Source organism: Rubrobacter calidifluminis (assembly GCF_028617075.1).
Taxonomy (GTDB): Bacteria; Actinomycetota; Rubrobacteria; order Rubrobacterales; family Rubrobacteraceae; genus Rubrobacter_E; species Rubrobacter_E calidifluminis.
In genome coordinates, this window is sequence record NZ_JAQKGV010000010.1 from 1 (window position 1) to 55839 (window position 55839).

Genomic DNA, 55839 nt, shown 5'->3' on the forward strand with positions numbered 1-55839 from the left:
GGTTAACGTGGGACGGATCGCTAACTGGCTCAACGGTGTTCCTACCGCCGTAACTCGGCGCTCCCGATTGGCGGCTCTGGCTCCGGTGAGCTGATCGTGGCTCTCCGGCGAATAAACCAACAGTATCTATGCCGGCGTTTACTTGATCTTTGCCGGACTCTACGATAGGCGCCATTCCACCAGCTCCGGCCCGCCGCCTTCGGCGGGGAACATCTGGACCCTGAAGCGTATATCCGGGTGGTGGGTGTCCTTGCCGCCCCGCGTGTTGTAAGCGTCGACGAACCGGCACCGGTACTCGCCGGGGAAGGTCTCGTCGGTAAGCCCCACCTCGAGCCTCACGGTCACCTCTTTCTCTCCGCCGCCGTCACCGTGCATGGATATGACGCGACCGCTCGCGTCTTCCCTGAAAAGGGCATCGACCCGGGAGACGCCGCTTGAGTCCCTCAGGTCCAGCTCCAGTGTGATAGTGTCCCCAACCGTGTAAGTCCTCACCGCTCTTTCTCCTCTCCCGAACGGCTCCCTCTTCGCCGTCGTTGGTCGCTCGCCGGCTTTCTCCGCCCGGAACCCCGAACCGGAACCCGACCGCCTCCGCCCGCCTTCCTGCGGATCGCGCCGCCCTGGCAAGTTGACGCTCCATACGCGCCGGTATAGCATTATTTCGATTGTCGTTCAACTATAGGAGAGTATCGCGTGCGAGCGATCGACGACAAAGAGAAGGATCTGGAGCGGATCGCGAGCGAGGGCGTCTGCGAGGTGGACGTCATCCACGCGGAGGCCGTGCGGCGAGCTCGGGAGGCTTTGCCGGAGGAGGAGGTCACGCGGAGGGCGACGGAGATCTTCGGGCTCCTCTCCGACCCCACGCGGTCACGCATCGTCTACGCCCTCTCGGTGGAGGAGCTGTGCGTCTGTGATGTAGCCGCGGTGGCGGGGCTCTCCATCAGCGCCGCGAGCCACCAGCTCAAGCGCTTGAGGGATCGGGGGGTGGTGAGCTTCCGTAAGGAGGGCCGGTTGGCCTACTACCGCCTCGAAGACGAGCATCTGCGCCGGCTCCTTGAGGACTGCGTGGGACACGTCCTCGCAGAGCGAGGGGCGACTTCCGCCTAGGGCTTTGACCGTACGCAGACCTTAAAAGAAAGGAGCAAAACGTGGCCAAAGAACGACTTCGCGAGCGCGAGGATGTAGAGACCGAAGAGAGAGACGAGGACGAAGAGGTCGAGGGCTTTGAGGGGCCGTGGTATCTCTTCCCGCCGATGCGCAACGCCCTCATCGCGGGCGCGCTGCTGCTGATCGGGTGGCTGATCGAGCGCTTCACGGGCTTTCCGGCCTACGTACCGATCTCCGTCTTCGTCCTCGTCATCCTGATCGGCGCTTACTACTGGGCGCGCGAGGGTCTTGAGGAACTCGTAGAGGAGCGCGAGGTCGGCATCGAGGTCCTCATGGCGTTCGCGACCGTGGGAGCGGTGATCCTGGGCGCGTGGTTCGAGGCCGCCTTCCTGGTCTTCCTCTACGCCGGCGCCGAGGCGACCGAAGAGTACACCTACGCCCGGACCCGCACCGCCATCCGGGCGCTCCTGGACCTCGCCCCCGAGACGGCGACGCTCCTCAAGGATGGGCGCGAGGAGACGGTCCCGGCGGAGGAGCTTGCGGTCGGCGACCTCTTCCTGGTCAGGCCCGGCGAGCGCATCCCAACGGACGGTGAGATCCTGGAGGGCGCAAGCAGCCTGGACGAGTCGGCGGTGACGGGCGAGTCGGTGCCGGTGGAGAAGGGCGAGGGGGAGAAGGTCTTCGCCGGGACCATAAACGCCACAGGCTCCCTGAAGGTGCGCGCGACGACGAACTTCGAGTCGAACTCGTTGCAGAAGATCATCCACCTGGTCGAGGAGGCGCAGGGCGTCAAGTCCGGCGCGCAGCGCTGGATCGACCGCTTCGGTAGCCGCTACAGCCCCGCCGTCCTTTTGGGAGCGCTCTTGCTCCTGGTCGTCCCGCCGCTCTTCGGCGGCCCCTTCGACACCTGGGCCTACCGCGCGGTGGTGCTGCTCGTCGCCGCCGCTCCGTGCGCCCTGGTCATGTCCACCCCCGTGGCGGTTGCCGCGGCGATAGGCCGCGCCGGGCGCGAGGGCGTGCTCATAAAGGGCGGCATCCACCTGGAGAACCTGGCGAAGGTCAGGGTCGTCACCTTCGACAAGACCGGAACCCTCACCCGCGGCAAGCCCGTGGTGACCGATGTCGTCGCGGGCAACGGTTCGGCCGACGGCATGCTGAGAGTCGCAGCCGGCGTCGAGCACCTGAGCGAGCACCCGCTGGCCCGGGCGATCGTCGAGCGCGCCCGCTCGGAGGGCATACATCCTGCGGAGGTCAGGGATTTCCGGTCCCTCACCGGTGCCGGTGCCAGGGCCGAGGTCGACGGCCGGACCGTCTACGTGGGCAGCCCCGCCCTGTTCCGCGATCTCGGGGTTTCCCTCGACGGTACGCTAGAAGAGATCGAGCACCTTCAGGAGGAAGGCAAGACGGTGGTCCTGGTCGGGACCGGAGAGCGTGTGGAGGGGCTCCTCGCCATCCGTGACGAGCCGCGTCCGGAGGCGAAACGCGCCATCGAAGAGTTGCACGAGATGGGCTACGAGGTAGCGATGCTCACCGGGGACAACCTGCGCACCGCCAGAGCCATCGCCCGGGAGCTGGGCATCGACGAGGTGCGCGCCGACCTGAAGCCCGAGGACAAGGTGGAAGCCGTAAAGGAGCTGGAGCGGGAGCACGGCCCCGTGGCGATGGTCGGGGATGGCATTAACGACGCGCCGGCCCTTGCCACGGCGACCGTCGGGATGGCGATGGGCACCGCAGGTACCGACGCGGCCATAGAGGCGGCGGACGTGGCGCTCATGGGCGACGACCCACGCAAGGCTGCCTACGCTCTCAGGCTCGCCAGGCGCAGCCAGCGCATAAGCCTGCAGAACATCGTCTTCTCCATACTGGTTCTGGCCGTCCTCATCCCCGGCGCGGTACTCGGCTTGCTCGGCATCGCCGCTGCCGTCTTCGCCCACGAGACATCGGAGCTTCTCGCCATCGCCAACGGCCTGCGCGTCGCCCGGAGGGTCGGCTGAAGGAGGTCGATGGCATGTCCGGCGCACCATCGAAAGCAACCGGCGCGGCAACCGCACCCGGCAGGACGCGCGAACATCCGCTGTGGCTGCTGCGCGACGCGCGCAGGGCCAGAAAGCAAGGCCCGGCTGCGATCGAGCGGCGGCAGCGCGCCCGGCTTGCCGGGATGGTGGCCTTCGCGTGTGCCAACTCGCCGTACTACCGCAAGCTCTACCGGGACCTGCCGGAGAAGATCGAGGATCCCACGCTCTTGCCGATTACCTCAAAGAAGGCGCTGATGGCGCGCTTCGACGACTGGGCGACCGACCGTGAGGTGACCATCGAGAAGGCGCGGGCGTTCGTTGAGAACCCCGACCTCATCGGGGAGCGGTTCCTGGGCAGGTACACGTTGCTCACCACCTCGGGCACCACCGGGAACCGCGGGATCTTCGTGCTGGACGACCGGAGCATGGCCGTGACCAGCGCCCTCGTCTTCCGCATGCTGAGCGCCTGGCTCGGGATCGGCGACGTCATCGGCATCCTCGCCGGCGGCGGGCGCATGGCCATGGTGAACGCCATGGGCGGCCACTTCGCCTCCGCGGTAGCCGCCACCCGCCTACGCGGCAAACGGGTCCAGGTCTTCCCGGTGGATATGCCCCTACCGGAGATGGTGGCTCAACTCAACCGGTTTCGGCCGGTCATAGTCGCCTCGTACGCGAGCATGGCCGCGCTCTTGGCCGGCGAGCGGGAGGCCGGCCGCCTGCGCATCGACCCGGTGCTGGTGGTGCTCTCGGCCGAGGGGCTCCCGGCACGCGAGTACGACCGGATCGCCGGGGCGTTCGACGCCAAGGTCCGCGACAGCTACGCCGCCACCGAGTGCCCCTTCATCAGCTACCGCTGCGAGCACGGCTGGCTGCACGTCAATAGCGACTGGCTCGTCTTGGAGCCGGTCGACGCCGACCACCGCCCCGTCGCGCCGGGCAAGCACTCGCACACGGTCCTGCTCACGAACCTCGCCAACCGGGTGCAGCCCATCATCCGCTACGACCTCGGCGACAGTATCTTGCAGCGGCCCGACCCCTGCTCGTGCGGTAACACGCTGCCCGCCATCCGCGTGCAGGGCCGCGCCGCCGACGTGCTCGCCTTTCCTATCGGCGGCGAGCGGGTCACCATTCCGCCTTTGGCGTTCGGCTCGCTGGTCGATCGCACCCCGGGGGTCGAGCTGTTCCAGATCGTGCAGACCGCACCGGCGAGCCTGCGCGTGCGCCTGCATCCCGCGGCCGGTGCCGACCCGGAGCGCGTGTGGCGGATGGTGCACGACGAGATCACGCACCTCCTCGCCGGAAACGGGCTCGACCACGTCACGGTCGAGCGCGCCGGGGAGCCGCCGGAGCAATCCGCGGGTGGCAAGTACCGTACGATAATCCCGCTAAACTCGGGGGGATCATGACCCGACGGTTCGGCAGGAAGATTGGCGTAACCTCGACAGCCGCCGCCCTGACCGTCCTCGGCGCGTACCTCGCGCGCCGGTGGGCCGAACGCGGCTTGGACTACGGCGAGACGGTCCCCCTGGCCGGCGACCTCTTCCGCCTGACCCTCGGCGAGAACCCGGGCGTGGCCTTCGGCCTGCTCGGTGGCTCCCCGCTCGTGCCCTGGCTCTCCGCGCTCGCGCTCGTCGTCTTCGCGCTTTACCTGGCTCGATCCCTGCGGGACAGCCGCGCGGGCGGTGTCTCGCTCGGCCTGATCCTCGGCGGCGGCCTCGCCAACCTGCTCGACCGCCTCGGCGACGGGCGCGTCACCGACTACCTGGACGTCGGCCTGGGGAGCTGGCGCTGGCCTACCTTCAACCTGCCCGACGCGGCGATAACGGTTGGTGTTTTCCTGGTCGTGTGGCTGCTCTGGCGTGACGCGCCCCACTCTACGACGGGAAAGGAGAAGAATTCGCGTGGGCTCTTTGAGCGACTTCTTCGATAAACATGATCCGGACGGCAGGTGGCGCGCGGGCGCCCTTACGGGACTGGCCAGCGGCACGTTCTCGACGGTCCTTATCTCCCTGGGAGGACCCAGGATCGGGCGCGACGTGCCGCTCGACTGGATGGAGATAGCGAGCATCAACCTGCGCGACCGGGCGATCGTCTCCGAGCCCGGCTGGCCCCAGGTCCTCCCGGGCATCCTCACCCACCAGAGCGTGGACCTTGCGTGGGCGGCGGCGTACTTCGGACTCGGCATCGGGCACCTCGGCCAGGAGAAGCAGAGGAAAGCCCTGCTCGCCGGGGCCATCCCGTGGGCGGTGGCGTCCTCCGCGTTCGAGTTCTTCGTCGCCATCCCGATCCTCCAGCGGCTGCTCAAAATGCAGGTCCCCTACTGGACGGGCTTGACCGTTCACCTGGCGTCGAGCGTCGCTTACCCGCTCTTTCTGCGGATACGGCGGCGCATCGCAGGGGAAGAGACGACCCCGGACGAGGATCGGCTGGCGCGCCTGACCCTCCTGGCGATGGGAGGCTCGATCGCGGCCCTCGCATTGCTCGAGGTCCTCGCCCGCAAGGGGCATGAGCCCCGCTGGCCCTTCGACCGGGAGCAGGAGATCGAGGTCGGCAGGAGCTTCCTGCGGCAGATGACGGCCCACCACGAGCTGGGGGTCCGCCTCTCCCGCCTGCTGCGGGACAAAGCCCCACAAAAGGAGGCGCGGGTGCTGGGGACCCTGATGTACGCCGAGCACGTGGGGGAACTCGACGCGATGCGCCGCTGGTGGCGCAACTGGTACGGCGGCGAGATGCCCGAGCCGACCGAAGAGGAGCACGAGCGCATGCCCGGCATGCCGCCGACCGGGCGGGTGGACGAGCTGGAGACGATGAGCGGGGCCGCCTTCGAGCGGAGCTTCTACCCCGTCATGATCTCCCACCACGAAGGCGCGATAACCATGTCCGACGACCTGATAAGGCGGGCCAGGGACCCCCGCCTGATCCTGTTCGCCGACCAGATCCGCTACGCGCAACGCAACCAAGTGCAGTACATGCGCGAGTTGGAGGGGCGTGCCTGACGCCGTTGGCGCCCCGTTCGGAGCGCGGCCGCCCGAGGGAGCAGCCCCTTGAACGAGTACCTGGTCGTACTCGCGTTCGCCGCGTTGCCCGCACTTGGCAACTTCGCGGGCGGGGCGCTCGCCGAGTTCGTGCCCGTCTCGCGCCTGATGCTCAACCTCGCCCTCTACTCGGCCGCCGGCGTGGTGGTCGCCGTGGTGGCCGTGGAGCTCATGCCCCGGGCGCTGGAGGCCGACCCGGCCTGGGCCATCGTTCTGGCCTTCGTCCTGGGCGGCGTCTTCTACGTGGCCGTGGACTGGGCCATACAGCGCCTCAACGACCGCTACGGCGGCGAGGGCGGAGCTGGGCCGTGGGTGATCTTCTTCGGCGTCTCGGTTGACCTCTTCTCCGACGGGATCATGGTCGGCACCGGCTCGACGGTGGCCGTGGGCCTCGGCCTGCTCCTGGCTTTGGGACAGGTGCCCTCGGACATCCCGGAAGGCTTCGCCACCGTCGCCAACTTCAGGAGAAGGGGCGTCCCGCGCAGCCGGCGCCTGCTCCTCTCGGCGGCCTTCGCGGCGCCCATCTTCCTGGGCGCCACGCTCGGCTACTGGCTGATGCGCGACGCGTCCGAGCTCAACAAGCTCCTCTTGCTCACCTTCACCGCCGGGGTTCTCAGTACGCTGGTGGTCGAGGAACTGGTGCCTGAGGCGGTCGAGGAGGTCCCCGAGTCCCCGCTTTCGTCCCTGGCCTTCATCGGCGGCTTCGCCCTCTTCGCGCTGCTCTCTACCTACCTGGAGGTGGAGTAGAGGGCCGGGCAGGGACCCTGATGGCCTCCACGAGCATGGCCTGAAGACTCCGCCACGCTCGCCTGATGGTCATCCGGCTTCCCGACCACCCGGCTCCGCAGAGCAGGAGAGCATGAATCTCGTGGCCGCTAACCGGTGCCGGGCGGAGGCACGAGCCGGAAGAGCGCCCGGAGCCTGACGAGCGTTGGCGCGAGTTCGGCCCTATTCGCATCACCATCGAAGGCGTGACCCGGAGGGACGGAGTGGGAGTCGGCGGAACGGCACTTGGCTTTGTCCTCGGCAGCCTTGCCAATTTACTCGACAGCCTGGTGCTGGCCCACCTTCAACCTCCCCAAGTGGCAATAACCGTCGACTTCCTCTTCGCTCTGAGGCTGTTCGCCCGTCTCGCACCATACGATCGTGACGGGCGAACAAGAAAGTTGTAGAGCACGCAGATCGGCATCGATGCAGTGGCTTTCGCTGCCGTCAAAGCGGGATTATGAGACCGGATCGCGACATCGCCACGCCTACGGGAAGGCTCGCACACCTACCTCCCAGGCGGCTTTATGCCGCCCCTTCGGGGTTGCCTGCGGCAACCTGGCAGGAACCGGGCTGTGCTCTCCCGGCGGAACGGCGCAGGGCGAGGCTCGGAGGTACGGGCCGCAGGCCGCCCCGGATGGTCGGCCCCCGGCCCTCTACAGACATTCTCCGGTAACGCGCCCCGACAGGGCGGCCAGCTAAAGCTCGCCGCTTGTGGAAGGCGATCCTCATCGGTACGGTCCGCAGTCGGCTCCGCTTCTCTACGCCGACCCCGGCCCTCATCGAACATCGCGAGAAGCGCAACGCCGTAAAGGCGGAGAGCCTCCCGGAGGTCGGCACACCGCCCCGAATCACATTGAGGACGCAGAGTGAAAGTTCCGCCGACATCGAAGGATCCACGCATGATCTGACCGGGTTCCGGGTTTTGCCTACGCCAGGGAAGGCTACACCGGGAGGGCGGGGACGGCTAAGCCGCCCTTAAAGGGGTGTCAAGGGGCCTCCATACCGGCCGTGCCCTACCCCTTGACATCCCCGCCCTCCCGGTCCCTCCCGCCTCCAGGCAGGCAAAACATGATCTCTGGCAGCGACACATCTGGCTCTTCTTCTGCACTCCCTCTCGGTGGGGTGGTAGCTTTCTGCGGCTCCCGTCATGGCTCGCCCTTTCCTGTCTCTCCCGTGGTGGCGGCTGTGCTTTCCGCCGGCGGCTCCGTCCGCGTCGGCTGTGCCCCTGGCGTTGATGCCGCCGTCCGCTCGTGCTGCATCTCGGCCGTGGTGGTGCGCGCCTCGTCGTTTTCCGGTCCGCCGCGTGCCCGCCTGGCTGCTCGCACCCGTGCGGTGGTCGCCGGTGCGTCGGCCTTGTGCGTCTTCCCGCCCGCCGGCGGCTCCCTTGGCCCTGGCTCATCACTCGCCATCCGGTGCGCTCTGTCCGCTGGCCTTCCGGTTTGGTGTGCCGGGCCTCGGCCTTCCGTGCCTGTTTCCTGGTCTTCGCTTCGCCTGGCGGGTGTGCCCGGCTTTGTCTATCTTCCGGCGCCGTCTCTCTTCTAGCTTGGAAGATTTTCCTGCAAATCAAACAAAATTAATGTTGGGAAAACACCATGTTGCCGTACTATTACTGTACGCGCACAATCAGTGCGGAGTGTAAAGAAGCCCGGCGGCGCTGGTCCCGCCCCGGGCGCGACCCAAGGAGGTTTGGTCCTTGAGTGAGCAAAGTGTACACGAGCGGCAGACGTCTCGGGCGCTGCGCGGTCTCGTTCTCTTCCGGGAGCGGGGAGTGGATATCCGGCCCATGCAGGACAGGCGCTGGCGGGTGCCTTCGTGCAGCTGCCCGCGCTTCTACGCGGTGGATCTCGAAGAGGAGTCCTGCACCTGCGCGGACTTCCAAAACCGGTGCAAGGCGTGCAAGCACGTCTTCGCGGCGGTGATCGCCGCCTCGCGCCACGGTCGGGCGGTCTCCTTCATGGCGGAGCTTCGCGCCCGGCGCGCCGAGGAGTTGGCGGAGGCGGTCGCGGAGCCGTTGGCTGAGCCGGTCACCGAGGCGGCGATCCGCCAGAGCTACGACCTGTACCTGCGGGTGTGCGGGCTCTACCCGCGCGACGGCCTACTGGTCGAGGCGGCGAGGGCTCGCCACAAGGCGGCCCTGCGCGCCTTCGTGGCCGGGGCTCCCTGACGCACGCCCTCTTCCCGCCGGGGCGCCGGCGCACACGGCCGGCGCCCCCTGACCATCTCCCGAAGAGAGCGCACAATGGTACTATATCTGTGCGCGCACATGCGAGAGGAGGCGCGTGGACCTGGACCGGATGATCGCGGGCTTGAAGGACCTCGACCGGGAGGGGCTCGCCCGCTTGCGAGAGGAGCTCGAGCTGCGGCTGCGGGAGCTCGGAGACGATGCCTCCGGGAAAGATGGCAAGCCGGCGGGCTCCGGGGTGCTGGAGTACCGCCCGCATGCGGACGGGACGCTCCAGGCGGAGGTCCGCCGGTACGTGCGCAAGGACGGCACGGTCAAGGAACAGGGACCGTACTGGTACTTCCGCTACCACGAGGGCGGCAGGCAGAAGAAGCTCTACCTGGGTAAGACTGACGACCCGGAGGGGGAGCTTGCGCGGAGGCGGGCGACGAGTTCGGGGAAGGCGACGTAATCGGGCAGAACATGCGACAATCTGGACGGAACGATAGGAGCCCTCAGATGGAACAGCGGTTAGAGAAACAGACCGAAGAGATGACCCGCGCGGCCAAAGAGATCACCGAGGCCGTCAAGGAGCTTAGAACCGCGGTCGAGAGGCTGGCTGAGATCCAACGCCCCGGCGAATTCCCTGAAGACGAAGCAGTGCGGCTCGCCCAGGAAGGCGTGCACGAGGTGAGGGAAGAACTCAGGCGTGAGCGCGAGCGGTTGGGCCTCAAAGAGGAGAGAAGGCCCGCGCCGACCCCGGAGGAGATCCGGGAGTGGGAGCACCGCAGGGAAGAGCGTCGCCGGCGCGAGGGCTATAAGCCCCTTTGAGCGGGCCGCTGGTCGTCCTCGACACGGACGCGGTCGTAACCGCCCTGATCGGCGACGAGGGCGCTTCGAGCTACCGGATCCTGCGCGCCGTGGGCGCCGGGGACATTAGGGTGGCGCTCTCCGACGCCTTCCTGGTCGAGTTGGTGAGGACCGTCCGCAACCGATACCGGCAGGGTTTGATCCTCAACGCGGCCAGGGCCTTCGAGGTGGCGCTGGACCTGGGCCTGCAAGGCGAGCTCAGGCGGCCTCCAGGCTGGGAATGGCCCAGCGTGCCCGATCCCGAAGACCGGTGGATACCCGACCTCGCCTACGACGCCGGTGCAGACTTCATCGTCACCTGGGATCGGCACCTGCTCGACGCCGAGCTACCCTTCAGCGCCGAGGTCGTCACTCCAGCCCAACTCCTCCAGAGGCTTTCAGCCCCTGCCCCCTAATCCCCCTCGCCGCATACTCGGCCGGCGAAACTTACCGCAACCGTACCGCAACCGAGCTGATGCGGAGCGGTACGGAACGGACGAAGGGTACCTGCCAAACCGCCAAAACCGCATAAATAAGCCGAATCTGCGGACGTATTAGTACGGGCTAGAACCTGTCTCTTCGAACTTCTAATCCGCCGGCCGCAGGTTCGAATCCTGCCGGGCGCGCCACCGGCGATTTCGCCGGGTTTTGCTGGTAGAATCATCTGCCGGGAACGTGGTGGCCGTAGCTCAGCCGGTAGAGCATCGGATTGTGGCTCCGAAGGTCGCGGGTTCGAATCCCGTCGGTCACCCTGGCGCCCCCTGAGAGCCCCACCCCGCCGGGTTGGTAGAATGGGAATATGAGAAGCCTCAAGGCGGTAGTGTTCGGGCTCGCCATCGCGCTCATCGTGGAGCTGCTTCTGGTCTTCGGCATCGCCGCTCCCATATTCACAGCCTTCGTCCCCGAGGGCCTGGCCCGTACGTCTGCCCTGGCTGAGGGAGTTGTGGTTTTCGCTGCGGCGTTCGGAATGTACTGGGGAGGGATGGCGGCCGGGTATAAGGCCGGTGGACGCCCGCGGATGCACGGGATCGCGGTGGCCGTTCTGCTGTTCGTGGTCTCACCGGCGTTGAACCTCGCTGCGGCACACGATCCTTTTGCCCAGCTCCGGGATTCCGGTTTCCTGCTGCTGTGTGGGGTGCTGTTCGTAGTCTCCCTGGCCGCGTCTTTCATCGGGGCCGGGCGGGGCTGGCAGCTTCAGATCTACAACCGTAGGGTGAGGCGGGCCGAGCGGCGTGCGGGCAAGACGGGGAAACGCTAGCGGGCTCCCTCGCCGAGCATGAGCCGGCCTCTCAGGTCCAGGCGGGCGTTGGGGATTATTTCGATCGGATCGGCGCCCTCCGCTTCGAGCAGTACCTCTGCTTGAGCTGGCAGAGCGGGGTCGCAGGTGTAGCGCTTCCAGCCGAGCTCTCCCCACGAGATCGTGATCTCCACCGAACCATCATGCTTCTTTTGCTCGATCCTGACCTCGGGCAGGCCGAACGACTTTATCGTCGCTGCGGCGGTGAGCGTGTGCTCGCTGGCGTTGAACCGCTCCACGGCGAGCTGCAGCGTGTACGCGGATTCCGCCGCCTCAGGCTCGTGTTCTGCTGCATCCGGGGAGCCTGCCCGGTCGCGAGAGGGTAGGGGGGCCTCATGCCAGGCTTCTCCATTCCGGGTATGTCTCTTTGGTTCCTCCCGGATGGCGTTTTTGAGGGCCAGGTTCTCCTCCTCGAGCTGCCGTAGACGCTCGTTGTAGGCGCGAAGTTCCGCCTCGCGTCTGAGCTTCATCCCCTCGAGGTTCTCCTTGAGACTGCTGATCTCGCGCCGGTTTTTCTCCTGCTGCGCGGCGAGACGATCCAGGAAGGCCCGCCTGTCTGCCTCGCGCTGTTCAGCGAGCGCGGCGAGTCGCTTCCGAAAGTCCTCCTCCTGTTCCTTGAGCCGGATAGAGAGCGCCCGGCGCAGCTCTCGCTCACGCGTCTCGGCAACGCTTTTTATCCTGCGCACCTCGTCCTCTGGTGGGCTCACGGTCTCTTCGGGTGCGCGCTCCCGCGCCGCCATCCCTTCACGGGCCGCTCTGAGGGCCACCCGGGCCTGGGCCAGCTCGTGCCTGAGACTGGCAACCTCCTGCTCGAGGCTTTCGATGAGGACCCCCGCCGCCTCAAGCTGGCTCTCGAGTTCGCGCCCGGTTTCTCTTTCCCCTCCACCCATGTTCTCTCGCGTTCGAATACTACCGCTGCCGGCAGTCAGTCCGCTACCCGCATCAGGGTAGCCCCTCAGGGGTCGGCGGTAAAGTGCCTCTCAGGGGAAAGGGCTCAGCTCTCTCCGGCCTTGCGGCACTCGGGGCAGATGCCCTCGAGCACCAGGTCTGCCGAGGTCACCTCGTACGGTGTGTTCTCCTGCACCCTGGCTTTCAGGTCTCCTATCTGTATGCCGGGTACCTCCGAGACCCGACCGCAGCGGATGCAGCGGATGTCGAGGTGAGGCTCCAGGTTGAGATCGTAGCGGATCGGAGACTCGGCCCAATGCTTGGAGCTTATCACCCCGATCTCCTCGAGTACCGAGAGCGCCTGATAGACGGTGCCGAGGGCTATCCGGGGGTTCTTGCGCTTGACGATAAGATAGACGTCCTCCGCCGAAGGATGACCATCGGCCTGCTTCAAGGCTTCGAGCACCGCCCGGCGCTGGGAGGTCAGGGTGTAACCGGAGCGCCGGAACTTCTCCTTTATTTCCGCGTCAACCCTGCCGGAGGTCATGTGTCGATCCATCGATAACCATTCCTGATTCGAAGTTTATCATACGGTCTTTACGCTACCGGGGTGTACCATACGATTGCGCGATGGTTATGGGATGTATAGTGAACCTGCTGCTTGCGGTGCGCAACCTGATCGTACGCCTTCTGCGCCGGAGGCCGGAGTATGTGTGGGTGGAGGTATGGGGGAGCCTCCCCGGGTTCTCCCACAGGACCGGCCTGTTGCGCCGTAGGTTCCGGCCCTCCCCCGAACCCCCCAGCCTGGAGGAGATCCGCCGCAGGATGGTAGCGGCGGCCGGCCGCGGGACTGGCGTGCTGCTCCGGGTGGGGGAGCTCAGCGCGGGGTCCGCCAGGCTCGAAGAGCTGCGCCAGGAAATAGTGTCCTTCAGGGAGAAGGGTGGGCGGGTGATGGCATACATGGAGTCGGTAGACTCCCGCTCCTACTACCTGGCCTGTGCGGCAGAGAAGATCTTCTGCCCCCCTTCGGCGACGGTCGCCGTAATCGGGCTACGTACCAGGGTCAACTTTCTGAAGGACGCATTGGATCGTATCGGGGTGGGAGTCGAGGTGCTCGCGGTTTCGCCCTACAAGTCGGCGGGGGACATCTTCACCCGCAACGACTTCTCCCGCGAAGCCAGGGAGCAGGCCGAGAGGCTGATCGAGCGCAGGTACCAGGCCTTGATTGGGGCCATCTCCCGGGGGCGCGGTCTTCCGGAGGAGAGAGTGCGCGAGCTCATCGACGGTGCTCCATACAGCGCAGGATGCGCCGCGGAGCTCGGGCTGATCGACGGTGCGTGCTACGAAGATGAGCTGCCCGGCATCCTGGGGGTGAGGAGCAGAGATGTGAAGGATTGGAGTGCAGCCCGACGTGCCTTGCCTCGGCCTTATCGCAGTACGAGGCGCAAAAGGGTCGCACTCGTCGAGATCTCCGGTACCATAACCCGGGGCCGGAGTCGCAAGTTGCCCGTGCCGGTACCAGTACTGGGCTCGGATCAGGCCGGCAGTGATTCTATCATCCGCGCGCTCAGAACAGCCGAGCGTGGCAGGTCCGTCGCGGCCGTGCTTCTGTACATCGATTCCGGTGGTGGGGATGCCCTGGCATCCGACCTCATCTGGCGTGAGGTGGACAGGATCAGGCGCGGAAAACCCGTGGTCGCGCTCATGGGTGACGCAGCGGCCTCCGGCGGGTACTACGTCTGCGCCCCGGCCAGCCACATCGTCGCCCACTCAACCACCCTGACGGGTTCGATAGGAGTGTTCATCGCCCGCCCTGTGGCCGCCAGGCTCTACGGCAGGGCGGGTGTACACCCGGTGTCGCTCGAACGCGGGAGGCACGCCGGCATCTTCGACGAAAGCCGGCCCCCGACCGGGGAGGAGCTACATGTACTGCGCGACGAGCTGCACCGCAGCTACGAGGAATTCAAAGACCGGGTGTGCCGCGGGCGCAATCTACCCAAAGATGATCTCGAGAGGATCGCCGGGGGTAAGGTCTGGAGTGGCGTCGAGGCGTACGAGCTCGGGCTCGTCGACGAGGTGGGCGGTTTCCGGGAGGCACTCTCGAAGGCGGGCAGCCTCGCCGGAATCGAGGGGATTTCGGAGCGGGATATCGTGAAGGTCAGGGAGCCGGGTGGATACGTCGGGCCGGGGGAGATCACGCGTGAGGCCGCCGAGATACTTGGTCTGATCCCGCGTGTGGCGGAGCGCGTTGTGTGGGCGGCGTTGCCGTACGAGATCGTCGAGTACTGGTAGTATCTCTCTGTCTCGTCGGATTTTGGCGCACGATGATTTCGAGAGGGGTACGTATTGAGTACGGTTGCCAAAGGGAGCGTCGATAGGCGCGGAATGGGAGCCCTCTCCGCAGGGCATTTGTTCACCGACGTTAACCAGGGAGCGGTCGCCGCGCTGCTACCTTTCCTGGAGGCTCACCGGGGGATATCTCTCGCCGCCGCCGGTGCTCTGGTCTTCGCTTCCACGGCCAGCTCCTCGATAATCCAGCCGCTCTTTGGCGTCTTCTCCGACCGCAGGCCTTTCCCGGCGCTCATGCCGCTCGGCATCCTCGCGGCCGGGACCGGGATCTCCCTTGTGGGGGTGGCGCCCGGATACCTGAGCATACTGTTGTGCGTAGTCCTGAGCGGAATGGGGGTCGCGGCCTTCCATCCAGAGGCCGCGAGGTTCGCGAACTATGTCTCCTCGGGGAGCGGGCGGGCGCGTGGCATGAGCTTCTTCTCGGTGGGCGGCAATGCCGGTTTCGCGATCGGCCCCGCCATCGCGACGCCGCTGGTCGTTGTTTTCGGGCTGCCCGGTACGCTCTTCATGATCATACCCGCCGCCCTCATGTCGGCCGTACTCTTTCATGAGCTGCCTCGTCTGAAAGAGTTCCGGCCGGGTGGTGCCTCTGCCGCGGGAGGGCGATCTCCGGCGGAACAGGACGAGTGGGGCCCGTTCGTGAGGTTGACGCTCGTCGTCGCGATGCGCTCCCTGGTCTACTTCGGGCTCGTTTCTTTCGTTTCCTCTTACTACCACAAGGTGCTCGGTACCTCCGAGGCCTTCGGCAACACGGCGCTCACCCTTATGCTCCTCGGCGGGGCGGCCGGCACGCTGGTGGCCGGGCCGCTGGCCGACAGGCTCGGGCGCAAGAGGGTGCTACTGGCTTCGATGTGTCTCCTGGCCCCCCTGCTCTTCGTCTTCTCCACGCTCGGACCCGGGGCCGGGATGGTGGCGCTGGTGCTGATAGGAGCCTCGACCGTGGGTACTTTTGCCGTTACCACCGTCATGGGACAGGAGTACCTGCCGGGCCGCATAGGGTTCGCCGCCGGGGTCACGATGGGCTTCTCTATAGGACTCGGCGGCGCCGGCGCGGTACCCCTCGGGGCGATAGCGGATCATTTCGGGTTGCATACCGTGGTGGTCATGCTCGCTTTTCTTCCGGTGGTGGGGGCGGTGCTCGCGTATACACTTCCGCGTAGGGCCCGCTCCTCAAGCGGGTCGTGAAAGATACTCCAGCCCTGAGGGGATGGACTGCGTATAACATGGACCCATGAACGGTGGCGCGGGGGATTTCGAGCTTTGAATCGTTTCCATCCTCTCGGTGACTTCGTGTACCGACACCGGGGCGCCGTGATCCTGCTGTGGGCGATGTTTTTCGTCACGAGCATCTTTTTCGCGCCCCGGCTCTCCGACAGGCTCCAGGGTGGTGGGTTCGGTGGGGGGCATACCGAGGCGGAGAGGGTCCAGTCTCTCATGGTGCACCGTTTCGGTGTTGCCCCGACGACGCTCGAGGTCGTCTTCGACGGCGGCGGTCTCTCTGCTAGGAGCACGCGCTTCCAGGACGAGGAGCGCAGGGCTCTCCAGGGGGTGCGACGGCTGCCCGAGGTGAGCTTCATCAGAACCTATGCGGGCTCGAAAGACCCCCATCTTGTCTCCAGGGACGGGACCAAGAGTTACGCGGTAGTGGGCTTTGACGTCTCGGCCGATCGGGTGCAAAATCTCGTCGACGAGGTCAGGGAGAGGGTTCGTTCTGACCGGCTCAGGACGTACGTTACAGGAGCTCCGGCCGTCTACCTGGACATAGTCGAGGCCACCAGCCAGGACGTGCGGCACGCAGAGCGGTTCGCTTTCCCTTTCGCGCTCGTGATACTCCTGCTCTCGTTCGGGACCGCGGTGGCGGCGGGGGTTCCGGTTGCCGTGGGCGGGGTCAGCGTTCTGATCTCTCTCGCAATCCTCTACTTCGTCTCACATCTCTACGACCTTTCGGTGTTCGTGCTCAGCATCGCCACCATGTTGGGGCTGGGGCTCGGTATAGACTACGCGCTGTTCGCGGTGAGCCGATTCCGGGAGGAACTCGACGTCCGGCCAGTCGGGGAGGCCGTGGCGACGACTGTGGCGACCGCCGGGCGTTCGATCTTCTTCTCAGGGAGTACGGTGCTGATCGGGCTCTCCGGACTGCTCTTCTTCCCCTTCATGTTCATGCGTTCAATCGGCATCGCCGGGATCCTCGTGGTTTTCGTCTCCGTGGCAGCGGCGATCACGCTCCTTCCGGCGCTGCTCGGTATCCTGGGACATCGGGTGAACGCCCTCGCCGTAAGGCGGGGGCACGGTGCGCCGGGCATCGGTTTCTGGAGTCGCAGCGCGAGGCTTGTCATGCGCCATCCGGTGCTCGTGCTCCTGGGGGTCGCGGTCGTGCTCGGGTTTATGCTCCTGCCGGTCAGGCACATGAGGCTCGGTCTGCCGCAGGCTACCGCGCTGCCGGTCAAGTACGAGTCCCGGGTCGGTGACGACATCCTCAGGCACGATTTCGACTATCCGCGGCTGAACCCTGTGGAGATAGTGGCGACCTTGCCGCACTCCCCGACGAGTGCCCGTGGGCTCTCCGAGCTCAGGCGTCTGGAGGAGAGGATCTCCTCGGTTGATGGGGTCTCTGAGACCAGCAGCTTCTACGATGCGGCAGCCTCGGTTGCGGGGGATTATGCCAGGAAAGTCGCCTCTGCCCGCGAAAAGGCCCGCGAACGTGCGGCGAGGCTCATCGACGAAGAAACCGAAAAACGCCTGGCGGCCCTCAGGGCCCACTACGGCTACGTGCCGCCCGGGGCTGAGAAGGAGGTCCGGGCCCGCGTTCGAGACGAGGTGGACAGGCGAATCCTCGTGAAGTTGCCGGATCTTCCAGCGGGGCTCTCGACTGACGGCAGGGTGACGCCGCGGGGCGTTGCGAACTTCCTCTCTCTTCCTCAAGCGAAGTCTTCGAAGCGGCTCAAGGGGCTCCTGCACTCCGAGGTCTCTGGCGATATGGTCCTGATCCAGGCGACGACCAGCGCCGATCCTTACAGCGGAGCGGCGCGCGATACCGTGGCGAGGATACGGAGCGTGGATACCCCCGCAGGGTCGAGTATCCTCGTCGGGGGGCTCTCGGCCGGGCAGAAGGACTTCATATCCAGCCTCTACAACCACGTTCCGTATGCCGCAGGTTTCGTGCTCGGGGTGACCTTCGTGATCCTCTTCCTCACCTTCCGCTCGCTTTTTATCCCGCTTAAGGCTGTGCTCGTCAATATTCTCAGCCTGAGTGCAAGTTTCGGGGCCATGGTCTTCGTTTTTCAGGAGGGACATTTCTCTGGCTTGCTCGGCTTCACCCCGGAGGGTTTCATAGACGCCACGCTGCCGATTCTCATGTTCTGTACTGTCTTCGGGGTCTCGATGGACTACGAGGTCTTCCTGCTCTCCCGGGTGAGGGAGGCCTACGAGCGTGGCAAATCCAATACGGAGAGCGTGACGGAGGGCGTCACGACCACCGCGGGTATCATTACCTCGGCCGCCGCCATAGTCATCGTGGTCACCGGGGCGTTCGCCTTCAGCGGTATCGTCCTGACCAAAGCCGTGGGCCTCGGGCTCGCCGTGGCCGTCTTCGTCGACGCCACCATCATCCGTATCCTGCTCGTCCCCGCCGCCATGCGTATCCTCGGTGACTGGAACTGGTGGCCCGCCGGTCGCCGGAGGCTCTTCAAGTACAGGGACAAGATCAGTTCTTGATCCTGCTGGTGGGAGGGGATAGACTCAGAGAGATGACGGAGTTCGAGCAGATACTCAAAGAGCGGGGATACCGCCTGACGAACCAGCGGCGGCTCATCGTGCGCGAGCTGGAGGGAGAGAGACATCTATCTGCCGAGGAGATCCACGACCGGCTCAAGGTCGAGCATCCCGAGCTCGGGCTCTCGACGGTATACAGGACCCTTGATCTCCTGACGGAACTGGGGATCGTTCGCAAGGAGGATTTCGGCGAGGGTTACTCGCGGTACGAGCTGGCGACCGGTAGGATGCATCACCACGCCCGCTGCAGGGAGTGCGGGAAGGTGATCGAATTCAGCGAGGAGCTTATGGAGTACCTTGTCCTGCAGGTCGAGCGCGAGACAGGGTTCAACACGGACTGGTACGAGATAACGCTGCACGGGCGCTGCGCGGAGTGTGCGGCTTCATCCTGATCCCGTTCAGAGCGTGAACCTGCTGCCGTCCCGGGCCACGGACACTTCTCCCGTATAGCCATTTTCCTTGACTTCCTCCGGCAGGTTCCTCTCGTCTGCTTGCGGATAGATGTGGGTGAGGACGACGCGCGCCGGGGATGACTCCCGGGCTATCCTGGCGACCCCGGAGGGTGTGAGGTGTCCGGGAACCGGAGAGCTGTCTGGGAAGGAGCATTCCACGAGCAGCAGGTCAGCCCCGCGCGCCAGCCGGGGGATGCTCCTGCAGTACTCGGTGTCGCCGGTGTAGACGAAAGATTTTCCGTCTCCTTCCAGCCTGTAGGCTATGCTTTCGGGCCGGTGTCTTGCCGGTGCCCAGCGCAGGGTTCCGTTCGGAAGCTCCATGGCCCCTCCGCGCACAGGCAGGGTGTGGACCTCGACCGGGTAATCTCCGGCCATCCACTCCCCCCAGGCGCCTTGCAGGGCCGACCAGAACTGCTCGAAAGGTTCCGGCCCATAGACGTGCAGCGGCAGGGAGCGGGGGGATTCGGAGCCGTAGTTCAGGGTGAATAGCAGGGAGACGAGGTCGGAGGTATGATCCGGGTGGAAGTGGGTGATGAGTATGCGGTCCACCGTCAGCGGGTCGATCCCGGCGCGCAGCATGCCCCGCAGGGCTCCGGAGCCCGGGTCCATGACCAGGGTCTCGCTTCCGGTGCGGACGACCACGCAGCTCTGGGCGCGCTCCAGCCTAGGAACGACGGTTCCGGATCCCGCTACCACTATCTCCATCCTTCCTCCTTCACCTCCCGGCCTGCGAAGACCCAGGCCAGCGCTGCGGTGCCGAGCAGCAGTCCCCCCACCACATCCGAAGTCCAGTGCGCTCCGACGTAGATCCTGCTGATCGCCATCAGTGCTATCAGCATAAGGATCAGACCCTTCGGGATGGTCCGCCGGTAGACAGAAGCCAGCGCGCCCAGCGCCAGCACCGACCTTATCACGTGTCCGCTCGGGTAGGGAAAGGGGGTCTCGAAGTCCATGAGCAGAGAAGGGGCGGCGACCCGCACGGCGCTGGCTTCGATCGGACTCTGCGGGAGCAACGTCTTCATCGCGACCTCGACGAGTGCCGTTGCGAGAAAGGCCAGGATCAGACGGCCCGACGCCTGCCTCCGACCCCGGCTCCTGAGGGTGAGCGCGACCGCCAGCATGGCCAGGGTGCTTACCGGGACGCTGCCGGCGATGGAGAGGAACAGACCGATATCGTCGAAGGCCCGCACCGGGTGCTCCTGCATGATACCCAGTACCCACAGGTCGGCCCCGCGTGTCCAACCGGCCGCCGCGATCGCCGAGAAGGCTACGAATGCGACGGAGAGGATTACTGCCAAGAGGAGATGGTGGCGCGAACGTTCCATACTCTGGAGGTTAGCAGAGATGCCGCGCACGAAGAAGAGCGGAACACGACGCTCCGCCCTCTCTCCGGATCGTCGAAGCCTGCTCTTTGTTTCTCTCAGGCCACCGCGTCGCGCAGTATGCGGCCGTACTCCCCGGCTTTCAGGATGCGCTCGGCTTCGCGCTGTAGCTGGCGCACCCGCTCGCGTGAGATCTCCAGCTCCTCGCCCAGCTCGGCGAGCGTCGCGGGATCCCTGTCATCGAGCCCGTAGCGCCGGATCAGGACGTAGCGGGCTCGTTCAGGGAGTCTGGTTATGGCCTCCTTGAGCTGCTCGGTCTCCAGGCTGCGCATCACCTCGTCAGGGGTGTCCGATGTGCGCTCGTCCTCGATGAAGTCCCCAAGCTCGGAGGAGCTCTCCTCGCTGGAGACCGGTTGGTCGAGGCTCGTTGCATCGGGGATGGCGCTCATAGTCAGCCGGACCTCTTCCAGGCTCCAGCCGAGCTTCTCCGCGATCTCCTCCTCAGTGGGCTCCCGCTCGAGATCGACCGCGAGCGCGGCCACGGCGCGGCTCACCTTCCTTATCTTCTCGGTCATGTGCACCGGTACCCGGATGGTGCGCCCCTTGTCCGCAACCGCCCGCTGCACGGCCTGACGGATCCACCAGGTGGCGTACGTCGAGAAGCGGTAGCCCCGCTCGGGGTCGAACTTCTCCACCGCCTTCATCAGCCCGATGTTGCCCTCCTGAATGAGATCCTCGAAAGGCAGCCCGTATCCCCGGTACTTCTTCGCCACCGAGACTACAAGCCTGAGGTTCTTCTCTATCAGGCGTGTCCTCGCCCGGCGGTCGCCCCGCTTGTAGCGGCGTGATAACTCTATCTCTTCCCTGTGGGTGAGAAGTTCGCCCTGGCTTATGTGGGAGAGGTATTTGGCGAGAAGCTCGGGGGTCTCCAGCTCACGCTCCAGCCTACCCGCCATCCTGTTTGTCTTTTCGGCCAACGCAACCTCCCTCAAGGCTCCATTCTACCCGAAACCAGTTTCAGAAACTACTCTTGATCTCAGCTCCCAATCCTGGACTCGCACTCACCATGTGGTCTGGCCTGCATACCATGATGTTCCGTCCGTACATGGTTTATATACGTAGAAGATGGTGCACCAGTTGCATCGTATCGGCGGTTATACTGTGAAAGTCGTGGACGACATCGAGACTATAGCGCTGGGGGTCGAAAGCTGCCTGCCAGGCGTGATCGAGCGGTGGGCGGAGAGGCGGTTGCGGGAACTTCCGGAAGGAGAGGCCGGCGCGCTCTCACGGAAGATGGGACGGCTCGTCGAGGTCTTCGTAGAGTTTCTGCGCAGCCCGGAGACCGTGGAGACGTTTAGCCTGGGAGGCAGGACACGCGGGTTGGTGCGCGAGGTTGCCACCGCCCAGTACGGGAACGGGCGTGACGCCGTCGGCGTGATAGAGGACTTCGCCACGCTGCGCCGGGTGCTTTGGGAGTCGGTCGAGCGGGAGCTCGATTTCTCGGGTTTCGGGGGGGATGTGGTGGCCCGCTTTTTCGTGAAGCTAATGCAGGCCTCCGACTGGGTGACGCACGCCGCGCTCGAAGAGTTCGACGTCATGGTGCGCAGGGAGATGGAGGAGGCCATGGGGCGGGCTGCGGCGACCGATCTCCTCACCGGGTTGCCGGACCGGGATCTCTTCGGACGCCTGTTGTTGCCGCGGGCCGTGGGCGACAACGAGCGGCTCTCGGTAGTCGTCTTCGATCTTGCCGGGCTTTCCGAGGTTGTGGCTGCGGGAGAGGTCGAGCGGGCCCGCGACGCCGTGCGCGCGCTCGCCGAGACGGTACAGAGGGTGGTGCCAGAGGGGGCGGTCTGCGCCCGCTTCGGGGACGACGAGATCTCCGCCCTTTTGCCCGGCGTCGGTGCGGAGGAGGCCTACGGGATCGCCGAGAACGTGGTTGCCAGGATGGGAGGGATGCAGGTCGGACTGCAGGTGGATGCAGGTATAGCGGAGTATCCAACGCACGCTGGGGAGCCCGGCGCCCTTCTGAACGAGGCCCTCAAGGCGCTCAACATGGCCAAGCGCATGGGAGGAGGAGGTATCGTGGCGGCGAGGTCCAGGACATGAAAGAGGTACTTAGATGATAGCTGTGTTCAACAGCCTGCCGGTGCGCGAGGGGGCGGCCGGACGGGTGGCCGGGATGTTCAGGGAGAGCCGCGGGAGCGTGCAGAGCTTCCCCGGCTTTGTCTCAATGGAGGTGCTTAGTTCCGAGGATGGCAGGGAGGTTGTGGTGATCACCCGCTGGCAGCGGCGGGAGGATTTCGAAAACTGGGTGAAGAGTCCAGAGTTCTCCCGTGCGCATAGAGGCAATACAGACGGGCTCATCACCGGGCACCCCACCATCTCCTTCTACGAGGTTGAGCTGGAGCGCGGGGCTGGCTGAGTGCTCAGCCCAGAGACCGGGTGAGCGCAGGATGTTCGCCGGAGCCGGAGGGCGTGTACTCTCCCTTCCCCAGCACGGCAAACATGAAGGCGAAGAGGAAGATCAGCACGAAGATCAGTATGGCGAACGAGAGGGTACGCACCGCGCCTCCTTCCGGGTCATCACAACAAATGTATTTTACTCTATGGGCTGTACTGCCGCCCGCAAAGTTACCAGAGTGCGAGGTAATGTACAATAACCGGTGCTGTTTTGAGCAGGCCTATCTCTCGTGGTGACAGGAGGGCGGAGCACGTTGAATATCGGCGACTCTGGGGGCAGAGGTGGAGGTTGATCCCTCTCTCGAGTACAGGCAGGTTCAGGAGCAGGAGTGCAGGGAGCTGCTCGGTCTGCTGGAGGGGCTCGGTATAGCTGTAGCGGAGAGGATCTACCAGCCCGGGGACGTGATCTACAGCGAGGGTGAGTACGGCGACGCTCTCTACATACTGGTCTCCGGAGTGGTGAAGCTCTTCAGGTCCTACTCCGGCAGCAAGGAGGCCACCCTGCGGCTCCTGAGGTCGTGGGACATCTTCGGACATCTCGCCTTCGCCGGTGAGGCCCGCCAACTGGCCTACGCCGAGGCCGTCACCGAGTGCCAGGTGGTCAAGGTACCCAAGATCTTCGTAGAACGGGCCGTGCGCCAGGATGCACGGGTGGCCTTCAAGATCCTGACCCTCATGGAGTTGAGGCTGGTGCAGTACGAGGAACTGGTGAAATGTCTCCTGCCGCGCGAGACCGAGGTCCGCGTGGCCAACCTGCTGCCGATCCTGGCGCAGAAATTCGGGCAGCAGCATGACAACGGGACCACCACCATAAACCTCAGACTCACGCACCAGGAGATCGCGGCCATGGTGGCTTCGACCCGCGAGTCCGTGACCAAGGTCCTGAACGACATGCGCGGCAGGGGCGTGATCGACATCGTGGGCGGGAGGATCACGCTGAAGAACCAGCGCGCGCTGGCGGAGCTGAGCGGCTCGTAGACTCCCGCTGATTCCCCGGATGGTTTCGTACTCTCACACCTGGCTTGTGCCGTGGGAGGCCGGAGATGACTTCTGAGCTTTTATGGTCCGCCGTCCTTGGGGCGGTGCAGGGCATGACGGAGTTTCTGCCGGTCTCGAGCTCCGGGCATCTTCTCCTTGCCCAGCGCCTCCTCGGTCTGGAGGAGGCGCGGTTCGGGCTTGCCTTCGATGCGGCGCTGCACCTGGGTACTGCGCTCGCGGTGCTGGTGTATTTCTGGCGTGATCTCACGAGGCTCGCGATCGCTCTCTTCGTCTCGCTCGGGGATTTCGATCCTGCGGACCCTGACAGGCGGATGGTCTGGCTCCTCGTGGTCGCGTCCGTTCCAGCCGCGGTTGTCGGGCTCGCTTTCGAGGACTTCTTCTCCACCTCTGTCAGGTCACCCTGGATAGTCGTGGTGGCGTTGGTGGCCGTCGGGGTTCTTTTCCTGGTCGGCGAGGCCGTCGGAGGCAAGCGGAAGGTAGCGTCGAGTCTTTCTTTGCCCCAGGCGCTCAGCATCGGGCTGGCGCAGGCAGCAGCCCTCATACCGGGTGTCTCCAGATCCGGCGCAACGATCACCCTCGGCCTCTTTCTTGGGCTGCGCAGGGAGGAGGCGGCCAGGTTCTCTTTCCTGATGAGCTTCCCAATCACCGTGGGCGCCGGCGGCTTCAGCCTGCTGGAGGCGATCGGTGGAGGAATGGGAGGGGATGAGGCGTTGCTCTTCGGGGTCGGGCTCCTGTCGGCGGCGGTCGTGGGATACGCCGCGATAAGGTTCCTCGTCTCCTTCCTCTCAGACCACAGCCTTGGTGTCTTCGCGTTCTACCGCTTCGCGCTCGCCGGTGGGGTCGCGGCGGCTCTCGCCGGCTGATCCCTTCTTCTTTTTGACATCACACGTTTCCATCTGCTAACTTGTCCTGCAGGATGCCCGCAGCAGAACGAACTGGATGTCAGTGCCGCCCAGGAGGCGGAGGCTTCCTATACCCGCGATTTATCTAGGAGGGCACAGGAGCCCTCCTTTGTCGTGTGATTTCACCCTCCGAACCCATCCGAAAACCGCAGGGAGGATCAGGCAGATGTCGAGATCTCACCACCATACCACGGTCATCACACAGAGCGGATGGTGGGCCGTTGTTCGCTAGGGAGAACACCGGTGCCCTCCCGTCGGACATGGAAGAGCTCAGGCGCCGGATAGACGAGGTTGACGCCCGGATAGTGAGGCTGCTCGACGAGAGAGCCAGGCTCGCGCGCAGAGTGGGTGAGGTCAAGCGTGAGCGGGGTCTCAGCGCCTATGTGCCTTCCCGTGAGCGGGCCGTCATGGACCGGGTCTTCGCGCTCAGCGAGGGGGAGTTCCCCCGCAAGGGCCTGGAGATGGTGTTCAGAGAGATCATCTCCTGTTCCATCTCGCTCGAGGCTCGGCTCAGGATCGCCTACCTGGGGCCCGAGACAACCTTCACCCACGAGGCAGCCCGCAGGGCCTTCGGTTCGAGCGTGGATTTCGAGCCGCAGGCGTCGGTGCCGGAGGTCTTCGCCAGGGTCGAGCGCGGGGAGGCGCAGTACGGGGTGGTGCCGGTCGAGAACTCAATGGAGGGGGCGGTGACCCACACCCTCGACGAGCTCATGAACAGCCCCCTGAAGGTGTGCGGCGAGGTTTATCTGCCCGTCTCTCAGAATCTGCTTTCGCGGGAGGAGCTTCTGGACAGGGTCTCCGTCGTCAGGTCGCATCCCATGGCCATCGCCCAGTGTGCCTCGTGGTTGCGGAAACACCTGCCGGGGGCCAGGATCGAAGAGGTGGAGTCTACCGGGGAGGCGGCAAGGGCCGCCGCATCGGAGCCGGGCGTTGCGGCCGTGGGCAGTGAGCTTGCGGCGGAAGTCTACGGCCTGAACGTACTCGCGCGTAACATCCAGGATTCCCGGGCGAACGCCACCCGCTTCATAATCCTCGGCCGCTTGTGGGCCGGGGCCACCGGCAGGGACAAGACCAGCGTGGTCTTTTCGGTGAAGGACAGGCCAGGTGTACTCAAGGACGCACTGTCTGCCTTTGCCGACGAGGGTATAAACCTGACCCGCATCGAAAGCCGCCCGAGCCGCAAGCGGGCCTGGACCTACGTGTTCTTCGCGGACTTCCAGGGTCATCCGGATGAGGAGAGGGTGCAGCGGGCCCTGGCGAAGCTGGAGGAGTACTGTCCTTACGTGAGCGTGATCGGGGCATACCCGGAGGCCCCGGCGGAGGGCTTCTGAGGGTTGGATTTCAAGGAGGCCGCCTGCGAGGTCCTGCGGGAGGTGGGCCATCCCCTGCACTACAGAGACATAACTGACCTGGCGATCGAATCCGGCTACCTTGAGAGTGCGGGGAGGACGCCCCACAACACCATGCGTGCCAGGCTCTCGGTCGACGTGAGGGACAATCCGCATGGTCCCTTTTTGCGTACGGCCCCCGGCGTCTTCGGGCTCAAAGAGTGGTCGACCGGGGATAATGTATATTGAGTGTGGTCGTAACCCGGAGGCGCATGGAGGTTGCAAGGTGGTGGAGACCCTGAACAAGACCGGACGGGTGGCCTGGCAGATAAGCCATCTGGAAGACTACGGGCAGAGAGTCGAGAGGGCTGCCCGCAGGCTCAAGGAGATCTCTCGCGACCGGGATCTCGCTGCGCTTGTCATTTACGAGGCGGTGCTGGCCAGAAGCGGGCGTGCGGCGGAGGAGGTCCGGGGGCTGCTTCGGAGTTTCAGGGAGACGTTCGAGGAAGAGGACGAGCCGCTCAGCATCCCGAGGGTCAGCGGTATCATGGAGGTGGAAGGGGACAGGTGGTTTTTCGGTGATGCGGATCTCAGGAGGCTGGCTGGTCAGCTCCTTGGCCAGTTTCAGCACCGCGTCGCCCAGTATAACTATCTGGACGAGCGGGAGGTCCTCAGGCGCTGGGCCGACTCCGAAGACACCAAGGTGTTTATCCGCCGGCACATCCCGGATACCGAGCCGGTAGCGGGCATCGTTCCCGGAGTGGACCTCAGGATGTTGCAGTACCTCAGGGTGGCTGCGGGAGGCAACACTGTGCTGCCCTCCGAGCTACTGGCCGCCGCTCTCGGCTCGCTGTGGGGACAGCCGCAGGACGACTACGAGGTGATAGCAGCAGTAGAGGAGCTTGCATTCAACCTGGAGTTGCCCGCGCCTCTGGTAGCCCTGATGCTGGAGGAGATGGCCGAAGGAGGCATGCCGGCACTCCCCGACTACACCGGGGAGGATGAGCAGGCTGGAGACGAAAGCCAGCCGCTTCCGGAATAGGCTTTGCGTCTTCAGGCAAGGTGATAGAATGCAGTAGCGATTACCAGTAATCTACCGGGTGGACTGGCCCGGAGAAAGATTCATCACCCGGATATTGGTTTATTACAAGAAGAAGACCAAGGAGCAGCCATAGCATGGGAGAGTCCAAGAAGAGGGTTGCGCTCAAGCCGCACATGAAGCAGATACAAGAATGGGTGGACGCCGGCAAGAGCGACGAGTGGATCGCCGACGCCCTGGGTACCAGCGCCTCCTCCGTGCAGTCGTTTCGGAGTCGCAACAACATCTACCGGCGTGACAGGTCCCTGCAGGAGCCTGAGAGCGTTTTCGAGGGGGTCCTGGACCACGGGGAGCGTGATGGCTGGGGACTCTGGTTCGACCCGGCGGTCGCCGAGGACCCAATATGGAAAGAGAACTGGGAGGGAGTCGACTCCGTCATCGTAAAGGTGAGCGGGGAATCGATCGTCATAGAACCAGACCGCACCGGCACGCAGGGCGTCTCTACCGGCCACCTGCTGGATGAGAGCCGGGAGGATACAGACGGGGGGAAGGACGGGGACGAGGAGGAGCGTAACGGGCATGCCAGGCGGGAGAAGGGACGGGTGAAGTGGTTCGACCCGGATAAGGGCTATGGGTTCCTGGTGCGTTCAAGCGGCGAGGATATCTTCGTGCATCATTCCGAGATAGAGGGAGACCCGGGGACGCTCGAACCGGGGGGCAGCGTGGAGTACGAGGTGGGGGAGAACGAGCGCGGCCCCAACGCCCGCAGGGTCAGGATACTCTGAACCGGTCTCCTGCGGAGGCGAGCTCAGTCTAGGCTGACAGATGAGAGGTGGAGGCGAGCTCAAGCAACCCGGGCCCGCCTCCGTCGTTCCAGCACAGGCGGGTGATGGAGGCGTTCGGGGCCCTCTCCGATCCCGGGAGGATGTCCTTCCCGAACAGCCCCCTCAGGTAGGCCCGGATGGCCCCGCCGTGGGAGACGACAAGGATCTTGCCGCCCTCCGGCCGGTGACGGTAGAGTATTTCCGAGAGTGCCTGCTCGAAGCGCGCGAGCACCTCTTCGTCAGTTTCTGCCCCGACGAGCAGCCAGCCCTCCTCCTCCGGTAGCGAGGCCAGCTTGGCGACAAGACCGGGCATGCGCTTCTCCCGTTCGGCCCCGGTGGTGCCCTCCAGGATTCCACCGTGGCGCTCCATGAGCCCGGCCATCGGTACGACCTTCCCCCGGTACCTGGCCTCACGCGCAATGATCTCCGCGGTCTCAAGGGCCCGCGAGAGCGGGCTGGTGTAGACTGCAGAGAGGGGCTCGGACGAGAGCGCCTTCCCCGTCAGGCGCGCCTGGATCCTTCCCTCCTCTGAGAGGGGGAAGTCGAGCTGGCCCTGCCACACCCCCTCGGCGTTGGCCGTGGACTGCCCATGCCGGACTAGAAGTAATTCCAGAGGTCTCACGCGGGCCAGATTAGGGCATCAGACTATGTCTTTGCAAGCTCGACTCTCATCCGTAGCGCCGGCGTAGCTCGCGGATTATGTTGGTCGAGTCGACGAGCACCTCGTCCCCGATCGTCAGAATCGGGATCGCCCGCTGGCCGGAGAGTCTGATCACCTCTGCCCGCCCGTCCGCGTCGGCGTTTACCGTCTCGTACTCGAGACCAAGCCGGTCGAGTTCTTTCTTGACCCTGCGGCAGTAAGGGCAGTAATTTCCACTATAGAACTTTATCTTCTCCTGCTGCTTTGTCGCATCGCTCAAAAACCTTCCTCCTTAAACGGTGTTGCCAAAATTCGCCCAAACGATTATAACGCCGACCCGGCGTGATCCGTGCATCATTCCTCTCTCTGGAACGGGGCCGGGGTGGATGGTAGTGTTTGCAGGATCGTGTTTTCGTAGACCGCGGTGACGGGCGGATGAGGCCAGGTTTGAAGAAAGGGCGCATGTGAGTCTGGAAGGAGGGTCACATTCCGGCTGGAGCAGGCGGCGTGTGGTGGTCGCGGGCGTGCTGATGGCGCTCTGCGTCCTCGCCGGCGTCCTACTCGTGGCAGACTATGCGATGAGTGCCGGGAGGATACACCGCGGGGTTTCGGTGGGAGGTCTGGACCTCGGGGGTAAGACTCCGGCGCAGGCTCGCGAGATACTCTCACATCAGAAGCAGCGGCAGCTCGGAGAGATAGTCCTTCACGGACCTGAAGGAGAGCTTGAACTCGGCGCGCAAGAGCTGGGAATGAACCTCAACGTGAGCGCTACCGTCAGGCGGGCCTATTCCATCGGGCGCGATGGAGGGTTTGTGCAGGATCTCACGCAGCGGGTGCGGGCTACCTTTGGCTCCGTGGGTGTCGAGCCCGCGATAGTCTACAGGCCGGAAGCCGCGAAAGAACGCGTGCGATGGATTGCAGCGCGCCTCGACCGGCATCCAAGAAACGCCTCAATCAGGATATCCGGCGGCCACGTCCGCGTCGTCGACGCCAGGGAGGGATACAGGGTCGATCGCTCCAGGACGCTGGACGGCATCAGGGGTGCGGTGGAGTCCATGTCCGGGAGGGCCAAGATCTACGGCGAGACCATTGAGCCGCAGGTGCCCACCTCTTCGGCTGTCGCCGCAGCCCGGAAGGCCCGCAGCGCGCTCGAGCACGACGTCACCCTGAGTGCCCTCGGGCGGCAGTGGACGCTGAGCAGGGTCGAGATCGGACGCGCCCTCTACGTGACGCGCAGCGGCAGAGACCTCGATGTTCGCCTCAGCCCCGCGAGGTTGCGCGAGAGCCTGGACGGAGTCTACGGGGCGCTCACGGTGCGCCCCGTAGAGGCGGATTATGTAGTCGACAGTCCCCATGACATAAGGGTCACCCCGAGCAGGGATGGCCGCAGGATAGAGAGCGAGAAGCTGATCGGAGCCATTCGGCACGGCGTTTTCTCCGGGGACTTCCGCTACGAGGTGCCGCTCGCCGTCTGGAGGCCGAAGCTCACCACCCGGGAGGCGATACGTCTCAAACCAACCGGGCTCATCGGGGAGTACAGCACCAACTACATGACCTACAGCGACGACCCCGGACGGGTGAAAAATCTCCAGATAGCCTCGCGCGCCATCAGCGGCCAGCTCGTCGCCCCGGGGAAGGTCTTCTCCTTCAACTCGGTGGCGGCGCCCCTGCACTATTATCCCACCAAGGTGATCGTGAACGGGAAGGTCGAGAAGGCCGACGGCGGGGGGCTGTGTCAGGTTTCGACCAACCTTTACATGGCCGCGAACAAGGCCGGGCTCGAACCGGTGGAACGCCACCCGCACTACGCTGAGCTGCCGTACGTCCGGCCCGGCTTCGACGCGACTGTGTGGTTCGGAGCCCTGGACATGAAATTCAGAAATACCTCATCTGGTTACATACTGCTGGAGGAGACGGTCGACACGCAGACCGGATGGGTCACGGCCCGGATCTACGGCAGGCCTACCGGAAAGCACGTCGAGATGTGGTCCAAAAAAGTCTACTCGAGTCCCAAGATAACCAGATGGGTCACCTACAAGAGGGTGACCAAGAACGGAAAGGTGCTCTTCGATGGCATCCTGCATACCGACACTTACAAACCGCTCGAGGAGTGATTTCGCCGTCGGAATCCTCTCCTGATGAGTGCTCTAGCCGGAGACCTCCACGACCAGCTCGACCTCGACGGGCGAGCCGAACGGGAGCGCACAGACTCCGACGGCCGTGCGGGCGTGGGTTCCGGCCTCGCCGAATATCGTCCCTAGTAGCTCCGAGGCCCCATTAAGCACTTCCGGCTGGCGCTCGAAGCCCGGAGCGGAGGCCACGAAACCACCCACGCGCACTATGCGTGAGATCTTATCCAGCCCGCTGGCCTGTTCCGCTGCGGCGGCTAGGGCGTTGAGAGCACAGATTCTGGCCGCCTCACGGGCCTCCTCTATACTCACCTCCTCGCCCACCCTGCCCCTGGTGTGTAATCTGCCCTCCTGGAGGGGGAGCTGACCGGCGGTGAAGATCAGGTTCCCAGATCGGACGGCGGGGACGTAGGAGCCAGCCGGGGCGGGGACAGCGGGCAGCTCGTATCCCAGCTTCTTCAGCCTCTCTTGCGGTGTGGTATGCATCAGCGTAGCGCCTCCTCGTACTCGCCGGGGTCGTAGATCAGAGGGTAGCTCGGATCCAGCGTGTCCCCTGAGGTCACCTCCCCGATGAAGACGGTGTGGTCCCCGGCGTGCGCGGTGTCCCGCAGCCGGCAGTCGAGATAGGCCAGACAGTCGAGCAGAAACGGCGAGCCTCCGGGCGTCAGTCCGTAGGGCACGCCCTGGAACTTGTCGTGGTACTCGCCGCTGGTCTCGGCGAAGTGCGTTGCGACATCCACCTGATCCTCGCGCAGGATGCTCAGCGAGAAGGTGCCGCTCTCGAGGATTCGATCGTGAGTGTAGCGGTCGTTGCGCACGGCCACCGCCACGCAGGGCGGACGTTCCGCGGCCTGCATGACCCAGGAGGCAGTCATCGCGCTGGTCTCCTGTCCCCTCCTGGTCGCCAGCACGTAGACGCCGTGGGTCATGTGCCTCAGCACATCCAAGATCGAGTCCTCTCGCTGTGGTTCCATGTCCACCGGGGTCGCGCTCCAACTCCTTGGCCGTCTGCCACATGATTTTACCAGTAGCAGTTATACTGCTCCCATGCAGAGGACGGAAGACGCCGGGTGGGGGATCGCCTCTTGAGCTCCGCAATAGCAGGCATAGGCGTGTTGCAGGCGGTTGTCTACCTGCTCTTCATCCGGGCCGTCGACCTCTACGAGCGCGAGCCTCTCTCTTACGTGGCGGCGGTTTTCGTGTGGGGCTTTACGGTGTCGGTCTTCGTCTCCGCTCTGTTCGAGTCCATCCTGCAGTACACGCTGGCCGTAGTCACCAACGCCCGATTCGCTCACGCCCTGACGGCCGTCATGGGGGCTCCGGTGATAGAGGAGTGCGCGAAGGGGGCCGCGCTCTTTCTGGTTTTCCTCTTCTCCCTGCTGCTCGCCCGTTCCCGAGGGGAGATGGAGTTCTCCGGCGTGATGGACGGCATAGTCTACGGCTCGGCGGTGGGCTTCGGATTCTCCCTGGCCGAGGATCTGGTCTATTACGCCCAGTTTGGTCCCGAGACCTTCGTGGTGCGCCGGATCTTCGGCGGCTTCGGACATGCTGCCTTCACCTCGCTCACCGGTGTCGGGATAGGGCTCGTGCCGTGGGTGCGCACGCTTCCGGCGAAGGTCTCGCTCCCGCTTCTCGGGCTGGTCGGGGCGATGTTGCTTCACGCCGCCTTCAACCTGACCGCCACCCTTTTCGGGGCCCTGGCGTATGCTTTCCTCTTTCTCGTGGTCCTCGCGTACCTCGTCCTGATAGTCCTCTGGCTGGCCTTCGAGCGGCGCGTCATCCGCCAGGAACTCTACGAGGAGACCCGGACCGGAACGATAGACCCGCGGGAGTACCCCCTCATGCCGACCTACTTAAGGCGCAAGCTGCACTACGCGCGGCTGCTCTCGCGGGGGAGGTTCGGGCACTGGAGGACCGACCGGAGGGTGCACGCTGCGGCGGTTGACCTGGCCTTCACCAAGCGCTTGGTACGCCGCAGCGGGGATCCCGCACAGCTTGAGCGCGTCGAGAGGCTCCGGGAGCGGATCTTGCGGTTGAGAGGGGTAAGGGTGGGGGAGTCGGAGGTACTCTGAGCGGGGGGCTCTCGGGCATCATCCTCGCCGGGGGGGCGAGCGAGAGGATGGGCGAGGACAAGCTCCTCCTCGAAGTCGGGGGACTCGCGCTCGTCGAGAGGGTCTACCAGGCGCTCGCGGCGACCTGCTCGGAGGTGCTCGTGGTCGGGAGGGAATCTCTGCCTTTCGGCGGGGTGAGGTTCGTCCGGGATCGACGACCGGGCCGGGAGGGTCCGCTGGCCGGGATCGAAGCCGGGCTTCATGCGGCCGGCCATCCGGTCGTATTCGTGGCGGCGGGGGACATGCCCTTTCTGCACGAGGGACTCGTTGGACTGCTCGCCGGGGTGGTTCATGGGGGTGCCGGGGCTGCGGTGCCGTGGTTCGATGGTCCGCATCCACTCTGCGCGGCCTATGGCAGGTGGGTGTTGTCGTCTGTCTCGGCCTCCCTGGACTCTGGCGTGCGGTCCATGCGTGGATTTCTGGGGCGCCTCGGGCGCGTGATATACGTTGGCGGAGAGCAGCTCTCGGTCCTCGGGGACCCCTCTCTGATGCTCATGAACGTGAACACGCCAGCGGATCTCGAGAGGGCCAGGCGGGTGGCTGGATGAGGCCGCTCCGCCAGAGCTGCAGGGACCTGGCCGGGTTGCTCGAGGTGTGGCGGAAGGGGATGCCCCGCGGCTCGGTGAGGGCTGAGGTCGCGGTGGTGCTCGGGGCGCAGGTTTTGAAGGGTGGGAGACCAAGCACGACCCTCAGGGCCCGGGCCGAACACGCGGCCCTCCTGTATGGTGCAGGGCGGGTACGGAGAATCATCGTCACCGGCGGGGTGGGGGAGAACCCGCCGAGCGAGGCCGAGGTCATGGCGGATATATTGCGCTCCCGGGGCGTGCCCGGCGAGGCGATACTGCTTGAGAGAGAGGCGTTGAGTACCTGGGACTCAGCGCTTCTCGTGGCGGCGATGCTGCGACGGATCGGGGTGGATGGCGTGTTGCTGGTCACCGACCCGCTGCACTGCGTGCGCGCCGTGGAGGCTTTTAAGGAGGCAGGAGTGGATGCCGTGGCCGAACCAGCCTACGAGAGCCCGATGTGGTACAGGAAGTGGCGGAGGGCGGGACAGCTCCTGCGGGAGGCGGCCGCGATCGTCTGGTACAGGTTTCACCATGGGATTGGTTCGCGCCGGGACACGCCGGGCCCTTAGAAAAAGATTCGCCATGGTGTATTCTCTCGGGGAGAGATGACGCAGCCCCGGGATAAGAAGCTGGACAACCGCAGGGAGCCGTTCCGGATCGGCCTAGCCTACGGTGCTGTGGCGATTGTCGTCGCGATCGCCACCAATCTTTACTTCCTCTTCATCGACCCCAGAACATCCAGTGAGTGGTTGCTCGCCGTGATCCAGCAGTACCGCACCCCGTTCGCGCTGACCGTCTACATCTTCCTCGGCATACTCGCTGCTCTGAGGGTCCGTCCATCCCGGCTCGACCCGGGTTCTTCCTACGGTTCCCTGCTCGTGCGCGACGGTGCGCTGGCCGCCACCGTGATCGCCGTTCTGGTCTGGGTGTCTCTCTTCGTTATCCTGGCACTCGAGGCCACGGTCTTCGCCGGGGCGATGCGCGACTATGCGCAGGCGGCCGCACCCAGGATCGTCCACTACGTCAACGAGGCGCGAAAGATCCTCAGCAACCCACCCCCTCCGGCGCGGGTGGGGCCGGTGCGCTCTGCTCTGCAGCCGCCGCAGCTCTGGGATCTGGGTCGTTCGATCTTCAACGGCGTCCTGCGGGCGATCATCATGGGGGGGGTGGGGGCGGCCGTGGGCGCCCTGCGCGGGCGGTCCCGCAGAAACCGTGGGCAGCAGGAGAGGGGCTAGCGCAGGAGAACGGGGGCTGAGACGCAGAATAAAGGACCCCGCAAACGCGGGGTCCTCTTCAGGTATGGCTGCGCTCTGGCATGCTCTCTCTAGGAAGAGAGCTCTTCTCCCGGTTTCATGACGTGGACTATGAGGTCCGGCGCGATGCTCTGCGCCTGCTTCTTGAACTCTTCCGGCGTCCCCGGCAGGAACGGGAAGGTCCCGTAGTGGATGGGCACCGCGTGGCGCACGCCGAGCAGCCTCGCCGCGTGCGCCGCCTCGAACGGGCTCATCACGAGGCGGTCTCCGATCGGGAGAAGTGCCAGGTCCGGCCCGTAGAGCTCGCCGATCAGGCGCATGTCGCCGAAGATCGATGTGTCGCCTGCGTGGTAGAGCTTGAAGCCGCTCTCGAACTCGAGGATGAATCCGCAGGGCTCCCCGGCGTAGATCACGGTCCCGTCCTCTTCGGTGATCGAAGAGGCGTGGTGGGCGTTCACGGCTGTTATCTTCACCCCGCCGACCTGTCCGGTGCCGCCCTTGTTCAGCGGGAAGGTGTTCTCCACGCCCTTGGTGCCGAGCCAGTTGCAGATCTCGAAGTTCGCGACGACCGTCGCCCCGGTCTGCTGCGCGAGCGGAACGGCGTCCGCGATGTGGTCGAAGTGTCCGTGGGTGACGAGGATGGTGTCGAGCTCTCCAACCTGTTTGAGCTCGTCGGGCGTCTGGGGATTGTCGGCGAGGAAGGGGTCTATGATGATCTGCTCGTCACCCGCCGTGGTGATGCGGAACGTTGCGTGTCCCAGGTAGGTTATGCGGGTGCCTCCGAGCATCTCTTCCAATCTTTGTTCCTCCTTTCACAGGGTCAGACCTCAGGGGAAACCTCTCTAGCTATACCCCGGTGTCGTCTCCGGGAAACAGCCCGCTCCACTGACTATACTCTCCAGGGAGATTTGGCAAACAGGTCTTCTGGAGAGGGCTTTCAGTGATTTTCGAGGAGCTCTGGTGGCTTACCTTCCGATAGAGGATCACGGCATCATCGGCAATCTGCGCACCGCGGCACTCGTGGGGAGCGACGGCACGATAGACTGGATGTGTCTGCCGGCGTTCGACTCGCCGAGCGTCTTCTGCTCGATCCTGGACGACGAGAAGGGGGGGCACTTCCGGCTGCGACCGCTCTCGCACGTTCGCAGCCAGCAGATCTACCTGCCCGACACCAACGTGCTGCTCACCCGCTTCCTCTCGCCGGAGGGTGTCGTCGAGATTCTCGACTACATGCCGATCGCCACGGGATTCGAACACAGTCGTCTGGTACGCAGCGTCCACGCCGTACGCGGCGAGATGCCCTTCGAGCTCGAGTGCCGTCCGGCCTTCGACTACGCCCGGGCCCGGCACACCGTCTCGGTCGGCAAACGAGGGGCGCTCTTCAGGGGGGCAGAAGGGACCGTGATCGGGCTCTCCTCGAAGGTGCCGCTCGAGAGGGGGCCTGGAGGCTCCGTGCGGGCCCGCTTCACGCTGGGTGAGGGCGAACGCACCACGTTCGTCCTGCGCGGGCTCGACGGGGAGGACGACCCCGGGGAGGCGCCCTCCGAGGAGGTCTTCAACAGCAACCTAAACGAGACCGTGGGCTACTGGCGGCGTTGGATCTCCCGCTGCAACTACCGCGGGCGCTGGCAGGACATGGTCCGGCGCAGTGCGTTGGTCCTCAAGCTCATGGTCTACGACCCCACCGGGGCACTCGTTGCCGCCCCCACGATGGGTCTGCCTGAGCAGATCGGGGGTGCCCGCAACTACGACTACCGCTACACCTGGCTCAGGGATGCCGGGTTTACCCTCTACGCCCTCATCAAGCTCGGCTTCGACGAGGAAGCCCACAACTTCATGGGCTGGCTCAGGAAACGCTGCGAGGACGGCGGAGACGGCCGGTTACAGCCCCTCTACTCCATCGACGGGAGAAGCGAGATAGAGGAGTACACTCTAGATCACCTCTCCGGCTACAGGGGCTCCCGTCCGGTCCGGGTGGGAAACGCCGCCTACGGCCAGCTCCAGCTCGACCTCTACGGCGCGGTCCTCGACGCCGCCTACCTCTACAACAAGCACGGCGCCCCCCTCGACTACGACCTCTGGAAAGACCTGCGCAAGGTCATAGGCTGGCTCGCGGAGAACTGGCGTCAGCCGGACGAGGGGATGTGGGAGGTGCGCGGCGGCCGCCAGCAGTTCGTACCATCTAAAGTGATGTGCTGGGTGGCGCTGGAGAGGGCCATCCGCATAGCCCGCCAGCGAGGGCTGCCGGCGGGGGAGGGACGCTGGATCGAGGAGCGCGACGCCGTCTACGAGGAGGTGATGCAGCAGGGCTGGAGCGAGGAGAAGCAGAGCTTCGTCCAGCACTACGGGTCGCAGGCGCTCGACGCGGCGCTGCTCCTGATGCCGCTGGTCAAGTTCGTCGGTCCCATAGACCCGCGTTGGATCTCCACGCTGGACAGGATCCAGCAGGAGCTCTCCTTCGACACCCTCGTCGACCGCTACCGGGTTGGAGAGGCCGCCGACGACGGCTTCGAGGGTGCCGAGGGCAGCTTCAGCCTCTGCTCCTTCTGGCTCGTCGAGTGCCTCACGCAGGCCGGGAGGCTCGACGAGGCCCGACTCGCCCTGGAGAAGATGTTCTCCTATGCCAACCACCTCGGGCTCTACGCCGAGGAGATAGGCCGCAGCGGCGAGGCCCTGGGCAACTTCCCGCAGGCTTTTACACACCTCTCCCTCATCAGCGCGGCCATCCACCTCGACCGTGCTCTGGGAGGCGGCTGAGACGGAGAAAGAGAGGAGAATTTCATGAGCGAACGAAGGATGATCGCGGCCGCGATTCAGATGTCATCCACCCCGGACAGAGAAGAGAACAAAAAGACGGCGGAGCGCCTCATCCGCGAGGCCGCATCCGCAGGGGCGGATCTGGTGAGCCTGCCCGAGCTCTGGAGCTGCCACGGGCTCGAGAAGGTCTACCGGGAGAACGCCGAAAGTATCCCCGGGCCGACGACCGACTTCCTCGGCTCGCTCGCTCGCGAGCTGGGCATCTACCTGCTCGGCGGTTCGATCCTCGAGAAGGTGCCCGGTTCGGCGCGGTTGCACAACACCTCGACCCTCTTCGCTCCGTCGGGGGAGCTTCTGGCCGTCTACCGCAAGATACACCTCTTCGACGTGAAGGTGGCGGACAGGGAGTATTTGGAGAGCAGGACCATAGCGCCCGGGAAGGAGATCGTGACGGCGAAGGCGGGGCCGGCCACCATCGGGCTCTCGGTCTGCTACGACGTCCGCTTCCCCGAGCTCTACCGCATGCTCGCGCTCGCTGGCGCGGAGATCCTGATGGTCCCGGCCGCCTTCACGCTGCAGACGGGCAAAGACCACTGGGAGCTTTTGTTGCGGGCGCGGGCCGTCGAGAATCAGGCGTACGTCGTCGCCCCGGCGCAGTGGGGCCAGAAGGCCGACGGGCGCTGGACCTACGGGCGGAGCATGATCGTCGACCCATGGGGAGTGGTGCTCGCCCGGTGCCCGGACAGGGACGGCTTCGCGCTCGCCCCGCTCGATCTGGGGTGCCTGGAGAGTCTGAGGGCCGAGTTCCCGGCGCTCGCCAACCGCCGCCCCGAGGTCTACCGGAGCGCCCTCTAGTAAAGGGGGAAGTTGCCCGTCTCGAGCTGTCTCAGCACCCTCTCGCGCAGGGCGGAGAGGTCCGGAGGGGAGGCGTAGAGCTCGGAGAGCGGCCTGAGGAGGTCCCTCGCTCCCTCGGGGGCATCTGCTCCCTCGGGAATCACCAGATGAGAGCCGTCGCGCAGTTCCAGGAGGCGCTTGCGCCCCCCGCGCTTGCCCCGCTTGTGCCGGTCCTCCCCCGCCACCTCGACGATGTCCATCGAGTAATCGATCATCGGGGCCGAGGCGATCGTCCCGCCCACCCCGTAGGCGTCGCAGACCGGGTTGAGGTGCAGGATGTACTCCACGTCTATCCCGCCCGAGGCGAAGAGCTTCACGTGCGAGAAGCCGTTGCGGTCGAGCTCCCAGCGTACCTCGCGCATCAGGTCCCGGAAGTCCCCGCGTCGGTTGCCCGGGGTGTCTAGCCGAACGGCGGTTATGGAGTCCGGGATCGCCCGGGCGGCCTCCAGCGCGCCCACGGTCTCGTCGTCGAAGGTGTCTATGAGGATCGTACGCGGCACCTCCGGGCCCATCACCTCATCGAACGCCTTCGCCGCCTCCGCCGTCGAGCCCAGGATCAGGACGAGCGCGTGCGGCAGCGTGCCGGTAGCCGGGATGCCGAGCCGCCTGGTCGCCAGGTCTACCGCGACCATGTCGCAACCCCCGAGGTAGGCTGATCTTTCGATCACCGGCGCGACCGAGGGGTGCATCCTGCGCGCCCCGAACGAGATCACCGGGCGGTCCCCCGCGGCGAGCCGGCATTTGGCCGCTGCGGTCGCCACCCCCGAGGCTTGGCAGAGGAACCCCAGGATCGCCGTCTCGTGCTCGGCGAACGCGCCGTAGGGACCGGAGAGGGCGAGAACAGGCTCGTGCGGGCGGCAGATCGTCCCCTCCGGGACCGCGCGTGCATCAACTTCCACCTCTTCGAGCAGGTACGCCACCTCGTCGAGGCCGGCCACCACGAACCACTCGTCCTCGTTGGAGCTCTTGTAGGAGACCTCCATGCACACAGGGGTGTCTTCCAGGCCGCGTGCCTTGAGGACCTCCATCGTGCGGTGGAAGTACGAGTCGGCCACCCTGGCCGACTTTATCTCCTCCTCGGTGGCCGAGTTGAACCTGTCGATGCCGATCTCACCCACGGTCAAGACTCCTTCGTTCTCCGGTGACGCGCCATAATCGTGGTCTGGATCTCCGTTCAGAGACGGTATGATAGCCAATCCCCGTCCCGTGGGGCCCGAAAACGGTGGATTTCTCCCGGGAGGATGGCTTGTCGACCTGTAGAATAGCTGGTGTGGAAGCAGAATGGAAAGAGGCCGGGATAGTCCCGAAGACTCCTTGAAAGCCGAAGGGGGCTCTCCGTTGCGCAAAACCGAAAGACCTCTCGGAATATTCGGCATCCCCATGGACCTCGGACAGAGCCGCCGGGGCGTGGACATGGGGCCGAGTGCGATCCGCTACGCCCGTCTTCAGGATGCGCTGGGGGAGCTCGGCTACAGGGTAGCGGACCTGGGCAACGCCTCCGTACCGCTCCCGGAACTCTCCGAGGACGGGGAGGAGGCTCGACATCTGGAGAGCATAAGGACGGTCTGCACCGAGGTCTGCGAGAAGGCCGCCGGGATCGTCTCAGGAGGCGTCATCCCATTGTTCCTCGGTGGTGATCACTCGATCTCCATCGGGACTGTCTCGGGGGTGGCCAGGGCCGGCAGGACCGGTGTGATCTGGATCGACGCCCACGCCGACTTCAACACGCCGGAGACCTCCCCCTCGGGCAACATCCACGGGATGCCGCTCGCGGTGCTCGCCGGATACGGTGACCCTCGGCTGGTGGAGATAGGCGGCGAAGGAGCGAGCGTACGTCCCGAGGACGTGGTGATCGTCGGGTTGAGGTCCGTAGACCCCGAGGAGCAGAAGCTGCTCCGGACGGCCGGGGTCACGGTTTTCACGATGAAGGAGATAGACGCCTACGGGGTGGCGAGCGTGGTGCGGCGGGCGCTCGAGAAACTCTCCAGCCTCGAGCGGGTGCATGTCTCCCTCGACCTCGATGCCGTCGACCCGGAGATAGCGCCCGGGGTCGGCACGCCGGTGCGCGGGGGGTTGACCTACCGCGAGGCGCATCTCGTGATGGAGCTCATCAGCGAGTCGGGGCTTCTCACCTCCCTCGACGTCGTGGAGGTGAACCCCATCCTGGACATGCGCAACGGTACCGCGGAGCTCGCGGTGGAGCTGGTCGCCAGCCTGATGGGACGTCAGATAATAGGGTTGCCGTACTCTTCCTAGAGAGGATCGTTTGAAGCGAGAAACTCACCACCACATAAGACAGACGCTCCTCGGGCTGGGGGGAGGGATACTCTTCAGCGCCGTGGCCTTACTCATCGTGGCGCGCGAGTTGAAAGGGGAGAACGTCAGGGTGACGAGCACCGCCTCACTGGTGGCAGCGATCTTCCTCGCCGTTTTCACCTGGTTCGTGCAGGGAGCGATGTTCTCAGTCCTCCTCAGGCCCCTGGTCGGTCGCTACGAGTACCGCAGCATGGTGAGGCTCTACCTGGCATCTCATTCGGTGGGCGACATAACCCCCTTCATGGGAGGAGAGGTTCCCTACGAGGTGTGGGGGCTGAGCCGCGCCGGGCTCACGCCCGGGATGGGCGGGGCCCTTCTGGCGGTCAAGGCGATCCTCAACTTCACCGTTTTGGTCTCCGGCACGGTGATAGGCTTTTTGCTCTACAAGGGCGATTTCTCGATCAAGGACAGCGGGAAGATCCTGCTCGCCATCGCAGTCGGCGCGGTAATGGTCTGGGTAATAGTGGCCTTCCTGCTGCGCCGCCGCGGCGACCACGATGAGGAACCAGAGCGCAGACCCGACGAGGAGGCCGGCTGGCGCCAGAAGGCCAGGGAGTTCTACGTGGATCTTCGCTCCGGCTTCACGGAGATCTGGCGCAAAGAGCCGGGTGCGATCTTCGTATGCACCGGGCTGCACGTCGTCTACTGGACATCCTACACCGCGATCGGGGGACTGGCGCTGTTGGCAGGCGGCTGGAACGGAAACCCGCTGGAGGCCATGGCCGCACAGTTTATAGTCTATTTGCTCCTTCCGCTCTCACCTACCCCAGGCGGGAGCGGCGCCGCAGAGCTGGGTTTCGCCGCCCTGGTCGGCTCCGGCTCCGGGGGATCACTGCTCGCGGGGATCATGATCTGGCGCGGTTTGAGTTATTACCTGCCGCTGGTTGTTGGTGCTTTCTTCGTCGGCCGGGACATAAACGAAGGGCTGCTCTCCCGTTTGGAGGGTCTCAGAGAGCACTGAGCTCTAGCCGGGGTCGAGCGCCCGCGCGAGGGCGGCTATCGCGCGGGGATAACGATACTGGATGCCCATGTGTCCTCCATCGAAGAGCTCCAGGGTGTGCTCTATCCCGAGCTTCTCGAGCTCCCGGGCGAAGGCCTGCGCGCCGAGGTCGAGATACCACTCGTCGGACTTTCCCGCGTCCAGGTAAATGGTGTGCATGCTCGCCAGCTCTTCGCCGTATCGGGGCGCCATCCGGACCGGATCCCACCCGAGCCACCTCTCCCAGACCTCTGCGACGAGGCGCCCGGTCTCGGTCTCGAACGGGAGGAGCGCCTTTCCGGGGTTCTCCTCGTCGGGCGAGTAGCAGGCCGCGTATCCGTAGATCTCAAGCGGCACGCCGTGGCGCTCGAACTCCATCGTCTCGGCCTTGCGGAACCGCTCGAAGAAGATCTCCCACGATCCCTCGAAGTGGTCCCTGAGGATGCGGGCCGTCTTCGGGAAGTCCGGCAGGTAACAGGCCTCGAAGAGGGCGTCGCCCGCGTGGGAGGCGAGCGCTCCGAAGACGTCCGGCCGGAGCATCGGCACCACCATCGCCCCGTAGCCCCCGCTCGACTTCCCGGTCAGCCCGCGGTGCTCGCGGGAGGCGGCGGTCGGGTAGCGGTCGTCGATGAACGGTACCACCTCGTCGCAGAGGTAGTCCATGTAGCGTCCGGTGGACGTGGAGTTTATGAACTGCGACCCCCCGTAAGAGGTCCACGCGTCGACGAAGACGACTATCGCAGGGGGGCAGGAGCCGGAGGAGAAGAGCTCGTCTACGCGTTCTACGACTGTCGGTTCGAACGCGCTGCGGTTGAGCCACATGTCGAGCTGGCCGGTGAAGCCCTGTATCACGTAGATGGAGGCGAAGGTGCCCCCGGAGATCGACTCCGGGGGCACGTAGACGTAGAGCGGACGGCGGGAGGGATCTCCGAGGGGGTTGTCCGCGAGGATCTCGGACTCGACCGTCAGGCGCTCGAGCCGGCCCCTCAGGGGACGGTCCCAGGGAGGGCCTGGAGGGCCCTCCACCTCCTCGAGCGCCACGCTAGCCCACGATCCCTGCGACCAGCTCGCCGACCTCGGTCGGGTTGGTCGCAGCCTTGATGCCAGCCTTCTGCAGCGCCTGGCTCTTCGCCTCGGCGGTGCTCTCGCCGCCGGAGACGATCGCACCGGCGTGCCCCATCGTCTTGCCCTCCGGAGCGGTGAACCCTGCGATGTAGGCGACGACGGGGGTCTTCATCTCGCTCTTCCAGAACTCCGCGGCCCGCTGCTCGGCGTTGCCGCCGATCTCCCCGATCATCACGACGCACTCGGTCTCCGGGTCCTCCTCGAACTTCCTGAGGATCTCGACGAAGTCCGAGCCGATGACCGGGTCGCCGCCGATCCCGACGGCGGTCGACTGGCCGATCCCGCGCTGGGTCAGCTCGCTCACGATCTGGTAGGTGAGCGTCCCGCTGCGGCTCACCACGCCGACCCTGCCCGGCTTGAAGATGTCGGCCGGCATGATCGAGACGTTCGCCTTGCCGGGGGAGAAGATGCCCGGGCAGTTCGGCCCGATGAGGGTCGCCTCCTTGAGCGGCAGGTACCCCGAGACGCGGAGCATGTCGTGCACGGGGATGCCCTCGGTGATGCAGCAGATCGTGCCGATCCCGGCGTCCAGCTCCTCGAAGATGGCGTCGGCGGCGAAGGGCGGGGGGACGAAGATCACGCCGGTGTTCGCCCCGGTCTGTTCCACGGCCTCCTCGACCGAGTCGAAGACGGGGATGCCCTCGAAGCTCTGGCCGCCCTTGCCCGGCGTGACGCCGGCGACCACGTTGGTGCCGCTCGCGAGCATCCTCCGCGTGTGGAAGCTGCCCTCGCGCCCGGTTATCCCCTGGACCAGAAGCCGGGTGTTCTCGTCTACCAGGATCGCCACGCTACCGACCCCCTTCGCTCGCGAGCTCGACCGCCCGGCGGGCCGCGTCGAGCATCGTCTTCTCGGTGTGCACGTTCTGCGGGGTGTTCTCCGAGAGGATCTTCAGGCCCTCCTCGGCGTTGGTCCCGTCGAGCCTGACGACTATCGGGAGGTCTATGCTGGTGCGCTCTATCGCGGAGAGGAGGCCCTTCGCCACCTCGTCTCCGCGGGTTATGCCGCCGAAGATGTTGAAGAAGACGCTCCTCACGTTCTCGTTGGATGTGACGATGTCGAGCGCGGTCGCGATCTTCTCGGCGTCCGCCCCGCCGCCCACGTCGCAGAAGTTCGCCGGCTCGCCCCCGGCCTGCGCGACCACGTCCAGCGTGCTCATCACGAGCCCCGCGCCGTTCCCGAGGATGCCGACGTCCCCGCCGAGCTTGACGTACTGCAGCGAGACCTCCCGGGCGCGCCGCTCCTGCGGGTCCGCGGCCTCGACGTCGCGCATCTCGGCGATGTCCGGGTGCCTGAAGAGGGCCGAATCGTCCACCGTGACCTTCGCGTCGAGCGCGACGATGTTGCCGTCGCGGGTGAGGACGAGCGGGTTGATCTCAACCAGGTTGGCATCCAGCTTCTCGAAGGCCTCGAAGAGGGTCGAGAGCGTCCTGCCGAAGCTCTTCGCCGCTTCACCCGACAGCCCCGCGGCGGACGTCAGCCGCCTCACCTGATAGGGCAACAGCCCGACGAGCGGGTTGGCGTGCACCCGGACTATCGACTCGGGCTTGGTCGCGGCGACCTCCTCGATGTCCACCCCGCCCTCGGTCGAGAAGAGGATGAGCGGAGCCTTGGCCTCGCGGTCGACGGTGACGGAGAGGTACATCTCACGCTCTATCTCGGCCCCGGCCTCGACCAGCACCTTGCGGACCCTGTGTCCCCGGATCTCCATCGCGAGGACCGCCTCTGCTGCCTGCTCGGCTTCGGTGGGGCTCCCGACCACCTTGATGCCTCCGGCCTTGCCCCGACCTCCCGTCAGGACCTGGGCCTTGACCGCCACCGTCCCGCCGCCGAGCGTCTCGGCCGCCCTTCTTGCTTCCTCCGGCGTGGCGGCGACGATCGACGGCAGCGTCTCGATGCCGAAACCGCGCAGCAACTCCTTGCCTTGATGCTCGTAAAGATCCAAGCGAAAACTCCCGAAGCTCGGTTTTACCTCACAAATTCAAAAAAATTATACAGAGCGTGCGGAGCGGGTTCAGTTATATACTTCTCTGCCGTGGGCGTAGGGACCGCCATAAACGTGGCCACCGTCCTCGCCGGAGGAGGGATAGGTACACTGGCCGGGGGGCGTTTCCCCCCGAAGATGCGTGATACGGCCATGCACGCCATAGGCATCGTCACGCTGCTCGTCGGTGTGCAGAACTTCCTGAAGTATCAGAACCCCCTGGTACCGCTCATCAGCGTGATCGTGGGGCTCGTCGTCGGAGAGTGGGTGGACATAGACTCCTGGTTGCGGCGGCTTGGGGATGGCCTGGAGGCCCGCTTCTCGAAGGGGACGAGCCAGGTCAGCCGGGCCTTCGTCACCACCAGTCTGCTTTTCTGCGTGGGTCCCCTCACCATCCTCGGTTCCATAGAGGACGGTCTCCGGGGGGACTACAGCCTGCTCGCGCTCAAGAGCGTCCTCGACGGCATAGCGGCGCTCTCGTTCTCTTCCGTGCTCGGGTGGGGCGTAATGCTCTCGGCCGGCACGGTCCTCGTCGTCCAGGGCTCGATAACCCTCGGTGCGGGCTTCGTGCAGGAGGTGGTGACGAAGGGCATGATCTCCGCGACCACCGCCACCGGCGGCATACTCATCTTCGGTCTCGGGCTCGGGCTTCTGAACCTTAAAGAGGTGAGGGTCGCCAACATGCTCCCCGCACTGCTCGTCGCTCCTCTGCTCGTGTCCATCATGCCCGCGTTGCGTTTGTAGGCTGTGAGGCTGATGTAATATCCTGTTGTGGATTTAGTCTGATCTCGCCAGAGTAGCGGAGGTGCAGGATGGCGGAGCGTACGACCGAAGAATGGCGGGGTAGCCCGCTGGATGTGGAGGGGACCTTCGACCCCTACGGGATAGAGGAGGTGATCCTCAGGTTCGACGACGGCACGAGCGACGTCTTCAGGTCCAAGCTGCGCGACAGGTTCTACGCCTACGAGCTGCACCAAATGGCCACATATCTGGAGGCTGTGGCCGACGACATACGCAAGAGCGAGAAGCGAGAGCGGGAGTCCTGAGGATGCACGGCATAATAAGGGAGAGGCAGACCGAGAGACCAGACCACGAGAACATGGCCGTGCGCGAGGTCGTCCTGCGCTACGCCGACGGCAGGACGGCGACCTTCGTGCCCGACGCCGATCGTGAGACCTTCAACCACGACGACATGATGGAGCTGGTCAGGGTCTTCGAGAGGGCCTCTGCCACGGCCGAGTGGGCCGAGGCGGCCGAGGACCGCCAGGCCCACCGCTAGCTAGCGGTACCGGTCGTACTGGTCGTAGAAATCCTCGTCCGGGTCTATGTCCTCGCCGGCTAGTTCTCGCCTCCTGAGGTCCCACAGAACCTCCAGAGAGTGTTCGATTTCCTTGATCCTGGCGTGGTCGGCGGCGGTGGCGTGGTGTTCACCCTCGCGCGAGAGAAGCCTCTCGCGCTCCTCGGAGAGTTCTTCTATCTTTTTCAGAACCTTGCTCTGCATGCCTGTCCTCCAAAGATGTTGCTTGCGGCATTGTATACCGAGCTCCGGAGCGACTGCCAGCGGGCATGCTCCCTGGGAAGGCCGGCTTTGATCGGGCGTATACATCACTTGGGGTACGTGGTGAGGGATCTCAGGTCGGCGGTCGCCTTCTACGAAGAGGTTTTCGGGATGCGGCATCTTCAGACGGAGATGAGCGAAGAGCAGGGAGTGCTCGCGGCGCGTCTTCAGGCCGGAGATGTGGAGCTGGAGCTACTGCAGCCCACCAATCCGGATTCCCCCGTGGGTCGTTTTCTCGCCCGGCGGGGTGAAGGCATGCACCACGTCGCCTACCTCGTCCCGAACCTCGAGCGGGCGCTCGAAGAGCTCGAGAGCCGGGAATTCGAACTCGTGGACCGCCAGCCGCGGGTCGGCTTGGGAGGGAGAAGGATCGCCTTTCTCCATCCGCAGAGCGCCTTCGGCGTCCTCACCGAGCTCGTCGAGGAGAGGGGGGAGTAACCTTGTCCTCCGGCGAGAAGTTCTTCACGGGAAGCGGAATCGAGGTTCAGTCCTTCTACGGACCGTGCGATCTCGAGGACTTCGACTATGCAGAGAGACTCGGCGATCCCGGCGAGTACCCCTACACCCGCGGCATCTACCCGACGATGTACCGCGGCCGCCCCTGGACGATGCGCCAGTACGCCGGCTTCGGCACCGCCGAGGAGACCAACCGGCGCTTCCGGCACCTCATAGAGCGGGGCCAGACCGGACTGTCCGTCGCCTTCGACCTTCCGACCCAGATGGGGCTCGACTCCGACCACCCGCTCGCCGCGAGCGAGGTGGGCAAGGTCGGGGTGGCGGTCGACTCGATCCTGGACATGCGCGAGCTCTTCAGCGGCATACCGCTCGGTTCGGTCTCGACCTCCATGACGATAAACGCCACGGCCCCCATCCTGCTCCTCCTCTACCAGATGGTCGCCGAAGAGCAGGGGGTGCCGCGGGAGAGGATCTCCGGCACCACCCAGAACGACATACTCAAGGAGTATCTGGCGCGGGGCACCTACGTCTATCCACCCGGACCCTCGATGCGTCTCGCCACCGACCTGATCTCCTACTGCGCCCGCGAGCTGCCCCGATGGAACCCGATCTCCATCTCCGGCTATCACATCCGCGAGGCGGGCGCCGACGCCGTGCAGGAGGTCGCCTTCACGCTCGCCGACGCGGTGGCCTACGTCGAGGCGGCCCTCGGGGCCGGGCTCGAGGTGGACCGCTTCGCCCCCCGGCTCTCCTTCTTCTTCAGCGCCCACAGCGATCTCTTCGAAGAGATCGCCAAGTTCCGGGCTGCCAGGCGCATGTGGGCGAAGATCATGCGGGAGCGGTTCGGGGCGAGCGATCCGAAAAGCCTCAGGATGCGCTTCCATGCCCAGACGGCTGGCTCCACGCTCACCGCCCAGCAGCCCGAGAATAACATCGTGCGCACTACCGTCGAGGCTCTCGCGGCCGTGCTCGGTGGTACCCAGTCGCTGCACACCAACGCCTACGACGAGGCGCTCGCGCTCCCCACCGAACGCAGCGCGACGCTGGCGCTGCGCACCCAGCAGATCCTCGCGCACGAGAGCGGCATTACCCGCGTCGCCGACCCGCTCGGCGGTTCGTACTTCGTCGAGCGCCTCACCGACGAGGTGGAGGAGGCCGCGTGGAGGTATCTCAAGCAGATAGAGGAGCGAGGAGGCGCGGTCCGGTCGGTGGAGGAGGGATATATGCAGCGCGAGATCGAAGAGTCTGCCTTCCGCCACCAGCTTGAGGTCGAGCGGGGGGAACGCGTGGTCGTCGGCGTCAACCGCTACGAGGAATCCGGTGATGAGCCTGACATGGAGCTGCACGTCGTCGGTGAGGCCGTGGTCCGGGTGCAGCGCGAGAAGCTGCGCCGTCTCAGGGAGGAGCGCGACGCGGGGAGGGTGAAGAGGTCTCTAGCCGCACTCCGGCGGGTTGCGTCCTCCGGCGAGAACCTCCTCTATCCGATGAAAGAGGCCCTGCGCAACCTCGCTACCCTTGGGGAGGTCTCCGACACCCTGCGCGAGGTCTTCGGCGAGCACCGGCCCTGATTCTGCCCCGGCCGGAGGGGCGGAGCGCTGTGATAGTATTGCATTGAAATTCGAGAGAGCGTGGGCTTTGCGGACTCCGAGGCCTCGAGGAGGGTATTACAAGTGGCTAACCTTTTCCGCAGACGGGAGGAGAAGCTTCGACAGGACGGGCCGACCGAGGACGCCGTCCGGGAGGCTTTGAGAGACGTCCGCGACCCGGAGATAGGGCGCGATATCGTCTCGCTCAACATGGTCCGCGGCATCGAGATCGACGGTGGCAGGGTCAGGGTGGGGGTTGCTCTGACCACCGCCGGTTGTCCTCTCAAGCACCGGATCACGAAGGACGTCACCGACCGCCTGAAGATGGTGGAAGGCGTCTCCGAGGTCGACGTCGACTTCGGCGTGATGACCGACGCCGACCGGCAGAACCTGATGAATTCCCTCTCGGGAGGAGAACGCGAGATCGCCTCTGCCTTCCGCGACGAGTCGAAGACCCGCATAATCGCCGTCGTCAGCGGCAAGGGCGGAGTCGGTAAGAGCACCGTCGCGGTCAACCTCGCGGCTGCGCTGCAGCGGGCGGGCAAGACCGTCCAGATCCTCGACGCCGACGTGCACGGGGCTTCGGTGCCGGTGATGCTCGGGGCGCTGCAGAAGCCCAACGTCATAGACGGCGTCATCTTCCCGATAGAGTCCCCGACCGGGCTCAAGTTCATCTCGATGGGGAACTTCGTCGGCGAGGGGCAGGCGATCATCTGGCGCGCCCCGATCGTCAACAAGGCGCTCGCCCAGCTCATGCGCGACGTCTACTGGGGCGAGCCAGACTTCGTGATCGTGGACATGCCCCCCGGCACCGGTGACGTGGCCCTAACGGTGGCGCAGATGATCCCGAAGGCCGAGGCGCTCGTCGTGACAACGCCGCAGGCCGACGCCGCGCGCGTCGCCGTGAAGGCCGGGAAGATGGCGGTGCAGGCCCACCTCAAGCTCGACGGCGTCGTCGAGAACATGAGCTACGCCGAGTGCCCGGAGTGCGGCCACGAGATGAGGATCTTCGGCGGCGACGGCGGCGAGAGGGTCGCCGCGGAGCTCGGCTCGCGCATCCTCGGGCGCATCCCGATCCTGCCGGATACGACGGGTGAGCCCGGAAGGTGCCTCTTCGAAGAGGGCAGCTCCCCGGCGCGTGCTTTCGACGAGATCGCGGCGAGCATCGCCAGCATGAAGGTCCGCAAGAGGATACAGGTTCTCTAGCGCGCCAGGCGCAGCTGGCCGGGGAAACCGGAGAAGCGCGCCCGGATCACCCGAACCCCATCCTGGTTGACGAAGTCGGCGCCGCACGAGAGGCGGCGCCGCTCCTCGTCCTTCTCCAGCACCGTCACGGTGCAGGTGATCGTATCGCCGACGAACACGGGCGCCAGGTATTCGAAGTGCATCTCGGTGGCGAGAAAGCCGAGCATCCCGCCGATGTGGGTGAGCATGCTCCCTGTGAGGAGCCCCGGGATGGTTCTGCGTCCGTACCAGCTCTCCCTGGCGAACGCCTCGTCCTGGTGGTAGGGGTTGTGGTCGCCCGTGACGCCGCAGAAGAGGGCGACGTCACCCTCGGTGAAGGTGCGCCGGTAGGTGAACGTCTGCCCGACGCTCACCGCGTCGAACTCTTCCTTCAGGCGGCGCTTGAACTCCGGTGTCGCCTCGGGCACGGGTTCGTCAGCCGATCAGGCCGAGCTGCCTGACCGCGTCGCGCTCTTCCTTGAGCTCGCCGACGGTGATCTCGAGCTTCGAGCGGGCGAAGTCCCCGACCTCGAGTCCTTCGGCGATCTCGTACTCGCCGCCGCCCGAGAGCCGCACCGGGAAGGAGGAGATGAGACCTTCCTCGACGCCGTACTCGCCGCTCGAGGCGACGGCCATCGAGTGGAGGCTGTCGGCGCCCAGCATCCAGTCGTGGACGTGGTCTATGGCGGCGTTCGCCGCCGAGGCGGCCGAGGAGGCGCCGCGGGCTTCGATTATCTCCGCGCCGCGCCCTCCGACGCGCGGAATATACTCGTTCTCGTACCAGTCCATCTCCACCAGGTCCACGGCCCGCTGGCCCTTCACCCTGGCGTTGAAGAGGTCGGGGAACATCGTCGGCGAGTGGTTGCCCCACACGACGAGGTCCCGGATGTCCTCGACGCCCACGTCCAGCTTCTGGGCGAGCATCGAGACGGCGCGGTTCTCGTCGAGGCGGGTCATCGCGCTGAAGCGCTCGCGCGGGACGTCGGGGGCGTTGTTCATCGCGATCAGGCAGTTGGTGTTCGCCGGGTTGCCGACGACCAGCACGCGCACATCATCGGCGGCGTGGTCGTTTATGGCCCGGCCCTGGGGCTTGAAGATCTGACCGTTCGCCTCCAGAAGGTCGGCGCGCTCCATCCCCCTCTGGCGGGGCCGGGCGCCGATGAGCAGGCAGACGTTCGCGCCGTCGAAGGCCTCCTTGGGATCCGCCGTTATGTCTATGGACTCCAGGAGGGGAAAGGCGCAGTCGTAGAGCTCCATCGCGGTGCCCTCGGCGGCCTTGAGGGCGGGTTCTATCTCCAGCAGCTTCAGCCGGATCTTCTGGTCGGGGCCGAGCATCTGACCCGAGGCTATCCTGAACAGTATCGCGTACCCGATGGCGCCTGCGGCGCCGGTGACGGTCACGGTCTTCGACACTCTGGCATGCCTCCTTTTTCGTTGCCTGAGGGCTGCACGCTGGAGCGGCCCAGGGTACCCCTCAGCATACAATCTCTAAGACCCATGATAGGTGAATTCCCCCCGCTTTGCCTGAGGCGCCCTGCATTAAAATTTCCTCTCCGAAGGAACCACAGAAGGCAAACCCCTGGGAGGTGCTTTGGAGGTAAGCGAGGCCATAGAGTCGCGCAGGAGCGTGGGGAGGGTCAAACAGGATCCGGTCTCTCGTGAGCTCGTCGAGAAGATCCTGGAGAGCGCCATCCACGCTCCGAACCACAGGATCACCGAGCCGTGGCGCTTTTATGTCTTCGTCGGGCGGGGCCGGGGCAGGCTGGCCCGGGCGAGGGCCGAGCTGGCGCGCATCATGGCCGAGGAGGAGGGTGAGGACGAGGAGCTCGCGGCGGGTCGCATAAGCCGTGAGCGCAAAAAGGCCTTCCGGGCGCCGGTCGTGATCGCGGTGATCTCGAAAGGCGGGCGCGACGAGGTCGAGACGATCGAGAACTACGCGGCCTGCTGCGCGGCCGTGCAGAACATGCAGCTCACCGCGCACGACCTCGGGCTCGGTTGCATGTGGCGCACCGGCCCGGCGGCCTACCACGACTACATGCGGGACTTCTTCGGCCTCGAGGAGAAGGACAGCATCGTCGCCTACCTCTACATCGGCTACCCGGATGCCCCGAAGACCCGGCGCAGGCGCAGCCCGGTCGAGCGGATGACGACCTGGTACGAGGGTTAGGACCCGAGCGAGACCGCTTCGAACCCCTTCTCGGTGCGCCTCACCCTCACCAGGGGTTCTGTGGGTTCGTGGTAGAGGATGACCAGGGCGTCGAGGCGCGCGGCCTCGGAGAGTACCTCGATGCGGTTTGTGCGGGCGGCCTTCGGGTCGGTGTCCACGGAGCTTATGAGGTCGGGGTCGAGCCAGATCTTCGCCGGTGCGAGATCCCCGGTGTAGAGCGCCAGCTCTTCGCCGGACCCTACCCAGACGATCTGATGCCCCCCGGCGTGTCCCGGGCGCACCTCGACCCTCACGCCCGGGAGGATCTCCCGCTCCCCTTCGAGCAGCTCGCACCAGCTCTCCTCCACCGCCCGCTCGACGAGCGGGACGGCTTCGTGGCGCTCCTCCTCTTCCGGCATCTTCCGGGCCTCTTCCAGCGCGGCCCGCTGCACGTAGACCGTCGCGTTCGGGAAGCTCCTCGGTCTCAGCGCCCAGCCGATGTGATCCGGGTCGAGGTGGCTGAGGATGATGGCCGTGATCTCCTCCGGTCTGTATCCGGCTTCTCGCATGCTCTCGAGCAGGTCCAGCTTTCTCCTCAGTTCGTAGCGGCCTTCGAGGGAGGGAGGGAGCTCCGGCCCGAAGCCCGCGTCGATCAGGACGTTCCCTTCCCCGGTATCGATCAGGATGGGGTGCATCGCTCCCTTTATCCTCGCCCGGCTCTTCACGCCGAGCAGGTTGCCCGCGTCGGTGACGAAGGTCCCGTCGTCGAGCACGACCACCTTCGATCCGGAAACCGTGATCTTTTGCTCAGACACCTCCGACCTCCTTTCTGCCCCCGACCGCTCCTCTCAGCGCCGCAGCGAGCGCGCCGGGATGGCGCAGCATGCGGTAGATCGGAACGTCCCCGATGAACCCTTCCACGAGCGTCTTGCGGGCGCCGGGGTGCTTCTCGCACGCCTTGAAGAGCGGCTCGAGCAGTCGCAGGTTCGGTACGAGCCGGACGAGTGCGTAGCCCGAGAGGTGCTCCCGGCCCCTGCGCCCGAGGAGCTGCCTCTCGTAGCCGCGCAGGAGACGTGCCGAGAAGTCTTTGCGCGAGTGCGCCTCGTACGCCCACGCGGCGGCGAGCCTGCCGGACTCTATCGCGTAGCCGACCCCCTCGCCGCTTATCGGGTGGATCATGCTGCCGGCATCCCCCGCGCTCATCATCCCCTGCGAGTGACGCCTGGCGCCCCACATCCCCATCTTCAGAGACCAGCTCTTCGGCGGCCCTTCGGGCTCTGCTCCCTTGAGCCACTCTTTCAGCCGCGGCTCCTCCAGGAATCGTTCGTAGAAGTCCTTGAGGTTCCTGCCCGTCTTGTGGATTGTGCGGGTGGAGACGCCCGCTCCCACGTTCGCCGTACCGTCGCCGAAGTGGAAGACCCAGCCGTAGCCCGCCCCGTGCTCGTTCATGTCGCGGGTGACGAAGACGTGCAGGTGGTCCCTGTCCGGTCCCTCGATCCCCTTGAAGTACTGCCTGCAGGCAACGGCGTTCTGGTGCGCCTTCATCCCCTCCGCCGCGAATCCCCCCACGCCGTCGGCCGCGACGACGAGCGGAGCCGAGAAGCGCAGCGTCTCGCCGTCTCTCTCGGCCGTGACCCCGGTGATCTCTCCGGTGGAGTTTCGGATGGGTTCGGTGGCCCTGGTCTGCGGCAGGAACCTGGCTCCCGCCTCCTTCGCTCTCTCAAGGAGCTTCGCGTCGGTTTCGATGCGCCGGGAGGTGTAGCCGTGGACCCCGTTGAGGGTGGGGGGGACGCTCTGCTTGAGAAAGGCGCTCTCGGTGTAGATGCTGAAGCCGCGGAATCTGCCGTGGTGGGGCTCATCGAGCCAGTCGCCGAGCCCCATGAGGGATATCTCCGAGGCGGCGTGGGGCATGAGACCGTCGCCGCAGGGCTTGTCGCGGGGGAAATCCTGCCGGTCGATCAGGAGCACCTCTAGCCCCTCTCTCGCCGCGTGGTAGGCGGTGGAGGACCCTGCGGGGCCCGCTCCGACGACGATGAGATCGTAACGCTCTGGCATCTCTCCTCCCGGCTCTCCGCTCAAAAGGGCGCAGCGGGCATTATACTTGCGGCGGGTTCTTGCTTTTTGGAGGTGTCGGAGGATGCCCGTCGATCGTACGAAACCAGCCAGGTACAAGCCCGGCGACAGGGCCGCTCTTAAGGCGACCGGACAGCCGGTCGAGATACTCGATGTCCGAAGAGCCGAGTTCATCCCGGACTTCGTCTACAAGGTGAGGGTGCTCGCCGAGAAGCCCGCCCGACCATACAACCTCTCGGTACCCGAGCACGACCTCAAAGATGCCTAGAAGTCCTCAGGAGAACCCCTCCCCGGCGGTGACGCTGATGTAGGCGACGTCCACGAGCGGCACACCGGTTCTGAGCGCCCGGTCGACCGCCCGCATCAAGGCCTCTGCTGCGACCGACGAGTCGGGGAAGTGGTTGTCGAGCAGGCGGGCGGCGCGGGCGATCTCGTAGAAGGAGAACCGGCGCCGCTGGCTCGTGAGCTGGCGCACCGCCGAAAGGACCTCGGTGCTGAGCGAGACGAGCTGCTCGAGCCTCCAGCGTACCTCGTCGCCGGTGAGGTTCATGCTCTGGTAGACGCGGGCGATCTCCGCGATCTGCACCAGAGCCTCCTCGCGCTTCGAGAGGCGCTCGATGGTGCTCTCCTCCAGGTAGCGCCGGGCCGTGATCCTGGCTAACTCAAGCCTGCCCTCTGTACTGTCGTACCTGGGGAGGTGGGGCCACTCCTCCTGCGGCGCGCTCCGCGGGATCTCGGCCGGAATCTCCTGATCTCTGACGAAGATGCGCGGTACGTGTCCTCCGGCGTAGTAGGAGATCTGACGTGCCATCCTGTGCAGGGCTGGACTCTCCTGCGAGGCCCGGATCTCCACCCACCGGCGCTCACTGCTCGCGTAGAGACGCTCGAGCGCTCTCCAGGTCGCGTCTCCCCCGAGATCCAGCTCCCCGGGCCCTGCTGTCCTCACGGCGAGGTACAGGCCTCCGATCTCTGCTTCGTAAGCCTTTTTGACGGTTTCGAGGAACCGCTCGAACTCCCGGTCGACGTTGCCGGAGAGATATCTGCGCCGCTCGGCCGGAAGCACGTACATGAGCCGGCTCTTTATCCGCCGCTCGCGCCCCTCGGCGGCCTTCAGGCGATCCACCGCCTCGTAGAGCTCCCTCCTCCTGCGGTAGACGAGGTCGGAGAGCTGCCGGACCTCGGGATCGTCCGCGCTCCTGCCCTCCCAGAGCTCGTCCCTGGCGGCGCAGGCCGCGTCGTGGGCGTTGCGCGCCCGCATCACGGCGCGCTCCTGTCTCTCCTTCTCCCGCTGAGCCTCTCCCAGCTCCCGCTCCAACGCCTCTATCGTGGACGGCATGGGGAACCCACTTCCTGTCTCTCCGCCTCTCGAGCCAGATTTTACAGCAGTGATGCCGCCGGAACGATTCCGGGTACCACAATTCTGTTGCGTATGATACAAATAGTTTGAGTGTGGTTGACCTGCGTCGGAGTGAGGAGAAAAAGTGAGCTTTCAGACCGGTTCTGGTGGGGCTGGAGGTGCCCCGACGGGTAGGGAGTTCGAGCCTTCGGTCCCGTTCTCGAGCTTCGTGGAGACGGCGAGGGAGGTCCTGCTGAGGCCGGTGGGATTTTTCCGGGGCCTCGCTAGGGAGGGGGACTATCTCAGCCCGCTCTTGTTCGCGCTGATCTGTTACGGGGTATCCACCTTTCTCGGTGGGGTCGTCGGGCTCATCCTGGGTCGAGAGGGGATCGGGGGTTTGATCTTGGGAGTGGTCTCCGGCATCGTGGGGGGTGCGGTGGGGCTTTTTATCGGGGCCGGGATCTACCACCTGCTCGTGGTCCTGATGGCTGGTCCGCAGCGCGCCGGATATGAGGGGACGTTTCGCGTGGCGGCGTACGCCTCGGTTACCACGCTGGTGAGCTGGGTTCCCCTGATCGGCTGGATCTTGAGCCTCTATGGCATCTACCTCTCGATCGTCGGTATACGGGAGGTGCACTCCACGACCACGGGGCGGGCCGCCGCGATCGTGCTCATCCCGGCGGTCGTGTTTTTCATCCTCGCCATGATATTGATCCTGCTTGCCGGGATCGCGCTGTTCCTGGGGTCGGGGAGATAGCCGAGAAATTCCTCCCTCAAGGAGAGATATACTGAAGACCAGAGCAGTCTTAGGTCTACAGAGTGAGGGAGATTTCACGTGGCACAAACCGTTACCCTCATCCCCGGAGACGGCACCGGCCCCGAGCTGACCGATTCGGTAAAAGAGGTGATCGGGGCGCTCGGGGTGGATATCGAGTGGGAGATCGTCGAGGCCGGGGAGAGCGTGATGGAGAAGGAGGGCACGCCGCTCCCGGACTACGTTCTCGAATCCATCCGGCGCAACAAGGTCGCTCTGAAGGGGCCACTCACGACGCCCGTCGGGACGGGGTTCCGCTCGGTCAACGTGGCGCTGCGCAAGGAGCTTGATCTGTACGCCAACATCCGGCCCGCCCTGAGCCTGCCGGGGC

The 55839-nt window shown here is 65.4% G+C and carries 64 protein-coding genes and 1 tRNA gene (1 of these 65 only partly in view); 43 read left to right on the forward strand and 22 right to left on the reverse strand.

Features of this window, described 5'->3' with window-relative positions; all coding sequences use genetic code 11:
* Window positions 1–159: 159 nt before the first annotated feature.
* A complete protein-coding gene (locus PJB24_RS09185) occupies window positions 160–492 on the reverse strand; it encodes a hypothetical protein (RefSeq protein WP_219975194.1) in 333 nt (110 codons plus the stop codon).
* 198 nt (window positions 493–690) lie between these two features.
* On the opposite strand from PJB24_RS09185, the gene PJB24_RS09190 reads away from it, so the two are divergent.
* The 12 genes from PJB24_RS09190 (at window position 691) to PJB24_RS09245 (ending at window position 11190) form a co-directional block, all read left to right on the forward strand.
* Entirely contained in the window at window positions 691–1104 is a 414-nt protein-coding gene (locus PJB24_RS09190; RefSeq protein WP_207890325.1) for an ArsR/SmtB family transcription factor, read from the forward strand.
* Between the two features lie 41 nt (window positions 1105–1145).
* Window positions 1146–3098 (forward strand): heavy metal translocating P-type ATPase, encoded by a 1953-nt coding sequence (locus PJB24_RS09195; protein ID WP_273845082.1) that lies wholly within the window; start codon window positions 1146–1148, stop codon window positions 3096–3098.
* Between the two features lie 14 nt (window positions 3099–3112).
* Window positions 3113–4525, forward strand: a complete 1413-nt coding sequence (locus tag PJB24_RS09200) for a phenylacetate--CoA ligase family protein (RefSeq protein ID WP_273845084.1) — start codon at window positions 3113–3115, stop codon at window positions 4523–4525.
* The gene (lspA, locus tag PJB24_RS09205) at window positions 4522–5049 is read left to right on the forward strand and encodes a signal peptidase II (protein WP_132689228.1); all 528 of its coding nucleotides are present in this window, start codon (window positions 4522–4524) and stop codon (window positions 5047–5049) included. The genes PJB24_RS09200 and lspA overlap by 4 nt, the downstream gene beginning before the upstream one ends.
* Window positions 5021–6115 (forward strand): DUF305 domain-containing protein, encoded by a 1095-nt coding sequence (locus PJB24_RS09210; RefSeq protein ID WP_132689231.1) that lies wholly within the window; start codon window positions 5021–5023, stop codon window positions 6113–6115. The genes lspA and PJB24_RS09210 overlap by 29 nt, the downstream gene beginning before the upstream one ends.
* A gap of 48 nt (window positions 6116–6163) precedes the next feature.
* Window positions 6164–6901, forward strand: coding sequence for a ZIP family metal transporter (locus tag PJB24_RS09215; RefSeq protein WP_132689233.1), 738 nt, complete (start codon window positions 6164–6166; stop codon window positions 6899–6901).
* A 1714-nt stretch (window positions 6902–8615) separates the two neighbouring features.
* Window positions 8616–9086: a hypothetical protein gene (locus tag PJB24_RS09220; RefSeq protein ID WP_132689242.1), complete on the forward strand. Its 471-nt coding sequence runs from the start codon at window positions 8616–8618 to the stop codon at window positions 9084–9086.
* Window positions 9087–9201: 115 nt separating this feature from the next.
* Entirely contained in the window at window positions 9202–9555 is a 354-nt protein-coding gene (locus tag PJB24_RS09225; RefSeq protein WP_143527110.1) for a DUF6788 family protein, read from the forward strand.
* Between the two features lie 47 nt (window positions 9556–9602).
* Window positions 9603–9914 (forward strand): hypothetical protein, encoded by a 312-nt coding sequence (locus PJB24_RS09230; protein WP_132689247.1) that lies wholly within the window; start codon window positions 9603–9605, stop codon window positions 9912–9914.
* Window positions 9911–10348, forward strand: a complete 438-nt coding sequence (locus tag PJB24_RS09235; RefSeq protein ID WP_132689249.1) for a putative toxin-antitoxin system toxin component, PIN family — start codon at window positions 9911–9913, stop codon at window positions 10346–10348. The genes PJB24_RS09230 and PJB24_RS09235 overlap by 4 nt, the downstream gene beginning before the upstream one ends.
* Before the next feature lie 262 nt (window positions 10349–10610).
* A tRNA-His gene (locus tag PJB24_RS09240) sits at window positions 10611–10683 on the forward strand.
* 48 nt (window positions 10684–10731) lie between these two features.
* Entirely contained in the window at window positions 10732–11190 is a 459-nt protein-coding gene (locus PJB24_RS09245) for a hypothetical protein (RefSeq protein ID WP_273845098.1), read from the forward strand.
* On the opposite strand, the gene PJB24_RS09250 is transcribed toward PJB24_RS09245, so the two are convergent.
* Window positions 11187–12119, reverse strand: coding sequence for a coiled-coil domain-containing protein (locus PJB24_RS09250; RefSeq protein WP_273845100.1), 933 nt, complete (start codon window positions 12117–12119; stop codon window positions 11187–11189). The genes PJB24_RS09245 and PJB24_RS09250 overlap by 4 nt on opposite strands.
* Before the next feature lie 104 nt (window positions 12120–12223).
* Window positions 12224–12676, reverse strand: coding sequence for a Fur family transcriptional regulator (locus tag PJB24_RS09255; protein WP_273845103.1), 453 nt, complete (start codon window positions 12674–12676; stop codon window positions 12224–12226).
* A gap of 89 nt (window positions 12677–12765) precedes the next feature.
* Here PJB24_RS09255 and PJB24_RS09260 point away from each other — a divergent pair, with 89 nt between their 5' ends.
* From PJB24_RS09260 to PJB24_RS09275, 4 genes are all read left to right on the forward strand, one after another.
* Window positions 12766–14409: a S49 family peptidase gene (locus PJB24_RS09260; RefSeq protein ID WP_273845105.1), complete on the forward strand. Its 1644-nt coding sequence runs from the start codon at window positions 12766–12768 to the stop codon at window positions 14407–14409.
* Window positions 14410–14526: 117 nt separating this feature from the next.
* On the forward strand, window positions 14527–15651 hold the full coding sequence (locus PJB24_RS09265; protein ID WP_273845107.1) for an MFS transporter: 1125 nt from the start codon (window positions 14527–14529) through the stop codon (window positions 15649–15651).
* A 105-nt stretch (window positions 15652–15756) separates the two neighbouring features.
* Window positions 15757–18180, forward strand: a complete 2424-nt coding sequence (locus PJB24_RS09270; protein ID WP_273845109.1) for an MMPL family transporter — start codon at window positions 15757–15759, stop codon at window positions 18178–18180.
* Between the two features lie 32 nt (window positions 18181–18212).
* Window positions 18213–18629 (forward strand): Fur family transcriptional regulator, encoded by a 417-nt coding sequence (locus PJB24_RS09275; protein WP_273845110.1) that lies wholly within the window; start codon window positions 18213–18215, stop codon window positions 18627–18629.
* 6 nt (window positions 18630–18635) lie between these two features.
* Here PJB24_RS09275 and PJB24_RS09280 read toward each other — a convergent pair whose 3' ends face one another.
* The 3 genes from PJB24_RS09280 to PJB24_RS09290 all read right to left on the reverse strand — a co-directional run bounded on the left by PJB24_RS09280 (window position 18636) and on the right by PJB24_RS09290 (window position 20988).
* Entirely contained in the window at window positions 18636–19394 is a 759-nt protein-coding gene (locus PJB24_RS09280; protein WP_273845112.1) for an MBL fold metallo-hydrolase, read from the reverse strand.
* On the reverse strand, window positions 19385–20014 hold the full coding sequence (locus PJB24_RS09285; RefSeq protein WP_273845114.1) for a phosphatase PAP2 family protein: 630 nt from the start codon (window positions 20012–20014) through the stop codon (window positions 19385–19387). Before PJB24_RS09285 ends, PJB24_RS09280 begins: the two co-directional genes overlap by 10 nt.
* Window positions 20015–20109: 95 nt before the next feature.
* A complete protein-coding gene (locus PJB24_RS09290) occupies window positions 20110–20988 on the reverse strand; it encodes a sigma-70 family RNA polymerase sigma factor (protein ID WP_273845117.1) in 879 nt (292 codons plus the stop codon).
* Window positions 20989–21172: 184 nt separating this feature from the next.
* Between PJB24_RS09290 and PJB24_RS09295 the strand changes: the two genes are divergently transcribed.
* Window positions 21173–22117: a GGDEF domain-containing protein gene (locus tag PJB24_RS09295; RefSeq protein WP_273845118.1), complete on the forward strand. Its 945-nt coding sequence runs from the start codon at window positions 21173–21175 to the stop codon at window positions 22115–22117.
* A 13-nt stretch (window positions 22118–22130) separates the two neighbouring features.
* Complete coding sequence (locus tag PJB24_RS09300; RefSeq protein WP_273845120.1) at window positions 22131–22433, forward strand: antibiotic biosynthesis monooxygenase family protein; 303 nt, start codon at window positions 22131–22133, stop codon at window positions 22431–22433.
* A 4-nt stretch (window positions 22434–22437) separates the two neighbouring features.
* Here the strand turns inward: PJB24_RS09300 and PJB24_RS09305 are convergent, their stop codons facing one another.
* A complete protein-coding gene (locus PJB24_RS09305) occupies window positions 22438–22575 on the reverse strand; it encodes a hypothetical protein (protein ID WP_273845123.1) in 138 nt (45 codons plus the stop codon).
* A 178-nt stretch (window positions 22576–22753) separates the two neighbouring features.
* On the opposite strand from PJB24_RS09305, the gene PJB24_RS09310 reads away from it, so the two are divergent.
* The 6 genes from PJB24_RS09310 (at window position 22754) to PJB24_RS15910 (ending at window position 27524) form a co-directional block, all read left to right on the forward strand.
* Window positions 22754–23449, forward strand: coding sequence for a Crp/Fnr family transcriptional regulator (locus tag PJB24_RS09310; RefSeq protein ID WP_273845125.1), 696 nt, complete (start codon window positions 22754–22756; stop codon window positions 23447–23449).
* Window positions 23450–23514: 65 nt separating this feature from the next.
* Window positions 23515–24333: an undecaprenyl-diphosphatase UppP gene (gene uppP, locus PJB24_RS09315; RefSeq protein ID WP_273845127.1), complete on the forward strand. Its 819-nt coding sequence runs from the start codon at window positions 23515–23517 to the stop codon at window positions 24331–24333.
* 260 nt (window positions 24334–24593) lie between these two features.
* The gene (gene pheA, locus PJB24_RS09320) at window positions 24594–25703 is read left to right on the forward strand and encodes a prephenate dehydratase (RefSeq protein ID WP_273845130.1); all 1110 of its coding nucleotides are present in this window, start codon (window positions 24594–24596) and stop codon (window positions 25701–25703) included.
* A gap of 3 nt (window positions 25704–25706) precedes the next feature.
* Complete coding sequence (locus PJB24_RS09325) at window positions 25707–25949, forward strand: winged helix-turn-helix domain-containing protein (RefSeq protein WP_273845132.1); 243 nt, start codon at window positions 25707–25709, stop codon at window positions 25947–25949.
* 37 nt (window positions 25950–25986) lie between these two features.
* Window positions 25987–26742: a hypothetical protein gene (locus PJB24_RS09330; RefSeq protein WP_273845136.1), complete on the forward strand. Its 756-nt coding sequence runs from the start codon at window positions 25987–25989 to the stop codon at window positions 26740–26742.
* A gap of 599 nt (window positions 26743–27341) precedes the next feature.
* Window positions 27342–27524 carry a cold-shock protein gene (locus PJB24_RS15910; protein WP_273845312.1) on the forward strand — a complete coding sequence of 61 codons (183 nt, stop codon included), beginning with the start codon at window positions 27342–27344 and terminating at the stop codon, window positions 27522–27524.
* A gap of 28 nt (window positions 27525–27552) precedes the next feature.
* Here the strand turns inward: PJB24_RS15910 and PJB24_RS09340 are convergent, their stop codons facing one another.
* Both PJB24_RS09340 and PJB24_RS09345 read right to left on the reverse strand, forming a co-directional pair.
* Window positions 27553–28185, reverse strand: coding sequence for a histidine phosphatase family protein (locus PJB24_RS09340; RefSeq protein WP_273845139.1), 633 nt, complete (start codon window positions 28183–28185; stop codon window positions 27553–27555).
* 46 nt (window positions 28186–28231) lie between these two features.
* Entirely contained in the window at window positions 28232–28483 is a 252-nt protein-coding gene (locus PJB24_RS09345) for a glutaredoxin family protein (RefSeq protein ID WP_273845141.1), read from the reverse strand.
* A 229-nt stretch (window positions 28484–28712) separates the two neighbouring features.
* On the opposite strand from PJB24_RS09345, the gene PJB24_RS09350 reads away from it, so the two are divergent.
* Entirely contained in the window at window positions 28713–30317 is a 1605-nt protein-coding gene (locus tag PJB24_RS09350) for a VanW family protein (RefSeq protein WP_273845143.1), read from the forward strand.
* A gap of 33 nt (window positions 30318–30350) precedes the next feature.
* Here PJB24_RS09350 and PJB24_RS09355 read toward each other — a convergent pair whose 3' ends face one another.
* On the reverse strand, window positions 30351–30818 hold the full coding sequence (locus PJB24_RS09355; RefSeq protein WP_273845145.1) for a RidA family protein: 468 nt from the start codon (window positions 30816–30818) through the stop codon (window positions 30351–30353).
* Window positions 30818–31273, reverse strand: a complete 456-nt coding sequence (locus tag PJB24_RS09360) for a flavin reductase family protein (RefSeq protein WP_273845313.1) — start codon at window positions 31271–31273, stop codon at window positions 30818–30820. The genes PJB24_RS09355 and PJB24_RS09360 overlap by 1 nt, the downstream gene beginning before the upstream one ends.
* A gap of 144 nt (window positions 31274–31417) precedes the next feature.
* Here PJB24_RS09360 and PJB24_RS09365 point away from each other — a divergent pair, with 144 nt between their 5' ends.
* From PJB24_RS09365 to PJB24_RS09380, 4 genes are read left to right on the forward strand one after another with little or no spacing between them, the layout of a single operon-like run.
* Window positions 31418–32404: a PrsW family intramembrane metalloprotease gene (locus PJB24_RS09365; RefSeq protein WP_273845148.1), complete on the forward strand. Its 987-nt coding sequence runs from the start codon at window positions 31418–31420 to the stop codon at window positions 32402–32404.
* 20 nt (window positions 32405–32424) lie between these two features.
* On the forward strand, window positions 32425–32991 hold the full coding sequence (mobA, locus tag PJB24_RS09370) for a molybdenum cofactor guanylyltransferase (protein WP_273845315.1): 567 nt from the start codon (window positions 32425–32427) through the stop codon (window positions 32989–32991).
* Window positions 32988–33578: a YdcF family protein gene (locus tag PJB24_RS09375; protein ID WP_273845150.1), complete on the forward strand. Its 591-nt coding sequence runs from the start codon at window positions 32988–32990 to the stop codon at window positions 33576–33578. Before mobA ends, PJB24_RS09375 begins: the two co-directional genes overlap by 4 nt.
* 36 nt (window positions 33579–33614) lie before the next feature.
* Window positions 33615–34244 (forward strand): hypothetical protein, encoded by a 630-nt coding sequence (locus tag PJB24_RS09380; protein ID WP_273845151.1) that lies wholly within the window; start codon window positions 33615–33617, stop codon window positions 34242–34244.
* An 89-nt stretch (window positions 34245–34333) separates the two neighbouring features.
* On the opposite strand, the gene PJB24_RS09385 is transcribed toward PJB24_RS09380, so the two are convergent.
* The gene (locus PJB24_RS09385; protein ID WP_273845318.1) at window positions 34334–35050 is read right to left on the reverse strand and encodes a metal-dependent hydrolase; all 717 of its coding nucleotides are present in this window, start codon (window positions 35048–35050) and stop codon (window positions 34334–34336) included.
* A gap of 172 nt (window positions 35051–35222) precedes the next feature.
* Between PJB24_RS09385 and PJB24_RS09390 the strand changes: the two genes are divergently transcribed.
* Window positions 35223–37019, forward strand: coding sequence for a glycoside hydrolase family 15 protein (locus PJB24_RS09390; RefSeq protein WP_273845154.1), 1797 nt, complete (start codon window positions 35223–35225; stop codon window positions 37017–37019).
* Between the two features lie 24 nt (window positions 37020–37043).
* The gene (locus PJB24_RS09395; RefSeq protein ID WP_273845157.1) at window positions 37044–37874 is read left to right on the forward strand and encodes a carbon-nitrogen hydrolase family protein; all 831 of its coding nucleotides are present in this window, start codon (window positions 37044–37046) and stop codon (window positions 37872–37874) included.
* On the opposite strand, the gene PJB24_RS09400 is transcribed toward PJB24_RS09395, so the two are convergent.
* Window positions 37871–39031: a nicotinate phosphoribosyltransferase gene (locus PJB24_RS09400; protein ID WP_273845159.1), complete on the reverse strand. Its 1161-nt coding sequence runs from the start codon at window positions 39029–39031 to the stop codon at window positions 37871–37873. The genes PJB24_RS09395 and PJB24_RS09400 overlap by 4 nt on opposite strands.
* A 220-nt stretch (window positions 39032–39251) precedes the next feature.
* On the opposite strand from PJB24_RS09400, the gene rocF reads away from it, so the two are divergent.
* Together rocF and PJB24_RS09410 are read left to right on the forward strand one after the other, a co-directional pair.
* A complete protein-coding gene (rocF, locus tag PJB24_RS09405) occupies window positions 39252–40169 on the forward strand; it encodes an arginase (RefSeq protein ID WP_273845161.1) in 918 nt (305 codons plus the stop codon).
* A 10-nt stretch (window positions 40170–40179) separates the two neighbouring features.
* Entirely contained in the window at window positions 40180–41190 is a 1011-nt protein-coding gene (locus PJB24_RS09410; RefSeq protein WP_273845162.1) for a lysylphosphatidylglycerol synthase transmembrane domain-containing protein, read from the forward strand.
* A 3-nt stretch (window positions 41191–41193) separates the two neighbouring features.
* Here PJB24_RS09410 and PJB24_RS09415 read toward each other — a convergent pair whose 3' ends face one another.
* From PJB24_RS09415 to sucC, 3 genes are read right to left on the reverse strand one after another with little or no spacing between them, the layout of a single operon-like run.
* Window positions 41194–42249, reverse strand: coding sequence for an alpha/beta hydrolase (locus PJB24_RS09415; protein ID WP_273845164.1), 1056 nt, complete (start codon window positions 42247–42249; stop codon window positions 41194–41196).
* Window position 42250: 1 nt separating this feature from the next.
* Entirely contained in the window at window positions 42251–43120 is an 870-nt protein-coding gene (gene sucD / locus PJB24_RS09420; protein ID WP_273845166.1) for a succinate--CoA ligase subunit alpha, read from the reverse strand.
* 1 nt (window position 43121) lies between these two features.
* The gene (gene sucC / locus PJB24_RS09425; RefSeq protein WP_273845168.1) at window positions 43122–44276 is read right to left on the reverse strand and encodes an ADP-forming succinate--CoA ligase subunit beta; all 1155 of its coding nucleotides are present in this window, start codon (window positions 44274–44276) and stop codon (window positions 43122–43124) included.
* 90 nt (window positions 44277–44366) lie between these two features.
* Between sucC and PJB24_RS09430 the strand changes: the two genes are divergently transcribed.
* The 3 genes from PJB24_RS09430 to PJB24_RS09440 all read left to right on the forward strand — a co-directional run bounded on the left by PJB24_RS09430 (window position 44367) and on the right by PJB24_RS09440 (window position 45594).
* Window positions 44367–45059, forward strand: coding sequence for a DUF554 domain-containing protein (locus PJB24_RS09430; protein ID WP_273845170.1), 693 nt, complete (start codon window positions 44367–44369; stop codon window positions 45057–45059).
* Window positions 45060–45127: 68 nt separating this feature from the next.
* Window positions 45128–45361 carry a hypothetical protein gene (locus PJB24_RS09435; protein WP_273845172.1) on the forward strand — a complete coding sequence of 78 codons (234 nt, stop codon included), beginning with the start codon at window positions 45128–45130 and terminating at the stop codon, window positions 45359–45361.
* A 2-nt stretch (window positions 45362–45363) separates the two neighbouring features.
* Entirely contained in the window at window positions 45364–45594 is a 231-nt protein-coding gene (locus PJB24_RS09440; RefSeq protein WP_273845173.1) for a hypothetical protein, read from the forward strand.
* Here the strand turns inward: PJB24_RS09440 and PJB24_RS09445 are convergent, their stop codons facing one another.
* Entirely contained in the window at window positions 45595–45816 is a 222-nt protein-coding gene (locus PJB24_RS09445) for a DUF2630 family protein (protein ID WP_273845175.1), read from the reverse strand. It lies immediately after the preceding gene.
* An 87-nt stretch (window positions 45817–45903) separates the two neighbouring features.
* On the opposite strand from PJB24_RS09445, the gene mce reads away from it, so the two are divergent.
* The 3 genes from mce (at window position 45904) to PJB24_RS09460 (ending at window position 49121) form a co-directional block, all read left to right on the forward strand.
* Entirely contained in the window at window positions 45904–46311 is a 408-nt protein-coding gene (gene mce, locus PJB24_RS09450) for a methylmalonyl-CoA epimerase (RefSeq protein ID WP_273845176.1), read from the forward strand.
* Between the two features lie 2 nt (window positions 46312–46313).
* Window positions 46314–47897 carry an acyl-CoA mutase large subunit family protein gene (locus PJB24_RS09455; RefSeq protein WP_273845178.1) on the forward strand — a complete coding sequence of 528 codons (1584 nt, stop codon included), beginning with the start codon at window positions 46314–46316 and terminating at the stop codon, window positions 47895–47897.
* Window positions 47898–47999: 102 nt separating this feature from the next.
* Entirely contained in the window at window positions 48000–49121 is a 1122-nt protein-coding gene (locus tag PJB24_RS09460) for an Mrp/NBP35 family ATP-binding protein (RefSeq protein WP_273845179.1), read from the forward strand.
* On the opposite strand, the gene PJB24_RS09465 is transcribed toward PJB24_RS09460, so the two are convergent.
* Entirely contained in the window at window positions 49118–49567 is a 450-nt protein-coding gene (locus tag PJB24_RS09465; protein WP_273845181.1) for a MaoC family dehydratase, read from the reverse strand. The two genes, PJB24_RS09460 and PJB24_RS09465, sit on opposite strands and share 4 nt — an antisense overlap.
* 7 nt (window positions 49568–49574) lie before the next feature.
* Window positions 49575–50552, reverse strand: coding sequence for a malate dehydrogenase (locus PJB24_RS09470; protein ID WP_273845182.1), 978 nt, complete (start codon window positions 50550–50552; stop codon window positions 49575–49577).
* A 178-nt stretch (window positions 50553–50730) separates the two neighbouring features.
* On the opposite strand from PJB24_RS09470, the gene PJB24_RS09475 reads away from it, so the two are divergent.
* On the forward strand, window positions 50731–51306 hold the full coding sequence (locus PJB24_RS09475; RefSeq protein ID WP_273845184.1) for a nitroreductase family protein: 576 nt from the start codon (window positions 50731–50733) through the stop codon (window positions 51304–51306).
* Here the strand turns inward: PJB24_RS09475 and PJB24_RS09480 are convergent.
* The gene (locus tag PJB24_RS09480; RefSeq protein WP_273845185.1) at window positions 51303–52100 is read right to left on the reverse strand and encodes an MBL fold metallo-hydrolase; all 798 of its coding nucleotides are present in this window, start codon (window positions 52098–52100) and stop codon (window positions 51303–51305) included. The two genes, PJB24_RS09475 and PJB24_RS09480, sit on opposite strands and share 4 nt — an antisense overlap.
* Window positions 52093–53340, reverse strand: coding sequence for an NAD(P)/FAD-dependent oxidoreductase (locus PJB24_RS09485; protein WP_273845186.1), 1248 nt, complete (start codon window positions 53338–53340; stop codon window positions 52093–52095). Before PJB24_RS09485 ends, PJB24_RS09480 begins: the two co-directional genes overlap by 8 nt.
* Window positions 53341–53422: 82 nt before the next feature.
* Between PJB24_RS09485 and PJB24_RS09490 the strand changes: the two genes are divergently transcribed.
* Entirely contained in the window at window positions 53423–53626 is a 204-nt protein-coding gene (locus PJB24_RS09490) for a hypothetical protein (RefSeq protein WP_273845188.1), read from the forward strand.
* Window positions 53627–53632: 6 nt separating this feature from the next.
* Here the strand turns inward: PJB24_RS09490 and PJB24_RS09495 are convergent, their stop codons facing one another.
* Window positions 53633–54694 (reverse strand): hypothetical protein, encoded by a 1062-nt coding sequence (locus PJB24_RS09495; protein WP_273845189.1) that lies wholly within the window; start codon window positions 54692–54694, stop codon window positions 53633–53635.
* 145 nt (window positions 54695–54839) lie between these two features.
* On the opposite strand from PJB24_RS09495, the gene PJB24_RS09500 reads away from it, so the two are divergent.
* Both PJB24_RS09500 and PJB24_RS09505 read left to right on the forward strand, forming a co-directional pair.
* Window positions 54840–55451: a YIP1 family protein gene (locus tag PJB24_RS09500; RefSeq protein WP_273845191.1), complete on the forward strand. Its 612-nt coding sequence runs from the start codon at window positions 54840–54842 to the stop codon at window positions 55449–55451.
* A 78-nt stretch (window positions 55452–55529) separates the two neighbouring features.
* A protein-coding gene (locus PJB24_RS09505; protein WP_273845192.1) for an isocitrate/isopropylmalate dehydrogenase family protein crosses the window boundary here: on the forward strand, window positions 55530–55839 show its 5' portion. Its footprint extends 695 nt past the window's final position; only the first 310 of its 1005 coding nucleotides appear in the window; it begins with the start codon at window positions 55530–55532; its stop codon lies off the right edge, out of view.

Coding starts and splice junctions, on each gene's coding strand:
- PJB24_RS09200 (WP_273845084.1), top strand. CDS start 3,113: ATGTCCGGCGCACCATCGAAAGCAACCGGCGCGGCAACCGCACCCGGC.
- lspA (WP_132689228.1), top strand. CDS start 4,522: ATGACCCGACGGTTCGGCAGGAAGATTGGCGTAACCTCGACAGCCGCC.
- PJB24_RS09230 (WP_132689247.1), top strand. CDS start 9,603: ATGGAACAGCGGTTAGAGAAACAGACCGAAGAGATGACCCGCGCGGCC.
- PJB24_RS09245 (WP_273845098.1), top strand. CDS start 10,732: ATGAGAAGCCTCAAGGCGGTAGTGTTCGGGCTCGCCATCGCGCTCATC.
- PJB24_RS09250 (WP_273845100.1), bottom strand. CDS start 12,119: ATGGGTGGAGGGGAAAGAGAAACCGGGCGCGAACTCGAGAGCCAGCTT.
- PJB24_RS09255 (WP_273845103.1), bottom strand. CDS start 12,676: ATGGATCGACACATGACCTCCGGCAGGGTTGACGCGGAAATAAAGGAG.
- PJB24_RS09275 (WP_273845110.1), top strand. CDS start 18,213: ATGACGGAGTTCGAGCAGATACTCAAAGAGCGGGGATACCGCCTGACG.
- PJB24_RS09280 (WP_273845112.1), bottom strand. CDS start 19,394: ATGGAGATAGTGGTAGCGGGATCCGGAACCGTCGTTCCTAGGCTGGAG.
- PJB24_RS09285 (WP_273845114.1), bottom strand. CDS start 20,014: ATGGAACGTTCGCGCCACCATCTCCTCTTGGCAGTAATCCTCTCCGTC.
- PJB24_RS09300 (WP_273845120.1), top strand. CDS start 22,131: ATGATAGCTGTGTTCAACAGCCTGCCGGTGCGCGAGGGGGCGGCCGGA.
- uppP (WP_273845127.1), top strand. CDS start 23,515: ATGACTTCTGAGCTTTTATGGTCCGCCGTCCTTGGGGCGGTGCAGGGC.
- PJB24_RS09355 (WP_273845145.1), bottom strand. CDS start 30,818: ATGCATACCACACCGCAAGAGAGGCTGAAGAAGCTGGGATACGAGCTG.
- PJB24_RS09375 (WP_273845150.1), top strand. CDS start 32,988: ATGAGGCCGCTCCGCCAGAGCTGCAGGGACCTGGCCGGGTTGCTCGAG.
- PJB24_RS09380 (WP_273845151.1), top strand. CDS start 33,615: ATGACGCAGCCCCGGGATAAGAAGCTGGACAACCGCAGGGAGCCGTTC.
- PJB24_RS09385 (WP_273845318.1), bottom strand. CDS start 35,050: ATGCTCGGAGGCACCCGCATAACCTACCTGGGACACGCAACGTTCCGC.
- PJB24_RS09395 (WP_273845157.1), top strand. CDS start 37,044: ATGAGCGAACGAAGGATGATCGCGGCCGCGATTCAGATGTCATCCACC.
- PJB24_RS09435 (WP_273845172.1), top strand. CDS start 45,128: ATGGCGGAGCGTACGACCGAAGAATGGCGGGGTAGCCCGCTGGATGTG.
- PJB24_RS09440 (WP_273845173.1), top strand. CDS start 45,364: ATGCACGGCATAATAAGGGAGAGGCAGACCGAGAGACCAGACCACGAG.
- PJB24_RS09445 (WP_273845175.1), bottom strand. CDS start 45,816: ATGCAGAGCAAGGTTCTGAAAAAGATAGAAGAACTCTCCGAGGAGCGC.
- PJB24_RS09485 (WP_273845186.1), bottom strand. CDS start 53,340: ATGCCAGAGCGTTACGATCTCATCGTCGTCGGAGCGGGCCCCGCAGGG.
- PJB24_RS09490 (WP_273845188.1), top strand. CDS start 53,423: ATGCCCGTCGATCGTACGAAACCAGCCAGGTACAAGCCCGGCGACAGG.
- PJB24_RS09495 (WP_273845189.1), bottom strand. CDS start 54,694: ATGCCGTCCACGATAGAGGCGTTGGAGCGGGAGCTGGGAGAGGCTCAG.